The sequence below is a fragment of the Nostoc sp. genome (assembly GCF_036917455.1).
GTDB lineage: Bacteria > Cyanobacteriota > Cyanobacteriia > Cyanobacteriales > Nostocaceae > Nostoc.
In genome coordinates, this window is record NZ_JBALDK010000217.1 from 1 (window position 1) to 53415 (window position 53415).

General features: G+C 41.8%; 45 protein-coding genes and 1 other RNA gene. 18 read left to right on the forward strand and 28 right to left on the reverse strand.

The window, feature by feature from the left end; translation table 11 throughout:
• Positions 1-259: 259 nt before the first annotated feature.
• Complete coding sequence (locus V7K42_RS23565; protein ID WP_334919701.1) at positions 260-1540, reverse strand: sensor histidine kinase; 1281 nt, start codon at positions 1538-1540, stop codon at positions 260-262.
• 93 nt (positions 1541-1633) lie between these two features.
• The gene (gene rppA, locus V7K42_RS23570) at positions 1634-2314 is read right to left on the reverse strand and encodes a two-component system response regulator RppA (RefSeq protein WP_334919702.1); all 681 of its coding nucleotides are present in this window, start codon (positions 2312-2314) and stop codon (positions 1634-1636) included.
• A gap of 151 nt (positions 2315-2465) precedes the next feature.
• Between rppA and V7K42_RS23575 the strand changes: the two genes are divergently transcribed.
• The 3 genes from V7K42_RS23575 (at position 2466) to V7K42_RS23585 (ending at position 5236) form a co-directional block, all read left to right on the forward strand.
• Complete coding sequence (locus V7K42_RS23575; RefSeq protein WP_334919703.1) at positions 2466-2852, forward strand: hypothetical protein; 387 nt, start codon at positions 2466-2468, stop codon at positions 2850-2852.
• Positions 2853-3018: 166 nt separating this feature from the next.
• On the forward strand, positions 3019-3645 hold the full coding sequence (locus tag V7K42_RS23580; RefSeq protein ID WP_334919704.1) for a DUF1003 domain-containing protein: 627 nt from the start codon (positions 3019-3021) through the stop codon (positions 3643-3645).
• A gap of 112 nt (positions 3646-3757) precedes the next feature.
• Positions 3758-5236 (forward strand): alpha-amylase, encoded by a 1479-nt coding sequence (locus tag V7K42_RS23585; protein ID WP_334919705.1) that lies wholly within the window; start codon positions 3758-3760, stop codon positions 5234-5236.
• Positions 5237-5693: 457 nt separating this feature from the next.
• Here the strand turns inward: V7K42_RS23585 and V7K42_RS23590 are convergent, their stop codons facing one another.
• Positions 5694-6182 (reverse strand): SRPBCC domain-containing protein, encoded by a 489-nt coding sequence (locus V7K42_RS23590; RefSeq protein WP_334919706.1) that lies wholly within the window; start codon positions 6180-6182, stop codon positions 5694-5696.
• Positions 6183-6285: 103 nt separating this feature from the next.
• Positions 6286-6711, reverse strand: coding sequence for a universal stress protein (locus V7K42_RS23595; protein WP_334919707.1), 426 nt, complete (start codon positions 6709-6711; stop codon positions 6286-6288).
• Between the two features lie 254 nt (positions 6712-6965).
• Between V7K42_RS23595 and V7K42_RS23600 the strand changes: the two genes are divergently transcribed.
• From V7K42_RS23600 to accD, 6 genes are all read left to right on the forward strand, one after another.
• Positions 6966-7511: a hypothetical protein gene (locus V7K42_RS23600; RefSeq protein ID WP_334919708.1), complete on the forward strand. Its 546-nt coding sequence runs from the start codon at positions 6966-6968 to the stop codon at positions 7509-7511.
• A 110-nt stretch (positions 7512-7621) separates the two neighbouring features.
• On the forward strand, positions 7622-10372 hold the full coding sequence (locus V7K42_RS23605) for an HAD-IC family P-type ATPase (protein ID WP_334919709.1): 2751 nt from the start codon (positions 7622-7624) through the stop codon (positions 10370-10372).
• A 348-nt stretch (positions 10373-10720) separates the two neighbouring features.
• Positions 10721-11809 (forward strand): 3-isopropylmalate dehydrogenase, encoded by a 1089-nt coding sequence (gene leuB, locus V7K42_RS23610; RefSeq protein ID WP_334919710.1) that lies wholly within the window; start codon positions 10721-10723, stop codon positions 11807-11809.
• Between the two features lie 90 nt (positions 11810-11899).
• The gene (locus tag V7K42_RS23615; protein WP_104908437.1) at positions 11900-12160 is read left to right on the forward strand and encodes a hypothetical protein; all 261 of its coding nucleotides are present in this window, start codon (positions 11900-11902) and stop codon (positions 12158-12160) included.
• Between the two features lie 144 nt (positions 12161-12304).
• Positions 12305-13153 (forward strand): prepilin peptidase, encoded by an 849-nt coding sequence (locus V7K42_RS23620; RefSeq protein WP_334919711.1) that lies wholly within the window; start codon positions 12305-12307, stop codon positions 13151-13153.
• A gap of 511 nt (positions 13154-13664) precedes the next feature.
• Positions 13665-14615 (forward strand): acetyl-CoA carboxylase, carboxyltransferase subunit beta, encoded by a 951-nt coding sequence (gene accD, locus V7K42_RS23625; RefSeq protein WP_334919712.1) that lies wholly within the window; start codon positions 13665-13667, stop codon positions 14613-14615.
• 78 nt (positions 14616-14693) lie between these two features.
• On the opposite strand, the gene V7K42_RS23630 is transcribed toward accD, so the two are convergent.
• From V7K42_RS23630 to V7K42_RS23640, 3 genes are all read right to left on the reverse strand, one after another.
• A complete protein-coding gene (locus V7K42_RS23630) occupies positions 14694-16112 on the reverse strand; it encodes an MFS transporter (RefSeq protein ID WP_334919713.1) in 1419 nt (472 codons plus the stop codon).
• Between the two features lie 403 nt (positions 16113-16515).
• Complete coding sequence (locus tag V7K42_RS23635; RefSeq protein ID WP_334919714.1) at positions 16516-17745, reverse strand: tetratricopeptide repeat protein; 1230 nt, start codon at positions 17743-17745, stop codon at positions 16516-16518.
• Positions 17746-18174: 429 nt separating this feature from the next.
• Complete coding sequence (locus V7K42_RS23640; RefSeq protein ID WP_334919715.1) at positions 18175-18639, reverse strand: hypothetical protein; 465 nt, start codon at positions 18637-18639, stop codon at positions 18175-18177.
• 206 nt (positions 18640-18845) lie between these two features.
• Between V7K42_RS23640 and V7K42_RS23645 the strand changes: the two genes are divergently transcribed.
• The 3 genes from V7K42_RS23645 (at position 18846) to V7K42_RS23655 (ending at position 21296) form a co-directional block, all read left to right on the forward strand.
• Positions 18846-19751 carry a YihY/virulence factor BrkB family protein gene (locus V7K42_RS23645; RefSeq protein WP_334919716.1) on the forward strand — a complete coding sequence of 302 codons (906 nt, stop codon included), beginning with the start codon at positions 18846-18848 and terminating at the stop codon, positions 19749-19751.
• Positions 19752-19834: 83 nt separating this feature from the next.
• Positions 19835-20341 carry a DUF4112 domain-containing protein gene (locus tag V7K42_RS23650; protein ID WP_334919717.1) on the forward strand — a complete coding sequence of 169 codons (507 nt, stop codon included), beginning with the start codon at positions 19835-19837 and terminating at the stop codon, positions 20339-20341.
• 19 nt (positions 20342-20360) lie between these two features.
• Positions 20361-21296, forward strand: a complete 936-nt coding sequence (locus V7K42_RS23655; RefSeq protein ID WP_334919741.1) for an alpha/beta fold hydrolase — start codon at positions 20361-20363, stop codon at positions 21294-21296.
• A gap of 707 nt (positions 21297-22003) precedes the next feature.
• Here the strand turns inward: V7K42_RS23655 and V7K42_RS23660 are convergent.
• The 13 genes from V7K42_RS23660 to V7K42_RS23720 form a co-directional block, all read right to left on the reverse strand.
• A complete protein-coding gene (locus tag V7K42_RS23660) occupies positions 22004-22357 on the reverse strand; it encodes a phage holin family protein (RefSeq protein WP_094329939.1) in 354 nt (117 codons plus the stop codon).
• Positions 22358-22386: 29 nt separating this feature from the next.
• Entirely contained in the window at positions 22387-22509 is a 123-nt protein-coding gene (locus V7K42_RS23665) for a hypothetical protein (RefSeq protein ID WP_334919718.1), read from the reverse strand.
• 434 nt (positions 22510-22943) lie between these two features.
• Positions 22944-23960, reverse strand: a complete 1017-nt coding sequence (locus V7K42_RS23670; RefSeq protein ID WP_334919719.1) for a peptidoglycan-binding domain-containing protein — start codon at positions 23958-23960, stop codon at positions 22944-22946.
• A 100-nt stretch (positions 23961-24060) separates the two neighbouring features.
• Positions 24061-25332, reverse strand: coding sequence for a M16 family metallopeptidase (locus V7K42_RS23675; protein WP_334919742.1), 1272 nt, complete (start codon positions 25330-25332; stop codon positions 24061-24063).
• 66 nt (positions 25333-25398) lie between these two features.
• On the reverse strand, positions 25399-26664 hold the full coding sequence (locus V7K42_RS23680) for a M16 family metallopeptidase (protein WP_334919720.1): 1266 nt from the start codon (positions 26662-26664) through the stop codon (positions 25399-25401).
• 166 nt (positions 26665-26830) lie between these two features.
• The gene (locus tag V7K42_RS23685) at positions 26831-32239 is read right to left on the reverse strand and encodes a trifunctional serine/threonine-protein kinase/ATP-binding protein/sensor histidine kinase (protein ID WP_334919721.1); all 5409 of its coding nucleotides are present in this window, start codon (positions 32237-32239) and stop codon (positions 26831-26833) included.
• Positions 32240-32384: 145 nt separating this feature from the next.
• Positions 32385-32568: non-coding RNA, 6S RNA (ssrS, locus tag V7K42_RS23690), on the reverse strand.
• 57 nt (positions 32569-32625) lie between these two features.
• Entirely contained in the window at positions 32626-33795 is a 1170-nt protein-coding gene (locus V7K42_RS23695; RefSeq protein WP_334919743.1) for a 5-(carboxyamino)imidazole ribonucleotide synthase, read from the reverse strand.
• Positions 33792-34316 (reverse strand): pentapeptide repeat-containing protein, encoded by a 525-nt coding sequence (locus V7K42_RS23700; RefSeq protein ID WP_334919722.1) that lies wholly within the window; start codon positions 34314-34316, stop codon positions 33792-33794. The genes V7K42_RS23695 and V7K42_RS23700 overlap by 4 nt, the downstream gene beginning before the upstream one ends.
• A 315-nt stretch (positions 34317-34631) precedes the next feature.
• Entirely contained in the window at positions 34632-35342 is a 711-nt protein-coding gene (locus tag V7K42_RS23705; protein ID WP_334919723.1) for a DevA family ABC transporter ATP-binding protein, read from the reverse strand.
• Positions 35343-35468: 126 nt separating this feature from the next.
• Entirely contained in the window at positions 35469-36623 is a 1155-nt protein-coding gene (gene devC / locus V7K42_RS23710) for an ABC transporter permease DevC (RefSeq protein ID WP_334919724.1), read from the reverse strand.
• A 229-nt stretch (positions 36624-36852) separates the two neighbouring features.
• A complete protein-coding gene (locus V7K42_RS23715; RefSeq protein ID WP_334919725.1) occupies positions 36853-38277 on the reverse strand; it encodes an HlyD family efflux transporter periplasmic adaptor subunit in 1425 nt (474 codons plus the stop codon).
• A gap of 1004 nt (positions 38278-39281) precedes the next feature.
• The gene (locus V7K42_RS23720) at positions 39282-40019 is read right to left on the reverse strand and encodes a phycocyanobilin:ferredoxin oxidoreductase (protein ID WP_334919726.1); all 738 of its coding nucleotides are present in this window, start codon (positions 40017-40019) and stop codon (positions 39282-39284) included.
• Between the two features lie 201 nt (positions 40020-40220).
• On the opposite strand from V7K42_RS23720, the gene V7K42_RS23725 reads away from it, so the two are divergent.
• Entirely contained in the window at positions 40221-40448 is a 228-nt protein-coding gene (locus tag V7K42_RS23725) for a hypothetical protein (RefSeq protein WP_334919727.1), read from the forward strand.
• 14 nt (positions 40449-40462) lie between these two features.
• Here V7K42_RS23725 and V7K42_RS23730 read toward each other — a convergent pair whose 3' ends face one another.
• Together V7K42_RS23730 and psbP are read right to left on the reverse strand one after the other, a co-directional pair.
• Positions 40463-41071 carry a Maf family protein gene (locus V7K42_RS23730; protein WP_334919728.1) on the reverse strand — a complete coding sequence of 203 codons (609 nt, stop codon included), beginning with the start codon at positions 41069-41071 and terminating at the stop codon, positions 40463-40465.
• A gap of 109 nt (positions 41072-41180) precedes the next feature.
• Entirely contained in the window at positions 41181-41726 is a 546-nt protein-coding gene (gene psbP, locus V7K42_RS23735; RefSeq protein WP_334919729.1) for a photosystem II reaction center PsbP, read from the reverse strand.
• 387 nt (positions 41727-42113) lie between these two features.
• On the opposite strand from psbP, the gene V7K42_RS23740 reads away from it, so the two are divergent.
• The 4 genes from V7K42_RS23740 to V7K42_RS23755 all read left to right on the forward strand — a co-directional run bounded on the left by V7K42_RS23740 (position 42114) and on the right by V7K42_RS23755 (position 46975).
• Entirely contained in the window at positions 42114-43094 is a 981-nt protein-coding gene (locus V7K42_RS23740; protein WP_334919730.1) for an ABC transporter substrate-binding protein, read from the forward strand.
• A gap of 9 nt (positions 43095-43103) precedes the next feature.
• Positions 43104-44888, forward strand: a complete 1785-nt coding sequence (locus V7K42_RS23745; RefSeq protein WP_334919731.1) for a diguanylate cyclase domain-containing protein — start codon at positions 43104-43106, stop codon at positions 44886-44888.
• Positions 44889-45425: 537 nt separating this feature from the next.
• Positions 45426-46262 (forward strand): 4-hydroxy-tetrahydrodipicolinate reductase, encoded by an 837-nt coding sequence (gene dapB, locus V7K42_RS23750; protein WP_334919732.1) that lies wholly within the window; start codon positions 45426-45428, stop codon positions 46260-46262.
• 32 nt (positions 46263-46294) lie between these two features.
• On the forward strand, positions 46295-46975 hold the full coding sequence (locus V7K42_RS23755; protein WP_334919733.1) for a phosphate ABC transporter permease: 681 nt from the start codon (positions 46295-46297) through the stop codon (positions 46973-46975).
• Between the two features lie 183 nt (positions 46976-47158).
• Here the strand turns inward: V7K42_RS23755 and V7K42_RS23760 are convergent, their stop codons facing one another.
• From V7K42_RS23760 to V7K42_RS23785, 6 genes are all read right to left on the reverse strand, one after another.
• A complete protein-coding gene (locus tag V7K42_RS23760; protein WP_334919734.1) occupies positions 47159-48574 on the reverse strand; it encodes a right-handed parallel beta-helix repeat-containing protein in 1416 nt (471 codons plus the stop codon).
• A 108-nt stretch (positions 48575-48682) separates the two neighbouring features.
• A complete protein-coding gene (locus V7K42_RS23765) occupies positions 48683-49312 on the reverse strand; it encodes a precorrin-8X methylmutase (protein ID WP_334919735.1) in 630 nt (209 codons plus the stop codon).
• Positions 49313-49416: 104 nt separating this feature from the next.
• Positions 49417-50226, reverse strand: coding sequence for a TPM domain-containing protein (locus tag V7K42_RS23770; RefSeq protein WP_334919736.1), 810 nt, complete (start codon positions 50224-50226; stop codon positions 49417-49419).
• Between the two features lie 183 nt (positions 50227-50409).
• Entirely contained in the window at positions 50410-50949 is a 540-nt protein-coding gene (locus V7K42_RS23775; RefSeq protein WP_334919737.1) for a DUF948 domain-containing protein, read from the reverse strand.
• 11 nt (positions 50950-50960) lie between these two features.
• Positions 50961-51311 (reverse strand): YtxH domain-containing protein, encoded by a 351-nt coding sequence (locus V7K42_RS23780; protein ID WP_334919738.1) that lies wholly within the window; start codon positions 51309-51311, stop codon positions 50961-50963.
• Positions 51312-51818: 507 nt separating this feature from the next.
• Positions 51819-52154, reverse strand: a complete 336-nt coding sequence (locus tag V7K42_RS23785; protein ID WP_334919739.1) for a hypothetical protein — start codon at positions 52152-52154, stop codon at positions 51819-51821.
• 656 nt (positions 52155-52810) lie between these two features.
• Between V7K42_RS23785 and V7K42_RS23790 the strand changes: the two genes are divergently transcribed.
• A partial coding sequence (locus V7K42_RS23790) for a metal ABC transporter solute-binding protein, Zn/Mn family (protein ID WP_334919740.1) occupies positions 52811-53415 on the forward strand: 605 nt, incomplete at its 3' end.

Below are 53415 nucleotides of genomic sequence, written 5' to 3' on the forward strand. Positions count from 1 at the left end.
AAAGGGGGGAAATAATATTTCCGGTTCCCTCCCCTTTATATGGGGAGGGTTAGGGTGGGGTAAAACCTGAGTTCTTCAGCTATTTTCAGACTTGTGTATACACCGTAGCCTTGAAAAGGGGGGCAAAAGTTTCTTAAAGTCCCCCTTTTTAAGGAAGATTTAGGGGGATCTGAAATGTTTTGCTACCAACGAGAGGACTTTTCAAACATCTTCTAACAGTGCCTTATTTGGCGAGTTGCTCACATCTGTTAAAGGTGATTTAGGAATGGCTCATAAGCGGTAGTTTTATCTGGAACGTCGAGCCTTTACCCTCATTGCTCATCACATGAATGTGACCACCGTGAGCTTGGACAATTTGTTGAGCGATCGCCAATCCTAACCCAAATCCGCCGCTTTCTCTTGTACGTTCTGTGTCAACCCGGTAAAAGCGATCGAAAATATAAGGTAAATCTGCCTCTGGAATTCCAATTCCAGTATCAATGACCTGAATTACTGCCCGATCTGAGTGAGGTTCTAAGCGTAACCAAACAGTTCCACCAGACGGAGTGTAATTGCAAGCGTTGTTGAGTAAGTTTTCCACAGCTAACCGCAGCAAATCGGGGTCAGCCCACAACTCAATGGGTTGTTCTGGCAAATGGCTAATGAACTTGAGCGATGCTTTTGCCGCAATAGTAGTGTAATGAACAACTAGATTTTCCAATAAGCCATTAAGATTTACCCTTTTGAGTGATTCTGGATTTAATTGTCCTTGATGCCGAGCTAATAACAATAAGTTATTGACTAAGGTACTCATCAACTTAGCGCTATCGATGATGTTCTCCATTGAAGGATGGATTTGGGGACGATCTGCCGCCATTAGTAACCCAACTTGGGCATTGGTTAAAATTGCAGAAAGGGGCGATCGCAACTCATGAGAAGCATCTGATGTAAAGCGTTGTAGTTGATTATATGCTTGCTGAACAGGCTTCATAGCTATGCCACCGAGTACCCAACCTGTAAGTCCAATCAACCCCAGCGCTATAGGTACAGCTAGGCTCAACATTAACAGAAACTCTTTGAGATCGTTTTGAGTTTCTGTCAGAGGGATAGCTACTTCCAGATAGCCGATGACCGAATTTCCTCCTTGAACAGGCAGAGTGAGTTGACGCAGCCAAAGCACTTTGTCTGTAAATGGGTCAAAGGACTTAATTGTGAGAAACCCAGATAATGTTTTTAACTGTTCTGGAGGTGGAGTCCCAAAAAACCGCTTGAGTTTGCCATTCGGGTCATACCAGCGAACATAGACCAGTTCAATATCAGCAGGGTGAGAACCACTACCCAATAGCGGTATATTGCTCAGATCGACTTGTTTTTGTCCTTGATACAGCCGATATTGTGAACTGGCTGCCATTAACTCTGCTCTTTTATAAAGCAGTTGATCTAATGCTTTAAGCTTGTCTTTCACCTCAAGATTATAAATGACTCCAGCAAAAAGAATGAGAATGCACCCCATTGAAAGGGTAAACCAACGAGCTAAGTTACGACGACTGCGGTTAAACACAACTGATGCTAATTTGTAATTCGTAATTCGTAATTACAAGACTTGTAATTGAACTACATTACTGCCTATTCTCCGTCTCAGGCGTTTTAAATCTCAAGTTAGTTCTGGTGGGTTGAGACGATAACCCATACCATATACAGTTTCAATCCAATCAGCTGCTGCTAATGTTTGCAAACGTTGGCGAAGTTTACGAACTATAACGGTGATTGCATTGCTTTCTGGCTCACTACCCCACTCCCATACGGCTTGCTCTATTTGGTTGCGAGTCAGGACTTGGCGGGGATGACGCATGAAATACTCTAGCAACTGAAATTCTTGGCTGGAAAGGGATACAGTCGCCCCTTGGCGTTCCAAAATTAGTGTATCGAGGTGAAGTTCGAGGTCTGCCAAGCGGAGAGTGTCTCCTTGCCAGAGAGGCGATCGCCTGCTCAATGCCCGCACCCGCGCCATGAACTCTATAATATCAATTGGTTTGACTAGGTAATCATCAGCTCCGGCATCTAAGCCGATAACTTTATCTGGTGTGGTGTCTTTTGCCGTGATCATTAATACAGGAGCTGTTTTTCCTGCCGCCCGATACTGTTGACACAAACTCACTCCACTAATCCGAGGTAACATCCAATCCAAAATCAGCAAGTCATATTCTTTTTCAGCTAAAAGCCATTGAGCGGTTTCACCATCCTTGACACCATCAACGCTGTGTCCAGCCTGAGAGAGAACCATTTGTAGTGGCATTAATTGCTTTGGATCGTCCTCTACCAGTAAGATTTTCATCACCTTATATACACTTAATATACATTTGTGCTTGTTTAGAATAATGCATTGAAGCAATCTCAACGTCTTTCATCAGTCACATTTGAGAAGTTGTCTATCCCATTTGGATATAGATCGACTGTGACCTAGCAAAATCAGAAGTAGGTGTAATGTGTGGCGTATTAGTAAACGTTGGCTGCAAGGGCTGGGATTAGAGTTTTGGTTGCCTCTACCACTGGTAGCGGTTGCGTTTTGGCTTGGCTGTAGTTTCCTAGCTGCCCAAGAGTTAAGCCGACCCAATTCCACGGAAAATAAACTTCAGTCAGATACCCAACTCGAAGCTCGGATATCAGTCAATGTGTTGCTCATTAATGCCGCCGTCAACCGAACTAAGAGAATTACTCAGGTTGAAGTAGAAACAGCAGATCCCATCCTGAAGCGATTGGAATTAGAACTTCCAACGATAGAATTCAACCAAATAGAAGCGACAATTGCCCAAGAATTAGGTCTACCTCGTCAGGATGTTAGAAAGTTAGTACGCTATGAATTTGTGGAATAACATTGACAGTATTTCAGGCTAAGTAAGTGGGCGGAAATAAATTCAACTATATTACGAAACCAAAACAGGCTTCAAACTCTTACCAACGATCAATACTTTTCCCATTTGCCGACAGTATCAGAAGATAAGCAATAATCAAGTAAAATTCAGATTCAGGAGTTGCTGCATGAGAAACAACGCAGACGATACAGCTAACAAACACCTCAGTTCAGGTGCTAACGAACTTAAAGATAAAGCTTCTCGAAATCAAGTGATCGTGGCTCCATTACCAGACCCGATTGCCAAAAATATTGAAGCGATTATTTCACTTCATACCCAGGAAGTTCGAGATATTCCCGCCCACCAACGCATACTAGAAGCGATCGCTACATTCTTTGGGCGATCGGCATTTATGTATAGTTTGCTACTCATACTAGCTTTGTGGATTTTTGGCAGTTTTTTTCAGCGCCTTTTACCATTCAATTTACCCCCGTTTAGCTGGTCAAATCAAGGCTTAGACGCTGCTGCATTGGTAATTTCAACTGGAGTATTAGTGCGACAAACTCGTCAAGAAAACTTTGCCGAACAGAGGGCGCAACTGATGCTACAGCTTAACCTACTCTCCGAGCAAAAAATTGCCAAGATTATTGCTCTATTAGAAGAACTCCGTACCGATTTGCCTGATGTGGTAAATCGGCACGATTCGGAAGCTCAATTGATGCAGGAACCGACTGACCCGATCGCGGTATTAGAAGCACTCCAGAAAAACTTGGCTCAAGAACTATCATCTACAGAAGAAAACAATATGAGTTGATCGCAGTTTTTTAGTAGACTTTTTTCTATTTAGAAACATCAAACAAAACTTCAAGTATAATTTTTGTGTTGGCAATAACAATTTATCGTAATATTTAACTAGAGGGATACAAATGGCTCAATTGAATGGTGTAATGATGCAGTACTTCCATTGGTATATCCCTCCAGATGGCAATCTTTGGAATGAGTTTAAAGATAAAGTCAAAGAGTTAGCTGATGCAGGTGTTACATCTGTTTGGTTACCCCCAGCTTACAAAGGAACAGGGGGTGGCTTCGATGTCGGCTACGGGGTCTACGATATGTACGATCTAGGCGAGTTTGACCAGAAAGGCTCGGTTCGGACAAAGTACGGCACAAAAGACGAGTATATCGCTGCTATCAAAGCTGCAAAAGATGCTGGCATTCGAGTGTATGCGGATGTTGTCCTCAACCACAAGTTAGGTGCAGACGAAGCTGAAGAGGTGGAAGCAACTCCCTACAATCCAGAGAATCGCCACGAGGCAATCGGTGAGATGCAAACTATAAAAGTGTGGACTCACTTTACCTTCCCAGGTCGGAAGGGCAAATACTCCGATATGGAATGGCATTGGTGGCACTTCGACGCGGTTGATTACAATGTTTACAACGAAGGAGAGAATGCAGTTTACCTGTTTAAAGATAAACAATTTGACGAACAGGTTGACCTAGAAAAAGGCGCTTTCGACTATCTCATGGGATGCGATCTTGATATGGAGAATCAAGAAGTTCGCGACGAGTTGAATCGCTGGGGTGAGTGGTTTGTAGAAACCACTAATATAGATGGCTTTCGTTTTGATGCCGTTAAACACGTTAGAGCGGGCTTTTTCCCAGAGTGGCTGCATCACTGTCGCCAAAAAGCAGGTCGCGATCTCTTTGCCGTCGGTGAGTATTGGTCTTATGAAATTGAAGCATTGCACAATTTCATTAGCGTCACTGGTGGCGATGTGTTGTTGTTTGATGCGCCATTGCACTATAACTTTAGCGCAGCTAGCACACAAGGCAGTGACTACGACATGCGGCAGATATTTGATAACACCTTGGTGCAACAGCAACCCGCTTTAGCCGTTACTTTAGTAGAGAATCATGATTCTCAACCTTTGCAGTCATTGGAGTCTGTAGTAGAAAGCTGGTTTAAACCGTTGGCTTATGCGTTGATTCTACTGCGAAGTGATGGTTATCCCTGTATCTTCCATGCTGATTACTATGGTGCTCATTATAAAGATAAGGGCCCAGATGGCAATGAGCATGAGATTTGGCTCGATAGTCATCAATGGATAATTGATAAATTTCTGCACGCCCGTCAAACCTATGGTTATGGCGACCAATACGATTATTTCGATCACGCGAATACAATCGGCTGGACACGCTTAGGAGACGAAGAACATCCTGGCGGGATGGCGGTTGTTTTGAGTAATGGGGAAGAGGGGACTAAGTGGATGGAAGTTGGGCAACCCAACAGCACTTACATTGACATCACTGAACATTTCAGCGAACCCATCACAACAAATGATGAGGGCTGGGCTGATTTTCGATGCAATGCTGGTTCTGTTTCTGTGTGGGTTCCACAGTCATAGTCTGGGTTTTAGTAGCATTCATGCAGAAAGTTAGGCGCTTGATCAACTTTGCCTAAAAGAGAACTTAGGTAGTACCAAGCGCACTAGCTTATGTCCTTGAAAACATGAAAGAGTTTGAAAAAATTAATTAATAACCAAAATTATTTGATACCAAATTATTGTGAAGCTGCATAAGACTTTAGAAAGCTAGTACTTCACCAACCCAAAAATGCTGGGAGCAGGGGAGCAGAGGAGAGTCCAAATACCAAGTTCTTTCCCCTCTGCCCCTCTGCTCCTCTGCTCCTCTGCCCCTCTGCTCCTCTGCCCCTCTGCCCCTCTGCCCCTCTGCCCCTCTGCCCATCCTTCCCCTCAAGCTTGTGATAAATGCGGGTTAGGGATAGTAGCAGGAATAGTAGCTCCGATAGGATTAGTAGAAATAATTAATTAGTGAATATATAGTTGGGAAAAGTTATAAAAGCTAACTATATAAACTTTCTGACCTCCTGTTTCTCTCTTCAATACGTTCCGCTTTGCTTTTCAATGTTTGGTTCATGGCTTCAAACCCTTGGCGAACGTCGATATTTAATCGACGAGCCAAGAGAGGTACTAGTAAGCCGTGGAAAGATTCTTGTTGAATGAACAAAACGCGTAGGCCTAGCCCGTCGTAGACATCGCTTGCTAACGGCTCAATGATAAAGCTGTGTTCACTGTCAAACAATCCTGGTATCAAAAAGTGTCCTAACCAGCGCAATTTGCGATTAGGTTCTACCGTAATCACCGTAGGGCGAAAGGTTATAATATTTTTACCCGGAGGCTGAAAGTGAACAGTTAGCCGTGCCCCTTCACTCAGCGACCCACTAATTTGACGAATAAACAAATTCCAACGTGGAAAACTGGCAAAATCAGTGAGTAGATTCCAGACTTGCTCATCTGATGCCTGAATTTCGATTTCAGTGTATATTTTCATGGGTGTGAGTTGAGAGGAAAACCAGAATGAAAACGGTTATTCCTGCTAACAAGAACCCGATGTATTGTCCAACTCATATTCAGTCTGCATGTCTGTGAGGGAACTACTGACCTTGAACAACCAGAACGGAACATGAAGCGTGATGAACGACATGATTGCTCACACTTCCTGCTAAAAGTTCGGCAAATCCCTTAAGTCCTCTGCGACCAAGCACAATTAAATCTGCTCCCCAACTCTGGGCTAAATCACAGATGTTAGTTCCAGGATCGCCTGTGTGAGAACTAAATTCTGCTAGAATACCGTGTTTTTTCGCTTTCTGATAGTAGAACCGCAGTAAACCCTGTGCCTGTTGTGTTTCTATTTCTAAATCTACTAAGTTCACAGTGAGTTGACTAGAAGTTGCTAGCTCAATACTGTGACCAATCATTAACTGAGCAGCGTCTTTTTGGGCTAACTCCAGCGCTTTTGCAAATACTGTTGCAGTTGCAGGTGAATCATCGACTGCTACCAAAATCTTCTTAAAGCTCATACACATCTCCAATAATCAATTACTTCATTCATCCCTGTTGCCTTTTAGCTTGAGGGATAAATGTGATTCAAAAGTGAAAAGTGAGTACGATAAATGATTTATTCACTTTTCATTCACATTTATCGGTAATCCTGAAATAGAAGCAGATAAGCGTAATAATAAGGCTCACAATCAAACTCAAAAAATCTAGCTTTTTACTATTTACATATTAATAAATTTTCGTTTTCAAAGTATTTATTTTTATAGGAGATGTTGTGATAAATTTCCATCCAGTTAAAAATGCAATAGGCATCATTTCTACCCGTGATGCTGCAACACAAGTGCTTGATGAACTCACAGCAATTGACTTTCCTATGCATAAAATTTCTGTGTTCACTTTAGACTCTGAACACGAAAATTTGCACGAGGATGCTAATGCGGTTAAACATACCATGACTCCGATAGAAGGTGCTAAAGCAGGCGCAATTACAGGAGGAACAACCGGGGGCTTCCTGGCACTCACAGCTGGGCTTGGCGTATTAGTTATTCCCGGTTTTGGCCCGGTATTAGCGGTTGAATCTGTGGTGGGTACACTGCTGGCGGGTGGAGCAAGTGCAATTTTTGGCAGTGTGTATGGTGCTTTTCAAGGTTGGTTTGCTCCCGAAAGGCAACCCATACTCTATGAGCCAACTACCTTCCAAGAAGAATTTTTGGTGAAGGTAGAGGGAACATTAGATGAAATATGGCAAGCAGAATCGATTCTCCGTTACTGGGGCGTGCGAGAGTGGCATATTTATGAACTTAGCAAAAGATTCTCGTAATAACACCAATTTGAAAAAAAGAAAAGTACAGATTTAAACAGAGAAATCCAGATTAAATCTGATGAATATTAATTACGAATTCGTTTAACAGTTACTGCATGGAGACAGAGATGACAACAAATACGATCGCTACAGATACTTTTGCTGATTCCACAAAAGATTTACTCAACTATGAATGGCATACTCTGGCGGAACAGCAGATTTTACAAATGTTAGCCAGTCATCCAGAGGCAGGTTTGACTCATAAAGAAGCTACCACGCGGCATCAACAGATGGGTGCAAATCAACTAACTACTAAAGATGGCAAAAGTCCTTGGCTAAAATTTTTAGAGCAATTTAATCAACCACTACTATATATTTTGCTGACGGCAGGAGTAGTAACGCTGCTATTGCAAGATTGGATAGATGCCGGAGTAATTTTTGGTGTCACCCTAATTAATGTCATCATTGGCTACATTCAAGAATCGAAAGCAGAAGGTGCGATCGCTGCTCTATCTAAAGCTGTCACTACCGAAGCAACTGTGATTCGTGATGGTCAAAAAACCCGTCTGGCTTCGATAGAACTTGTTCTGGGTGATTTGGTACTGCTAGCATCTGGGGATAAAGTACCTGCGGATCTGCGGCTATTAAGTGTGCGTGGGTTACAAGTTGACGAGTCTGGTTTAACAGGCGAATCTGTTCCGGTGGAGAAAGCAACTCCATCGCTGGCTATCGAAACACCATTAGCCGAACGCAGCAATATGGTGTATGCAGGAAGTTTCATCACCTTTGGACAAGCAGAAGGGATTGTAGTAGCGATCGCAGATGCCACCGAAACCGGTCGAATCTCGCAGTTAATTGAAAGTAGCACAAATCTGAAAACACCACTGACGCGAAATATTGACAAGTTTAGCAAAACCTTGTTGTATGTCATCTTAGGTTTGGCTGCCCTGACATTTGCAGTCGGATTAGGACAGGGCGAATCTTGGATTGATGTTTTCAAAGCAGCTGTGGCTCTGGTAGTCAGCGCGGTTCCCGAAGGATTACCTGTAATTGTCACAGTCACGTTGGCGATCGGGGTTTCCCGAATGGCACGACGGAACGCGATTATTCGCAAGTTACCCGCAGTGGAAACATTGGGAAGTACAACTATTATTTGCTCTGACAAAACTGGCACGTTGACTGAAAATCAGATGACGGTTCAAAATGTTTATGCGGGTGGGCAACACTACACCGTTAGCGGTATTGGTTATGCCCCAGAGGGTGAAATCCTCATGAATCAGCAGCCTGTTGATTTCAATAAAAATGGACATATTGCTGTTTGGGAATCTCTGGAAGCGGGATTGCTGTGCAATGATTCTCACATCGAATGGCGAAACGGACAGTGGAATTTAATCGGAACCCCAACCGAGGGAGCATTGATTACGGCTGCTAATAAAGTGGGATTGACGCAAGAAAATCTACAGCAAGAATTACCCAGAATCGACACTATTCCCTTTGAATCCCAATTCCAATACATGGCAACTTTGCATGAATTGGATGCAAAGCGATCGCTCAATGTGATTTATCTCAAAGGTTCTGTAGAGGCAATTCTCCAACGATGCGATCGCATGTTCGATGCTCAAGGACAACAGGCTGCGCTCAATCCTGCCGTAGTGGAACAGGAAGTTGCTGGCATGGCAAACCAAGGATTACGAGTGCTAGCTTTTGCTAGAAAAGAAGTTGCGGCTAAACACTCTTTTAATCGCGATGATCTCGATCGAGGACTGGTGTTTTTGGGACTTCAAGGCATAATCGATCCGCCCCGTCAGGAAGCGATCGCCGCAGTCAACGCCTGTCAATCTGCGGGGATTCAGGTGAAGATGATCACTGGGGATCATGCGCTAACGGCAGCTGCGATCGCCCGCCAAATGGGAATTTGCTCGACTGAAGAACAGGTCTTCACCGGACAACAATTAACTCAGATGGATGAAAAAGAATTCGCCCAAGCGGCCGAGCAAGGCATGGTATTTGCGCGAGTTGCTCCAGAACAAAAGTTGCATCTGGTGAAAGCATTGCAACTCAAGGGCGAAATTGTGGCGATGACTGGAGATGGTGTCAACGATGCTCCCGCTCTCAAACAGGCAGATATTGGTGTAGCGATGGGCATAGCCGGGGCAGAGGTTGCCAAAGAATCGGCGGATATGCTTCTAACTGACGATAACTTCGCCTCAATTGAAGCTGCTGTGGAAGAAGGGCGCGGGGTTTACCGCAACTTGCGAAAAGCGATCGCCTTCTTGCTGCCGATTAACGTCGGAGAATCGATGACGATTTTAATTGCTATTCTCCTATCTACTGCACTTCCCATCTTACCAATCCAAATTCTCTGGCTGAACATGGTCAGTTCGGTCGGGTTGATTGCTCCTTTAGCCTTTGAGCCAAAATCTGGACAAGTGATGCAGCAACCACCGCGCAACCCCAGAGAAAAGCTTTTATCAGGTAGTTTACTCCAGCGCATCTTAGCGATTTCCGTCTTCAATTGGCTAGTAATTTTTGGGGTATTTCAATGGATACTTCAAACTACAGACAATCAAGCCTTGGCACGCACGATGGCGATTAATGGGTTGGTGGCAGCAGAAATCTTTTACCTATTAAGCATTACCCAGCTTTTACCATCTCTAGTTGCCAGAATCCAAGGTAAACGCACACGCATAGCCTATGCACCTGCGATCGGAATTGTGGCTGTAGTGATTTTACAATGTCTATTCAGTCAGTGGAGCATGATGAATCAAATATTTAACACCACACCTTTGACATTTATTCAAGCTCTCATTTGTATGGGTGTAGGTTTGCCAGTAGTATTCATCGCTCTCATTTTGCAGCGTTTCGATCCGCTCAATTAGGAAAACTCCTAATAATAGTTTCAGACAACGCCAGATGATTACGTTAGAGGATGAATGAACAAGTCCTCTTATCGGTATCAAAAGTTTTAGATCCCCCTAAATCCCCCGATAAATTCGGGGACTTTGATTCCGGTTCCCCCTTTTTAAGGGGAGCCAGCGCGGTCTTGGGGGTTTCCCCCATGAGCGACTGGCGTGGGTTAGGGGGGATCAATAAGTGCCTAAAATCACAGCCAAAGACTTGTTCATTCAACCTCTTAGAGCCGCACCCAAATCAATTAAAAATTCCACCGATACATTTTGCTAGGTATGATATTTAATCTGTAAGCATTTACCTAGTAATAATCAGCTATGACCCAGAACTACCGCATTACTCTACTCCCCGGCGATGGCATTGGCCCTGAAATTATGGCAGTGGCGGTAGACGTGCTGAAAGTCGTAGGGAAGCAATTCGATCTAAAGTTTGAATTCCAAGAAGCCCTCATCGGTGGTGCAGCAATTGACGCTACAGGGGAACCCTTACCATCTGCCACTCTAGAGGCTTGCCGTAACAGTGATGCTGTGTTACTTGCTGCGATTGGTGGTTACAAGTGGGATTCCCTACCATCTAATTTACGCCCAGAAGCAGGTTTGTTAGGGCTACGCGCAGGTTTGGGATTATTTGCCAATTTGCGCCCAGCGAAAATTTTGCCCCAGCTAATTGATGCCTCGACTTTGAAACGCGAAGTTGTCGAAGGCGTGGATATTATGGTGGTGCGCGAACTCACTGGTGGAATTTATTTCGGTAAACCTAAAGGGATTTTTGCCACAGAAAACGGTGAGAAACGCGGTGTAAATACAATGGTTTACACAGAATCGGAAATTGAACGCATTGGGCGGGTGGCATTTGAAGCGGCAAAAAAACGCGGTGGTAAACTTTGTTCGGTGGATAAAGCGAACGTATTAGAAGTATCTCAGTTGTGGCGCGATCGCATCACCCAACTTTCACAAGAATATCCAGATATCGAACTCTCTCATTTATATGTAGATAATGCTGCTATGCAGTTGGTACGCGCTCCCAAACAGTTCGACACCATTGTTACAGGCAATTTGTTTGGTGATATTCTCTCTGATGCTGCTGCCATGCTTACCGGTAGTATTGGGATGCTACCCTCAGCGAGTTTGGGCGCTTCTGGGCCTGGTGTGTTTGAACCAGTTCATGGTTCCGCCCCAGATATCGCTGGACAAGATAAGGCAAATCCTTTAGCGCAGGTTTTGAGTGCGGCGATGATGTTACGTTACGGTTTAGACCAACCTAAAGCAGCAGATAACATTGAACAAGCCGTATTGCAAGTTTTAGAGCAAGGCGATCGCACAGGGGATATAATTTCTCCAGGAAAAAACCTCCTTGGTTGCCGCGCTATGGGAGACTCACTCATTAAAGCTATTGAACAAAAATAATTTTTTAGAGCAAACTGGGCAATTTGGCAACCTTTGCTATAAGTTTCGGGTAGACTAAAGTGAAATCTAGCAATCAAATAACAGTCGATAGTGTACGCATTACGACAAGGACAAGTAAATTTTACCGCCCCAAAGAACCAATCGCCTTTGATTGATCCTGCTGTAATCAGAGCTGCTGGGCAGATATACTATACTCACTGTGAAGTCCACCCCGAAATCGCGGGACAACCTTCCGGTGTAGCAATTAATCGTGTGACTCATCGAGGTAAGGTTATTTTTACTAACCAACCAGTTCTTTTACCTCAAGAGTGTTTTGTACCCTTAAGTCAAATTGAATCACACATGTATTAGTCATTGGTCATTGGTCATTGGTCATTGGTCATTAGTCATTAGTCATTAGTCATTAGTTCTCGACAAAGGACAAATCACTAATGACAAAAGACAAAAGATAAACGACAAATGACACAGGACTAATGACAAAGGACTAATGACTGTATGGACATTTTGTTCGCTATTCCAGCGAGTGTAATGGTCTTTGCTTTGGGTGCATCTATTGGTAGTTTTCTCAACGTTATTGTTTATCGGCTACCTGCTGGGTTGTCAATTCTTTGGCCACCTTCTCGTTGTCCTAAATGCTTAAACCAGCTAAAAGCTTACGACAATGTACCAGTATTTGGCTGGATTTCATTAAGAGGGCGATGTCGATATTGCAAAAGCAAAATTTCTGTCCGTTATCCCGTGGTAGAAGGGGTGACGGGCATAATTTTTTTGTTAGTTTTTTTAGTATTTCAAGTTTCTACTTTAACAATAGGCTATTGGGCTTTTTGTAGTTGGTTATTAGCACTATCGCTTATCGACCTAGATACAATGACTCTACCTAATCCACTTACTCAGTCGGGTTTAGTGGTAGGCATTTTATTCCAAATGGTGGTTGGTTATCTATCAGAAGGAAGTTCTGTGGCATTGGTAAATCACCTTATGATGGCGATAGTGGGTGCAGTCTTAGGCTTATGGCTATTTGATGCGATCGCCATATTGGGTTCAATTGCTTTTGGGAAAACTGCAATGGGCGCAGGTGATGCTAAGTTAGCAGCCATGATGGGAGCCTGGTTAGGCTGGAAATATCTGCTCTTAGCTAGTTTTATTGCCTGTGCGCTGGGGGCCTTAATTGGGAGTGGTGTTATTATGCATAAACACAAAGCCGTGAGTCAAGAGACATCAAGACAAAAGCTAGGACAAAAAATGCCTTTTGGCCCTTTTCTGGCTTTAGGATCTGCGATTACCATATTTAGCGGTGAAGCTATTTTGTCTAGCTACCTACGGTTATTTTTTCCACCATCTTGAATTGGAGTTGGGGGTGTAAGTAATGCCCCACACCCAAGAACCTTTCATAAGAAATATTTATAATTCGTGACTGTAACCAACATTACCCCATCTGCCCTTCATATTTTGATAATATTCTGCTTGTGACTTGTATTACCCTCTTAACAACGATTAACCGTTGGCAAGCACAACTAGTACAACAGATGCTGCTTATTCAGAACACTAGCGATGCGAATCATTGATTTGAGTGGGAGAGGGAGAGCATCTTATTTGGAGGTTGGTATTCTCATAGCTTTGTCAGTACGTCCATATAATTAAGTCTGCTGAAAAAAAGAGCAAGAGACTTGTATTGGCATAAGTATTTTCGTTAAGCTGGCAACCAAAGATGATAATTAAGGTCTGAATTGCTTAAAAGCGTAGTTTGACGATGTAGTAATTAGTCATTAGTAAAGACAAATGACTTATGACTAAGGACAACCCAATACGGTTTGACATGTTTTCAACCTCATACCCACTTAAAATAAAATAAAAAATGGCTAACAACGAAGAATCACGTGGTTTAAAGTCTCTATTTGATTGGTTTGCAAATCGGCGGAAATCAGGATCTACCAGCCTGGAACGCCAAGAACGTGAAATTGCTGATGGTTTGTGGCATAAATGTTCTAAATGCGGTGTTTTGGCATACACAAAAGACCTGAAAGCCAATCAGATGGTTTGTATCGAATGTGGTCATCACAATCGGGTAGATAGCGATGAACGCATTCGTCAATTGATAGATAACAATACCTGGAAACCCCTAGACGAGCATTTGCGTCCAACCGATCCGCTAGAATTTCGCGATCGCAAACTCTACAGCGATCGCTTGCGGGAAACACAAGATAAAATTGGCTTAATAGACGCAGTTCACACTGGTTTAGGTCAAATCAATAGTTTGCCCATTGCCCTTGGGGTTATGGACTTCCGCTTCATGGGTGGTAGTATGGGTTCGGTTGTGGGAGAAAGACTCACTCGGATGATTGAGCAAGCTACTCAACGGCGATATCCTGTTGTTATCGTCTGCACCTCCGGCGGCGCGAGAATGCAAGAAGGAATGCTCTCCTTGATGCAGATGGCGAAAATCTCCGCAGCCCTACAGCGCCATAAAGACGCGCGATTATTATATATTCCCGTTTTGACCAATCCGACAACAGGCGGTGTTACCGCTAGTTTTGCGATGTTAGGCGATATCATTTTGGCAGAACCCAAAGCAACCATTGGTTTTGCCGGTCGGCGAGTGATTGAGCAAACCCTGCGGGAAAAACTCCCCGAAAATTTTCAGACTGCTGAAGATTTGCTCCTGCATGGTTTTGTTGATGATATCGTACCCCGTACCCAATTAAAGAATACTTTAGCCCAGCTAATTGCTCTACACCAGCCTGTACTAACACCACCTCACATGGTTTTGTGGGAAACAATGTCTTTAACTTCTACCGCAGCAGAATAAAGCATAAAGCATGGGGCAGGAGGCAGGAGTTCTTGAATTTTGAATTTTGAATTTTGAATTGATTTCTCCCCTGCCCCCTCACCTTCCTGGCTCTTTGACAAAAACTAGTGGAACAATTGCTGCTAGTCGGAATAGGCCAGAGAGGGCGAATAACCCTAGTAAGCCTCCAAACTGAGCAAATTGAATAATGAAGCTGCCTATAGTTGTGCCTAAAGCACCACTTGCTCCAGCAACGGCAGCTGCCGTCGCAAAATAGATAGACTGATTTTGAGTTGGTGCGATCGCTATTTGTATATTGTTAATGCACAAGTCAATCGCCGCCCAAGTACCTCCAGCCAAAATGTGTAACAGAGGTAGCCACAACCAAATATCAAGGCGATTAGCGCCAATCCCTAGCCATAGCAGTGGTGTAGCTGCAACCAAAACCCCAATAGAGATGAGGATGGGACGATTGCCTATCTTGTCTGCTAATTTTCCCCATAGAATCAGGATTAGCAAAGTGGCCCCTGCCTGAAGGCTGTTGTAAATAGTCACATAGCTTACATCCAAATCCAGCCTGTCCAGCATGTAGAGGTTGAAAAAAGGACTGCTGAGGTTAACAGCAAGATTCCAGAAGCTGAAATACAGCAGAAATCTTAGAAAGTTAGAGTTTTTCCAAACACTATTAGCTAATTGGTTTTGTGGTGGGTGAATTGATTGAGCCACTTCCGAAGATTCATCTTTTATAACCTCTGATTGAATCTCACTTGTTTGAATTAACTTGCCATAATAAGTGTTTTGCGATTGCGGATTCATATCTACTTGAAAATACTGACATCCCAATCCCGCAATTCCCAACACAATGCTTATTAACAAAACCACCCCATAGCCTTGTAGAGTTCCACCATACCAATGTGAGACAGCTAAACCAGCCATTGGTACGCAAACCAAATTGGTAAGGTTAGCAGCACTATTGCGTGTCCCAAAATATCTGCCTCGCAATTGTCGGGGAACTATCATTGCTACCCAACTTAGCCATGATGCAGTTCCTAATCCTCCCAAAAGATTGCTGAATAGGACAATCAAGAGTGTCAATATCACTAACTGGTGAGTATTAATCACTTCCAAGCTTACAGCTACAATACCGATTACTAGAACTAGCCATAGCAGCCGACCAATTCCGTGTGTGCGAAGAGAATACTGAAAGCGGCTGCTGCTACGTTCAGACAAGTAAGCACCCAAAGGCTGAATCAGATTGACCAACATGGGGATAGAGCAAAGCATCCCAAATACTACTGGACTAGCACCCAATTCCACTAAGAAATTGCTGAGTAAAATGCCGCCAGTTCCAAGAGAGTAAACCGATGCTAAGACAGAATCAGCAGTGGAGGCTTTTAAACTTGTGCGAATCGCATCCTTAGGAATTCGAGAGGTTGGAGAAAGTGCTGTTGCTGGTGAGGCAATCTGGGAAATTTCCAGAGTCGGTGGCGCAGTTATTTCAACCTGAACAGAATCCATAATGTATGTTTATGAGTAAAGCATCCTGACATCAACCCGGTTGTCGAAGAACTCACTATGCTTTTGTTAGCATTCTTAAGAAGTTTTCGTTATTCTAACTTGCAATTTTCAACAAAAATTTTAGATAAGTAAATATACGATTACTATTTGATTTTTGAACGAAATTAGGTATTGTAAAGGAGCCAGGGCGTTGTGGTGAATCCAGCGCCGTAGGCGACTGGTTTTCCCGTTGGGAGGTTCCCTCCGTTGTAGCAACTGGCGTTGTCTTAGAACGGAGTTCGTAACGCCCTCTGATGAAGGGTTAGCCATCCTCACTACCAATTTCAGAAACTCTATCATTTGGAAATTTTTAGTATTTCAATCCATAATCCAAAATTCAGGGATTGAATAGCGTTAATATTGCTTATAAATTTGCCTTCGATACTTTTTCAATTTGTCCACTAAAGTATGCTTCTTCATGTTTGAGTTGTTGCGCTAGTTCCAACCCTTGTTTAAAAGCTGTTAATGCTTGAGGAAAATCTTTGCGTTCTATATACAATTGCCCAATTTGGTCATAAGCTTGCATCATCCCGTAAAAGTTGGCAGCTTGTGCCTCTGTCTGCACAAGAATTTGGCTAGCCTGCAAAGCCTCGTCTATTTGTCCTTGAGAACGGTACAGCGCAATTAACTTTTGCAAAGCGTCACCGGCTGGAACGTACTCCTTTAATTGCCAAGCAGTGGTATAAGCCTCTTGATAATTTTTAAAGGCTTCTAGTAGTAAGTTAGGATCTTTCTTTGCTAGAGATTCGTAATCTGAAGCGATCGCTAGCTTTAATTCTGGTATTTTAGTAAGATTATTTTCACTAACGTAAATTTCTAGTAGTTTATTAAGTACATTCAATGACTGCTGCGGTTGTTGTGTCTGCTCATAAATGTAAGCTAGCCGTTGCAGATATGTTATTTCGTTTACACGTTCGCCTTGGGAAGTAGCGAAACCCAACAGTTCTTCGTAGACTGGGGCAGCTTTGGGATAATCAAACCAACTTAAATGTAGTTCCCCAATTGTCTTAAGCATTTCTACTAACGCTGTTGTATCTTTTTGCTGACGTACCACTAATAGAACCTGGTCGTAAGCTTCTACAGCTAGTTTAATCGATCGCACATTTTCGTAAGCTTGGGCTAGCGCTCGCCACAATTCTAGATCGACTTGGGCTGTTTTTTTCTGAGATTCTGCCTGCTTTTGAATTGCTTGCAATCGCTGCGTAATATATTGCACTTCTTCTCCATCATTTTGCTTCCAAGCGATCGCCCCAACTCGCGATAGTGCTTGCACCTCTGCTAATGAACCTAAAAAGCGCCGCAAGCGAAGTTCTCGGTTCCAAATTTCAAACGCCGCCACCGGCTCCCCTGCTTGCAGTTTCGCTGCTGCTTCTTGGTTTAAGGCATCTAGCGCTGGTTCTAAGTTTTGCTGTTCTTGGAGAGTTAACGGCTGTTTATCCTTGGGCAAACGGGGTAGCAGTGGGTCGGGTGTGGTAATTTCTAGGGGACTGGGAGGAAATTTATCCGGTACTTTCGGCTTTTTACTCTCTGCCAGCGTCAAGGAACTACTAAAGAGGATAGCGGCAGTCACAATCACAATTAAACGCTTGAGCATGGGAATTTTACCTGGACTTGAGTTAGTTACATGAGGTAATCATCCTCATGCCCTATTATTTTTACCTTATTCCAGTAATTGCAAAGCGTCACTGACTGAAGAAACCAGGAAAGGCAGAGGAAGAAAGAAAAACTCCTTTCCCTGCAACTGATTTTGATGGAACAGGTGATTAACGCCAGGAGCAAAAATTTAAAGTCCGCGCTGCAAACCTGTTTGATGCACCTACAGCTATGAAAGCTGCGATCGCAAGCTTGGGTAAGTTTTCCAAACTAAGGAAGAAACAGAGTTTGAATGCAGTTTAGCGATCGCTTGCCAAACAAGACATTACCATACCCGTTTTATCCCTGAATTAGCTAACGATGGTTCAGTATATTTTGTTGTTAGTATTTAAAGGGCTAGTCCTAAAAAGCCTGAAGGTTTAGCGGCAGATCATTTACTCTCTTTTTCTGCTCTGGCTCTTTCCTGTGTCAAACTATCAATAGCATCACCCAAAGCAGTAGTTAGGCTATTACGGGTTTGGGCATGGCTATCCTGCTCAGTTTTTAAAGCTTGCAAGAGGCGATCGCGTTCTTTGATCGCGGCGATGAGTTTAGGTTGCAAATCCTCCACAGATTTTAGTTGTTCTATCTCTTGTTGGATCGGTGTTACTGGTGTCTCAGCAGCCAGTGTCTCGACCTCAATACCTCGAAGTTTATGTAAGTCTGCCTTGAGGGATGCGATCGCCTGTTGCGATAGTTGGGCATCTGTGCGGCGTTGTTCTGCTTCTATATTGTAAAGCTGTCGCCATTTTTGGGCACTTTCCCAAGCCGCATCGCGATCGCCCTGAAGTCCCGCCATCTGCTCTCTGAGTACCTGGATTTCTGTCAACCACTGTTGTGTTAAGTCTTGATTCATAAATGTCATTTGTCATTAGTCATTTGTCATTTGTCAATCGACAGAATGCTGCTTTTGTAAAGCGGAGAATGAAAAATTATCTCTTTTTCCCCTGCCCCCTGCCCCCTGCTCCCGACTCGGTATTCTTGCGGTAAAAAGATAAATGCGATCGCTACACAAAATTTGGCACAGTAGTTAAGAAACCTAACCAGTTTTAACTCTAAATTATGCCAAAGCTTCGTTTTTTTCGCTTCTTTCGCCACCTCAATTGGCGCACGCTCAAAAAAACTTTTGCCAGGACAATGGAAAGACGGCTTTTGGGACTTGCCTCGGAAATCGCCTTCAATGCCATGTTATCGCTGTTTCCAGCAATTCTTGCTCTGATCACAGCCATTGGCTTATTAGCAGAATCTTTGCAAGCCACCTTTAAACAACTAGCGCTTCAACTCAGTCAAATCTTACCTGACGAGGCCTTAATTCTGATCCGTGATTTTGCTACCACAGAAATTACCAACTCCAAAAATAGCGGTTTATTTTCTCTGAGCTTTGTCTTAGCAATTTGGACTGCCTCTGGGGCGGTGAGTACCGCGATGACAGCCCTCGACCAAATCCATCAAATTCCTTCAGAAAAGATACGCCCCTTTTGGAAAGCCAAGCTTGTCTCTCTCGGATTAACAGTCGGTACTATGTTACTTTTAGTGCTGGCTTCTTTTTTAGTGTTCACCAGCGACTGGATTTTGGGAATGGTAGTACGGGAAAATGGTTCCTTGATCTTCTTATTGCATCTTTGGAAGCTGTTACGTTGGCCATTAGCCTTAAGTATTGTTGCTGTCGCCTTTGGCTTTGTCTATCGTTATGGGCCAAGTGCATGGAACTCAGGTACGCCAATGATGCCTGGAGCAATTTTAGCAGCTGTTTTTTGGGCAATATTATCTGCTCTATTTCGGCTTTATGTGGCAAATTTTGGGAATTATAATAAAGTGTATGGTGCTGTAGGAGCCGTGATAGTTTTAATGCTCTGGCTGTCAATGAGCGCTGCTGTTCTGTTAATCGGCGATCAGTTGAACGTGACAGTCGGTGAAGATATACGCCCAAAAGCGCAGTCACAATTTAATGAAAATATTAGTTTGTAAATCCCTGAGAAAACTTTTGACAAATCTCAGTAGGGGAGTAAAATGTCTAACGATTCATTCAATATAAATAAGCGATCGCCTTCATGCCGGATTCTTCTCCTCGGTTTTCGATGATTGAGCCTGATGCCAAAGCACCCACCCTGAAGCGCCTGCGTCAGTTAAGTCGGCTGCTAGATAACATTGTTACTATTCCTGGTACTAAGATTGGTTTTGGTCTAGATCCAATCTTAGGACTTATACCTATTGGTGGTGATTTTTTGGGAGTCATGTTTTCTAGCTACATCATCCTAGAAGCAGCGCGTCTGGGTGTATCTAGAGCCACTTTAGGCAAAATGGTTTTCAATGTAATTGTTGATGGCTTGGTAGGTACTGTTCCCGTTTTGGGAGATTTTTTTGATTTTGCCTGGAGAGCTAACACTAATAATATCAAGCTATTAGAAGAATACTTAAAGTTTCCGAGCGAGCAAAAGAGTGCAGATAGGTTGTTTATCGTTGCCCTTTTGGTTGGATTGTTACTGATGTCCATAGTTTTAATAGCATTACCAGTGATTCTAATTAGAATGCTGTGGAACGCCTTAACAGGTGGTTAAATTATTTATTGATAATGGAATGAAAGATTGGTGGCAAGCTACTTTTCCTAAAGGGCGGCAAAGTCTAATTATTACTGATGCTCAAGGTTATCCTGTACAAATTTCCTATGGCGAAAAAGGTAGAGGTAAACCGCTAATCTTATTACATGGCATGGGTAGTTGGAGCTATAATTGGCGACACAGTGTAGCCGCATTATCTAAACATTTCCGGGTAATTTGCTTTGATGCCAAAGGTTTTGGTTTTTCTGAAAAACCATCGTTTCGTAGAGAACACAACAGTCATCAAATTCTTGAGTTTAAAAGAATTATTCAGGCATTATGTCATGAACCCGTAGTGATTGTGGCTGAATCTCTGGGGGGATTAGTTGCCCTTGCCCTTGCTCAAGAAAATCCGCAGTTAATTGGACAGCTTGTAGTCGTAAACGTACCTGTTTTTACCAAACATTTACCCCATTGGGCTATGTCGTTACTTGCCCAAACTCCTCTAGAAATAATCCAAACAATTGACACCTTACGTCTGGCATATTTGTTTGCACCTCTATTGAGAGAAATAATGGCAAGGGAAAGACGTGGGGTATTATTTGATCCGTCCATTTTGACACAGGAAGATGTCTATTGGATTACTTACCCGTTTATTGAATTTCCTGGTGCGATCGCTAAAGTTGCTGAAGAGTTACAAATAGCAGCGCGAGAAATCGAGAATTGGCAAGCAAATAAACCAAATATGCTTACCCAAATCCAAAATAATCTGAGTGCAATTCAGTGTCCTACACTAGTTTTGTGGGGCGATCGAGATAGTTGGTTTCCTGTTAGTCATGGGGAAAAATTACATCAGCATCTTCCCAATTCCAAATTAAAAATTTTGTCTAACTGCTATCATGATGCATCAACAGGTGCTTTTGAGCAGGTGAATGCAGCGATTATCGAATTTTTACGGGATACGGAATGCTCCTAAGAGTGAGATGTGAGGCTTCTTTTATTTCACAGCTAACTGAATTCTGTTTCCATAAAAAGAGAGTGGGAGGAAGCATATCAGTCAGCTTTCAAACTCCCACTCTGCCATTTGCTACTGAAGTGAACAGGAATGTATACAGACGTTGCCCGTTATTTGGGGCTAATGCGTACTTCAACAACAACGCCCATACGCATTTTATATTCCTGTTGCAGCAAATGCCAAACCTGATTATTAATATTTATCTGCTGAGAAAAATCTTCTCCAAATAATTAGTAGAGATAGGTTTTTTGTAAATCACTTAGTTATAGCAACAGCCTTGGTGGTTAGGACATCAACAGATGATGAAACTTAGACACAAAAAGACTTTTCACCCAGTCCTCAGTCCCTTGCTATAGTATTAGTTCAAAGGAATTTACTTGCGTGGTAGACCCTAATAAAAAAAAACCTTGAAGTCGTTTATCTTCATTCAATTTAACTTGGTTAATCAGAGTCTGGTTGCCATTTTGGCAGCTTTTTAAATTTTCTAACGGGACTCGCTTGACATTCTCCCCCGTTTAGAAAACGGGGGATTCTAAGCTCAAACAGCAATTGCAGTCTCGGACTGTCTAATATCACCTAACTTAATAGTCGATGCCCCGACTATGTAACAGCCCTCTGTCAGAGACCCTGTTCGCGTTCGCCAGTTAGCTTTAATTACGCCGACCTACTTAGTCAACAACTCTCAATAAATAGTTAATTATGCTAGAAACAACAGCTAGCACAATTGAACCTAACAAAGCAGGTAAAAAGCCCTGAATCTCAAAACCATAACCAGGAGTTAAAGCACTTGCCAACCAAAGGGTTAAAGCGTTGATTACCAATGTAAATAAACCGAAGGTGAGCAAGGTAATCGGAAAAGTTAAAATCTGCAAAATTGGTCTAATAAATGCATTAACCAGACCAATAACAAGGGTAGCGACTAAGGCAACCACAAAATTCTTGATAAAGAATCCCGGAACAATATTAGCAGTCAGAAATAACGCTACCGCAGTACCGAGCCAAGTTAATAAAAAGTGTTGCATAAGTTTTTTTAGAGGAATTAGCAGTAAGTTTAATTAATTTCACTGTTGACAGTTGCGATCTGTAACACGATCAGGTGTTCTTGTGCTTGACTCCAAAAGTTCCCATCATCTTTTGTTAGTCCAAAAGCAATGTAATTTTTCTGTCTTGGCATAGAGATACTTTTAATCGGTCTATCTTTCTGACTTTTCACATCATTTATAGCAAGGGACTGGGTGAAAAGTCTTTTTGGGTCGAAGTTTCATCATCTGTTGATGTCCTAACCACCAAGGCTTGTGCTATACAATAAACCTACAAAAAACCTAATCCCCTAATCTCCTGCCCTTGTCGGGAAGGGGGAAAATTTAAAGTCTCTCCTCTTAGAAGAGAGATTTAGAGAAAGGTTTTCCAGATACCGTGAAAAGTCAGGTGTATCTTTATCGTATTGCAGGATGTACCGGATTAAATTCCTAAAGCGCAAAACCCCTATAGAAGTTCCTCAAAGTTGAAAAACCTCTATACCTTTGGGATTTGCAAAAAATAAGTTATTAAAACTTCAGAGCATCTTGCTCGCGTCTTTGGTTACAGGCAAAGAAGACGCTGGCGATACTAACGCCGCAAAAGAACCTCCCAGGTAGAGCCACCAACTACACCGTCAGCTTCTAAACCATAGCGCTTTTGTGCAGCTTTCACAGCTGTCTCGGTTGTCTCGCCAAAGTCTCCATCGGCATCGCCTTTCAAAAAACCAAGCTTTTTCAGTTGTTGTTGCAACTTCACAACTTCAGAACCACGTAATCCTATACGCAAAATTGGCATTCCCTCGGAGGTGTATTGAATACCAGGGGTTCGCTTAGTAGTTGTATTTGATGTGTTTGACTGACTTTGAGTAGTTGATGTAGTGCGATTCGGTTTTTTCTGTGTGCTTGAAGTTGTAGTTTTTCTTGGGGTAGCAGGTCTTGGCTCAGGGTTGCTTGCAACTTGTGTTGCAGCTTGTGTTGCAGCTTTCTTTGGACTAGTAGGTTTTGGCTCAGGGCGAGTCGCAACTTGTGTTACGGCTTGTCTGGGGGGGTTGGGGCTGGGATTTGCAACGTTGGTGAGGTTGCTAGCTTGGGTTGGAACAGGAAAATTCGTAGCTGAGTTAAATCTTGGCTGGGATGAAGGAACAGTTGATGCTGCTACTGGTTGATTAGGGAAAAGTCTTTGCCAAGTGCTGGCATCAACAACGCCATCTGGGTTTAAGCCAGCTGCTTGTTTAAACCGGGAAACAGCACTAGCTGTATTTTGACTATATATACCATCTACTGCACCAGAATAAAAACCCAAAAGTTTTAGAGCTGCCTGAAGTTCAGATACGCGTTCGCCTTGGCTACCAACTTTGAGGTTAGGGCGGTTGATGCTATCTCCAGGATTTACTTGGGCAGTTTTTTGTGGTGCTGCTATTGATACTACAGATGTTGAGGCAATAAGCAGAGGCGTAGCAGAGTACAAGAGTATTCCAATGGCTGATAAAGATTTAGACCTATTTGGGCACCAACCCTTTTGCCGTTTTTCCACTTTACAGCGATTTACAGTTGGATCTAGTAATTTTAAGTAACTCAAAATACTTGCTGTCAGGCTGCTTTGCATGGAATTTACTCCCAGAATATTCTCATGCTAATGGTACAGCCGCTTGGTCTAAAAAACAGCTGCTCTATTTACGATCGCACATAATCAATTGCAAGCAAGACTATGCGATCGCTCGATTAATTGCTTCTTCTTGACCAACTAAAGATAGGTAAGGCTCTTTTAAATATTTCTGAGCAACAGCGATCGCATCTTTGGCACTCACCGCCGCGATCAATTCTTGAAACTTAGTGTCAAAATCAATTCCTAAGCCCAAAATTTCATACCAGCCGTATATCTGAGCAATTTGCCCATTCGTTTGTTTACCCAAGGCGTAGTGCCCCAGAATTTTATTTTTAGCAGCTTGGAGGGCGCTTTCAGATACTTCGGCGGTAGACAATAAATCTACTTCTGTATGCAGTCCCTCTAGGGCGATGCTGGTATTTTCTGGTGCTGTACCCATGTATACTACAAATGAAGCTGGAAATAGCCTTGTTGAATAAAAGGCAGATACTTCGTAAGCTAAACCGCGCTTTTCCCGTAATTCGACAAACAAGCGACTAGAAAGCCCATTTCCCAAGTAGGTACACAGCAATTTCAGTGGGGCGTAGTCAACAGAACTCACCGATGTTCCCAAATAACCGAGCATCACGATTGATTGTTGTGTCTGTACTGGCTTAATTCTTACCTGCGGTTCCACCCTAATTTCAGGTAAATTTAGTATTGGCAGTGCTTGGGCTGGCGCTTGCCAATCAGCAAAAACTTCTTCTACCAACGTGACTGCATCCGTGGGTGTGATTCTACCAGCAATACTAATTACTACATTATCTGGACGGAAATAAGTTTGGTGATACTCCACTAAATCGGCACGAGTCAAGCGGCTCATGGTGCTTTCATCTCCCAGCACTGACATGGAATATGGGTGATTTTGGTACATTACCTGCCGCATTTGCTCAAAAGCAACATTGAACGGTTGCTCTTTTTGGGAACGAATATCTTGGAGTGCTAACCGCCGTTCTAGTTCCACTTGAGTTTCAGGAAAAGTAGGCGATCGCAAAATCCGCCCTGCCAATGCTAAAATTTCCTCAAAATCGGATGTTACCGTCTTGAAAGACAGCAAAAAATAATCAGTGCCAGCATCCGCACTTAAACTTGCCCCTACAGACTCGACTTTTTCAGCAATTTCCAAACTAGAAAGTCCATCGCATCCCTTTGTCATCACTGCTGATAGCAAATGTGCTAACCCTGCTTGTTCGCGGTTTTCGTTACAACTACCAGCCCGTACAAAGATTCGCGCTGCAATAATGTCCGCAGCCGGATTTTCTGATGCCAGCACGACAATCCCATTATTCAATCCGGTGCGATGGATAGGCGATTTTTGCAGCAAGGTTGTCATTTGTTCTTTGTCATTTGTCATTTGTCCTTTGTCCTTTGTCAAAAACTAATGCCCCATGCCCAATAACTAACAGGGTTTTAAGACAGTAACCGCATAATTTTGTGGTGAGAGATACTGTTTAGCTAATTTTTGCAGTTCTTGGGCATCGAAAGACTGAATCTGCTGGGGATATGTCACAGCTAATTCAGCTTGGGCGATGGTATTGTAATAGCCATAAAGCCCTGTAAGCTGATTTGGTGTTTCGATAGAAAATGCATACTCGTTACACAGCAGTCTACGGGCACGGGCAATTTCTTGTTCGCTAATTCCTTTAGTTTGCAAATCATCTAAATGAGCGCAAATCAAGGATTCAACTTCCTCCAGATTTTCTGGTTCTAACCAGGCAGTAATTGTAAATAAACTTGATTCTCTTTGGAGAGAAAAACTACTGTAAATTCCTTGTACCAATTGCAAATCTTCTCGTAAATCACGCACTAAACGCGAAGTCCGCCCTTCTGCCAATAACACTGACAAAAAATCTAAACCATAGCTAGTACGGATATCTTCTACTCCAGGTACCAGCCACGCCATCAACAATCGCGCTTGCTCTATGCGTGGTAAACATAATTCTTGACGGTGAATTCCTGTTATGACTGGCTTTGGCACTTTCTCAAACTGCGGACAATTGGAGCGATCGGCAAAATCAGCAAATGAATGATTTACCATTTCCCAAGCTGGTTGCTGCGCTATACCCCCAGCAATTACCACTGTCATGTTTTCCGGCTGATAGTGGGCATGGTGAAAACAGCGCATTGCTTCTGGTGACTGTTGCATCAGTTCTTGCTCAGTACCCAGCACCGAACGTCCGTAAGGGTGATTTGGATAAATGCTTTGAATCAGAGTTTGGAATCCTATCCAGTCGGAATCGTCCTGACAAGAGCGAATTTCCTCTAGCACCACATCCCGTTCGCGGCTAAATTCATCTTCTGGAATTGCCGCATTGAGTAGGAGTTCTCCCAAGTAGGGTAGAGTATCTTTTAAATAAGGGGCAGCTGTAGTGAGTGAATAATGAGCATAATCATAGCTTGTCGCCGCATTACTTACGCCACCCCGGTTTTCAACTTTGGAATCGAACATTCCAGGCGGTAGCGTCGCCGTACCTTTAAAAATCATGTGTTCTAAAAAGTGCGCCATGCCAAACCACGGTTTTGGCTCTAGGCTGGCTCCAGCACGCACCCAAACATCCGCCACAACAACGGGAGTCGTGGGAATTTCTTGATGAATAAAAGTTAAACCACTCTCTAGTCGGAAGACCGAGGCTGGAAATACGGTATTAGTTAGTTGTTTTAACAATTTTTTGTAGTTTTAACCACAATTTGACGCAATTGTGTCATCTTAACTCTGAACGATACCTAATTTAGAATCAAATTATACAGATTTGAATAATTATGCGATCGCTGTTCTCTGCACTACCGAAAAATTAGACGCATTATGCGTTAAGAGGAAAATCACAAATTAGTTAAAATACTGGAATCTCAATGACAAATTCTGTTCCTTCGCCAAGCACAGAATTGCAACTCAAGTGCCCATAATGGGTTTCTTCGACAATTTGACGAGCGATCGCTAATCCTAATCCCGTTCCTTTCCCAACTTCTTTAGTTGTAAACAGGTGGTCAAAGATCCTGGCTCTAATCTCCTCTGGCATCCCCTGACCGTTATCTTTGATACGAATTACCACCATATTTTGGTCGCTGGATACTTCGGTATGAATCAATATTTGATGATGATTGGCTTGCACTTGAGCAAAAGAAAGCCCCTCACTGGATGTATCTAAAACATCAATTGCATTAGCAAGGATATTCATAAATACTTGATTTAATTGTCCTAAAAAGCACTTAACTAGTGGTAATTTTCCATATTCGGTGATGACTTCAATTGCTGGACGTTTTTCGTTAGCTTTGAGGCGATACTTCAAAATCAACAGGGTACTTTCAATCCCTTCATGGAGATTACAAGCAACTTTTTCGGCTGTATCGGCTCTGGAGAAGGTACGAAGACTGGTACTAATGTCTTCAATTCGTTCTGAAGCCACCTTCATCGAACTCACTAATTTTGGAAAGTCTTCAATCAAGAATTCTAGGTCAATTTTTTCGCCATGCTCAATGACTGCGATCGCTGGAGTGGGATAATGTTGTTTAAGCAATTGGATATGAGCGAGTAAGTCTTGAGTATATTCTTTGGCATTGTTGAGGCTGCCTTGTAAAAATCCAATAGGATTATTAATTTCATGTGCTACTCCAGCAACCAAATTGCCCAAGGTTGCCATTTTTTCACTTTGCACCCTTTGTAATTGGGCTTGCTTGAGTTCTTGTAGCGATCGCTCTAGTTGATGGGCATAATTTTGAGATTCTTGATAAAGACGGGCATTTTCTAGAGAGATCGTGGCTTGGGTGCATAGCAGTTGGATAACTTCAATGCGATCGCTCGTAAATACCCCAATTGTCAACGGATTTTCTAGATATAGCAGCCCGATGAGTTTACCCTGATTTAACATCGGCGTACACAACACACTCTTAGGTTGTTGCTGCATAAAATATGAGTCGCCGATAAAATCTGTTTGTGCTGTTGCATCATGTAGCACAACAGTTTTTAAGCTGCGTTTGACATAGTTTACCAGTGTAATGGGAATGCCCTCGCTGGTTGACAATGGTATAGATACCAGAGTGACTCCTTCGTTGATGCTGGCTATAGCTTCAACCACTAAGTCGCCCTCTTGAAGTACAAGTAAAGCAGCTTTTTGTGCCCCAGCATTTTCCATCACCACTTGCAAAAGGGTAGTGAGCAATTGCTCTAATTCAATTTCACTGGAGAGAACTTGTGAGGCTTTAAAAATAGTGGCAAAATCGAGGGCTTCAGAGATACTGCTGCTAGAAAGGTTCGTGTGGATGGTTTGATGCGGAAATGATGATGCTTCGACGGTTGAATTCAGTTGCAAGCGATGATGCTGCCCTTGTAAGATGGGAGCCAAGAGTTGGGGATAGCGTTTTTCTAAATCCTCAGTTTTGGCTTTTGCACCCCAACGAGCATAGCAGTAATAAGCTTCTTGCATATAAACTTGGGCGATTTTTTCTTTGCCCCAGTCTAGGTAAAACTTGGCAGCTAGCTCATTGCTCGAGGCTTCTTCTTGGATGTATTTATTTTCTTTCGCTAAAGAAATGGCGCGATCGTACAATTCTATTGCTGCTATTTTTTCGCCCAAAACCCGATGCCGTTCTGCTTCCACCAAATCAAATTTGTGCTGGAAATTCATCGGTGCGAATTTAGCTCGAAACTGCAATTTTTCTTGATTTTCGCTAACCTTCAAAAGTAATTGCTCCTGTTGAGACGGTTCAGCCGTTGAATAGACAGCAAGCCGAGACAAAGAATCGTAGTAGTAGAAAATAGGGACAGATATCATTCCTGCGCCACCATTGAGATATTGCTCTCCCTGATTTGCATTTTCAACTGCCGCCGGAAAATTCTCAAACAGATAACTGAGTGTTAACTTACTCAAGAAAAATATGTGGAGTGTTAATTCGTCGTTTTCTTTGATGAGCGCGGATAAAAGTTGTTCTTCTTGACAATTTTCACCAATTAGGCATTCTGGATTATCGCTATATTCGGTTAGATTTTTAATGCTTTGACAGACTATACTAGACCAGTTTAATAAACGCTGATTTTTAGCAAAATTAGACTCGTAGGCTTTAATATTTGCTAGCAAGACTTCTAAAACTTCTGTGCCACTTAAATATACATAGAATAACTTGAAAATCATGGATGCAAGCACATGAAAAAAGTCGCCTGTTTCTAATCCAATATTATGAGATTCCTGTAATAAACTAATTGAGGCACAAATATGTTGTTTATTAGATTGATTCAATGCAGCAACCTTAAATATAGTCATGCTTTGAACAGATTTTGCTTGAAATCTATCCACAAGCATTAAAGCTAACTTGCCAAATTCGTAGCCTGACTCCAGTTGATTACAAATATTAAGTACAATTCCAAAATCTGCATACCCTGGTGCAGAAAGTGGTGCATTGCCGTATTTAAGAGATAAATTCACCTCTTCACAGGCAATAATTGGGAACAGATAAGGCGCAGCCTGATGGATGGCGGGAGCGATGCTAGCCATAATCCGTAAAGCAACCAAAGCTTTGGGATCTTTCATCAATGGCAAATCAATTAAGCCCTCAATACTTCTGCCAGCCAAGGTGGAGAGCGTGTTAACTACAGATTGCTGAATGTCTGGAGGTGTTACTGATTCAGGTAATGTCACCCCAAGTTGAGCGAGAAGTTCACGCCCAATTGCGATCGCTCGCAATGGTTGACCCTGAACCTGATAAGCTTGAAGTTTAACTTCATAAACTTTCACTCTATCCAGGAAAGTGGTTGTTTCTTGGATTACAACCTGGATGAGAGATTCCATCTGGTCAAACTCGTTATTGAGAAAAGCAGCTTCGGCAGCTTCTTCGTATAAACTTCGAGTCAATTCGTAAGCGATTTCCCAACTATTAATTGTCAACAGCTGCATTCCCGAATAGAAGTAATGAATTGCTGCAACATAAGCAGTAGCTTCTTTCGCTTTTCTACCAGCATTCAGATTTAATTGAGCTAATTGTTGACGTTCAGTCGGTTGGGTAATTAGTAATATTCCTCGATTCAATTGACTGACAATCTCAAAAATTCGCTCCTCTTGCTGTGAATCAGAGGTATTTTGCAAGAGTAATTGACCAATTTTAAGATGGGTAAATTGTTTATGCTCACCTGGAATCAGAGAGTAAGCCGCTTGTTGCACTCGGTCATGCAAAAATTTATAGATGGGAACTTGGACATTGCAATTTAACGGATTTAAGTCAGAATCATGCCCATTATATTGAAAGAATTTATAAACTTCAGTAGTAGGTAAAACTAACCCTTCTTGTAAAGCTTTCCATAAAGATGCTGCCGTTTCGGTTTCCGATTGTTCAGAAACAATTGCTAAGGTTCGCAAATCAAACTGGTTGCCAATACATGCAGCTAATTTCAATACATCTTGCGTTGCTGCTGGCAACTTTTGCAATTGTAACGCTAATAATTCTACAACATCATCGGTAAGGGCAAGTGCTTTGACAGCAACAATATCACATTGCCAGTACCCTCGATCGGAATTAAAAGTAATTAGTCCATCTTCATATAATATTTTGAGAAAGTGGGTTGCAAAAAATGGATTTCCTTGAGTTTTTTGATAGACGAGTTCCGTTAGAGGTTGGGCAGTTTTATCTGAACAACTCAAGGTATCAACTACAAATTGATTTAAACTAGCTTTACTTAACGGAGCTAAAGTAATGTTGTTAATTGTGGCATTGGCTTTGCGAATCTCCGCTAAAGTCAACATCAACTGATGCGTGGTAGATACTTCATTGTTTCGATAAGCCCCAATTAAAAGTAAAGAGCCACTTCCTGATTCACTCATCAACAACTGGAGCAATTTGAGTGATGCAGAATCAGCCCACTGTAAATCATCGAGAAAAATTACTAATGGATGTTCTTTTGTAGTGAATACCTGAATGAACTTTTGGAAGAGTAAATTAAAGCGATTTTGGGCTGCACTTGGTGAAACTTCTGTTGCAGGTGGTTGTTGACCAATAATTTGTTCTAGTTCGGGAATTACCTCAAGAATGACTTGCCCCTGATCCCCCAGCATTTGTAAAATTTTATTTTTCCAAGTTGACAATTGGACATCACTTTCACTCAGTAATTGTCCCATTAAGTCTCGAAATGCCTGTACAAAAGCGGAGAAAGGAATATTACGATTAAATTGGTCAAATTTGCCTTTGATAAAGTAACCTCTCTGCCGGACAATGGGTTTATGAACCTCGTTGACCAAAGCAGTTTTACCAACACCAGAAAAACCAGCCACTAACATTAGTTCCTTCTGATTGTTGGTAACGCGGTCAAAGGCTTTGAGCAGAGTTTCAACTTCATGGTCACGACCATAGAGTTTTTCTGGGATAATAAAGCGATCGCACACATCCCGTTGAGCAATTGGGAAACTTACAATTTTGCCTGTTTCTTTGAGTTGAGCCAAACAATTTTCTAAATCATATTGCAACCCAAATGCACTCTGATAGCGGTCTTCAGCATTTTTCGCCATCAGTTTATTCACAATGGATGAGAGTACAGGCGCAATTTGCGGATTAATCTCATGTACTAAAAGCGGAAGTTTGGCAATATGACAATGTACCAATTCCATCGGATCGTGTGATTTAAATGGTAATTGCCCTGTTAATAACTCGTAAAAAGTTACACCTAGAGAATAAAAATCAGTGCGGTAATCAATCCCCCGATTCATTCGTCCAGTTTGCTCTGGAGATAAATAGCCAAGAGTTCCTTCTAACACGTTAGGACTCATCAAAATTTGAGTTTCTCGTGGCAACAGAGATGCAATACTAAAATCTATTAACTTAACTTCTTTCGTTTGGGGATTAATTAAAATATTGGCGGGTTTAATATCTTTGTGAATGACCCGATGACGAATTAGAATATCTAATGTATTGCACAGTGCGATCGCTAAAAGTAAAAACTCTTGTAGAGATGCAATATATCGCGTCTGGTCAGAGGTTAAATAATCTTTGAGAGAAATTCCCCCAAAGTCTTCCATCACTAACGCATAGCCATTCTGATAAGGTTCTAGGCTGTAGGTTTGGATGATTCCAGGTAGATTCAAATTTTTGGCGATGGTGAACTGGTTGCGAAACTGGATCAATTCACTGAAACTGGGATAAGCAGTTTTCATCAGCTTAATCACCACAGATTTTTGGTCAGTTTCTCGATTAGCGCGATAAACTAAGGTTCGAGAACCATTGTAGAGTTCTTTGCTAACATGATATCCGTAAATACTGACCATAGGGCTTAATTCTTGAGACCTTAATATCTAGGTTTCCCAAAAATATGGTAATATTTACCGTCAGTTCACTCATTTTGAAATGACAAACAAAATTGAAATAATTAAAGCTCCCAAATTCTAACTGACTTTGGGAGCTAATAATTTTAAGTTCACCGCGACGCCGTTTTACCTAAGTTTATGACCTGGGTTTATCCAGGTGGGAACCTAAATTCCTCGTTTAAAGTTTCCGGGTACATGCCCGGTATACTGCCACGAAAACAGTTGACTCCCTTGTCATTAAAGGCATAGATCAAAAAACTTGATGGCAGTCACCAACGTCGTAGTGCAACTCACTCATTATAGCTTTTCAAAAAGATGTTGTGTGTTCAACATCAAAACTTTCCGATCTATTTACCTGGATACCAGATAGATTCTATGGTGTGGGCGATATCGTTGGCGTATGCACTTGCCGATTCTTGATTCTGAGCATCTAGCAAAACAGTGACATGTCCTAACTTTCGCCCAGGACGCGATTCTGTCTTCCCGTACCAATGAACGTGCGCTTGGGGGATTTCTGCTATTTGTTGACGCTGGCTTTGGTAGTCGCTGTGAGAATTTTCATACCCCAGTAGGTTAACCATTACAGCACCAGTACACTGTAAATCTGGATTTCCTAAAGGTAAACCACAAACGGCTCGGAGGTGTTGCTCAAACTGGGAAGTTTCGCAAGCATCAATAGAAAAATGCCCAGAATTGTGGGTACGTGGTGCAATTTCATTTACCAACACTTTGCCATCAGCCTTGAGAAATAGCTCAATTCCAAAAATTCCCACCACTTCTAGGCTATTTAACAGAGTATGTGCGATCGCTTCGATTTCTGCTACTTGGTTGGGTGTAATTTCGGCTGGCGCAATCACTCGCCGACACACTTGTTGTTCTTGTTGCGTTTCTACCACTGGATAAGTGACAATTTCTCCGTCCACAGAACGAGCTGCAATTATTGCTAGTTCTCTTTCAAAAGGGACAAATTCTTCTAACAAAAAAAGTGATTTATTTAAAGGTTTTGTTGTAGTTTCATAACTTAGCTTTTGCTCTAAAGTAGCAAAATCTTTAATTATGAAAGTACCCTGACCGTCATAACCGTGGCGGCGGGCTTTGAGAACTACGGGAAAACCTAGATATTCTATTTTTGATTGGAGATTTTCTACCTCGTCAAGGGCGAAAAATTGAGGAACTGGTAATCCCAAATCTCGTAAATAGCAGCGTTGATGATACTTATCTAAAAGAGGAGCTAAAGCTTCTAATTTGGGGCGGAAACAAACACCTTTCTTTGATAAAAGAGATAAAGCTTGCAGGTTCACAAATTCATTTTCAAAGGTGATGACATTGCATTTTTGAGCTAATGTTTCCGTAGCACTTGCATCATCAACTGGTGCAAAAACAGTTTCCTGAGCGATAGACACGGCCGGATCGTGAACGCTTGGAGTTTGTACTACTAATTCTACTCCTAGTTTCTGTGCTGCATCCGCCATCATCCAGGCAAGTTGTCCGCCACCAATTACACCAACACGTTTCATTGACATCCTAAAGAATCACGAGTTTGCACGCCTGTTTTGGAATTCACACCACTGGCTTTCTGGCACAGTTCTTTGATTTGCGCTCTATCCAAAATTGCATCTGTAAAATCTGCACCGTCTATATTCACATCATTAAAGATGGCACGGAGCAAAAGAGCTTCTTTGAAAACTGCATCGCTCAAATCGGCCTTAGTCAAGTTTACCTGATCGACCATTGCATTAGTTAAATCCGCTCCGTGGAGATTTGCTTTTGTCATCACCGAAGCACTCATGACTGCTCCCCGCAAATCAGCGTTTGAAAAGTTAGCTAGTTCCATATTGGCGTTAGAAAACTCCGCAGCTTGCAAACTGTCACCAGAAAAATCACGTCTTGACAACTCTGCATTACTAAATGACAGTGGATGAGTCCAGCTTACTGCCAGTGCAGGATTAGCCACGCACCATATAATAATTCCTAGTAGGAACGCCAAGCATTGCCGCCAAAATATGCTGAGAGTCAATTTGGTGTTTAATTGCTGCATTTAATTACTGTATTTGAATATTAGCAGGGCTGACTGATTCTAATTGAGACTCGCAGCCTTGCTACTGGATTTGAGGGATGTGTATTTCCCTTGCTTAATATTTTGTAACGCAAAAACGACAGATGCGACTCTTAAAATCTCTGCGTCTCTTTTGCCTCTGCTGTTTAAAAGTATTTTATTGAACCACAGAGGCGCAGAGAAGCCAGTGCGTTGGGGGGGTTTCCCCGTTGTAGCACCTGGCGCAACACAGAGAAAAGAGGAATTGTTGTCCAGCTTGAAAGAGCTAGTGATGAGTTTAAATTTCTGATTGGGGAGTTATGACTGAATTATTGTATTTGAAGAATTACGAGTTAAAAGACCATCTTCCATTTCTACGATGCGATCGGCTATGTCTAAAATGCGGTTGTCGTGTGTCACTAATAAGATAGTGGTTCCCTGATTTTTGGCTAGACTTTGCATTATTTCGACAACATCGCGTCCTGATTGTTTGTCTAATGCTGCTGTTGGTTCGTCTGCCAGTACTAAAGGGGGACGATTGACTAAGGCGCGTGCGATCGCAATTCTTTGTTTTTGTCCACCAGAAAGATTGTCTGGATAGTAATCAACTCGTTCTTCTAGACCAACTGACCCCAGCATAGCTTTTGATTTAGCCACTGCTTCTGTTTGAGAAATATTATCATTCAACTCTACCGCCATCTGCACATTTTGCTTTGCAGTCAAGAACCCTAGCAAATTGTGAGCTTGGAAAATATAACCAATGTTGCGTCGCATTTGTACCAGTTTGTTTTGACTGACACCAACGAGTTCTTCACCTAAAAATTTCAAACTTCCCTCTTGTACAGACCGCAAACCACCAATTAAGCTCAGTAATGTGGTTTTCCCTGAACCTGATGGCCCGGTCATAATTACAATCTCACCTGAATAAATTTCTAGATTGATGTCAAATAATATCTGTTTTTTCAGTGCGCCTTTGCCATAGTAATGATTGAGATTTTTAATGGCAATTACAGGTTCTTTTTCTATCATATTTTTGTGAGTTATAAGTTAGGATTTCCAAAATGTAACTGGAAGTTGAATGAGAAATTAGGTTTTATTAACCATCAATCATAAGCTTTGTTTATTAATAACAAGCCTTAATTAAGATTGAATTAATTAAAAGATATCTGCTGGATCCGCGGAACGTAATTTGCGGACTGCGATCGCGCCGGAAATAATACACATTAGCATAGTCAAAATCAATACCATTACGGCACGATCAAAACTCATGAAAACTGGTAAGAGCGTTGCATCTCTGGCACTGCTATACATAAATAATGAAAAAACAATTCCAGGGAAATAGCCTAATACTGCTAACAGTAAAGCCTCTTGAAGAATAACCATTAACAAATAATTTTGTGTATAACCTATTGCCTTGAGAGTAGCGTACTCGGCTAAGTGATCTGCAACTTCTGTATAAAGAATTTGATAAACAATCACAGTTCCTACAATGAAACCCATAACAGTCCCTAATGTAAAAATAAAGCCAATAGCTGTACTATTTGCCCAATAATTTCTCTCAAAATCAATAAATTCTTGCTTGGTTAAAACATTTACCTCTTTAGGTAAATACTTTCGTAATTCTTGGGTAACAACTTCAGCATCTGCTCCTGGCTTTAATCTAATTAGCCCAATATCAATTAATCCTGGTTGACGATTACTGAATATTCGCAGAAAGTTAACATCACTTGTAATTAAATTTCCATCTGCGCCGAATGATGCACCTAATGTAAATAGTCCCCCTACTTTAATTTGCCGCCTTCGTACTTCTGCTGTTACGGTCTTTCCTTGGTCATAATTAGCAGCAATGGGCCCATATTCTACCCTAGAAGAACGGTCAAATAGAACTACATCAGGCAGTTTAAGTTTATCTAAATTTTCCTGAACGCCAGGTAAGTTAACTATATTAGTTTCTGGGTTCATTCCAAATATCAGGATACTACGAGGACGACCTGTTATAGGATTCTTCCAGATTGTAAAGTCCAAATATATAGGATGTACTGATTGGACTGCGGGTAAATCTAAAGCTTTATATAACCGTCTTTGAGAAAAGCTCCTCATTGCCAGAACAGCACTAGACTGACTGTTAATTAAAACAATATCGCCCTGCAAGCTGTTATGAAATCGAACGTTACTATAATACAAAGCATCTCGGAAGCCGAGTTGCATAAACATCAAGATATCAGCAAAGGCAATTCCTGCCAAAGCTACAGCTAGGCGAGTTTTTTCTCTTGTTAGTTGTAGCCACGACAGAGGTATTTTTTGATTCATTTTATATGCATCCCAGCACAGTTAGCAGTTACAAGAGAATGTCAGAATTAAAAATTATTTATGTCTGGCTTTGCCGTCTAAGTTATGTACCTCAGTTAATTACAATCTGCTGTAATTTATCAGAGATTATTTATAAAGTTTTTAAAATGGATAAAACAGCCTAATGAAGAAGATTACCAATCCAAAATATCAAATCACAAATTGGTAATACTGTTCACCTCTAACTTGATTAGTTATTAATTTCGACAACAACTTTAGCGTAAGTTAAACCAGAAACTTTCTGGCTATCTTCTGAAGGCAGAGCAATTTTCACTTCTACAACTCTGGCATCAACATCTGCTGCTGGATCTGTATTCAGCACGTCTTTTTTACCAATTTTTCTGCCAATTTCAGTGACAGTTCCCTTTAATTCGCCGCTAAATGCTCCATTATCGCTACTGATAGTGGCGTTTTGACCAATACGCACTTTACCAATGCTGTCTTCAGGGACTTCAGCAATCACATACATTTGGCTGGTTTGTCCAATTTCAGCAATGCCATTTGCACCTATGGCTTCGCCTGACTTGGTGTAAACCTTTAAAATTTCTCCAGCGATTGGTGCTTGAACGTAACTTAACCTTAGTTCTGCTTCGGCTTTTCTGACATTTGCGATCGCATTACTAACTTGAGCTTGCGCTACTTGCACATCGGTAGGACTCACATCCATTATCCTGCTCAGTTTGGCCTTTTCTTCATCGATTTGTCTTTGCAAAGTTGCTAAAGTCTTGTCACGGTTAACTTTGGCTTCGATTAGCTGCTGTTGCAAAGTTGCTAAATTTTGTATTTGGTTAGCTCTAGCCTCAGCAAGTTGCTGTCGTACAGTTGCTAATGTCTGCTTGAGGGTAGCTTGGCTTTCAGCCACCTGCTGATTAGCAGTTACTGCATTCAAACGTCTACTATCCCGCTCTTGCTGAGAAATCGCACCTTCTTTGTATAAAAAATCATAGCGCCCAGCATCAACTTGGGCATTGCGCTGTTGGGCTTTAATCCGTGTAAGCGTTGCTCTCAGAGTTTCTCTTTGCCCACTCAGTTCAGCTTCTAGGCGATTTACTGTTGCTTGTTGAACGAGTTTATCTCCACTTAACTGGGCTGCAATCCGCGCGATCGTTGCTTGTTGACCATCCCTTTCGCCAATAAACTGCGCTTGTAAGCGAGCAACAACTGCTCTTTGAGCTTGAATATCTCTTGGAGATCCGGCCCTAACTTGCGCTAAATTCGCACGGGATTCTTGTACTTTGGCTTTCGCCTCTTCTAGTCCGGCTATTTGGGTATCGCGGTTATCCAAAATTGCTACAATTTGGCCTTGCTTTACCTGTTCACCCTCTCTCACCAGAAGTTGCTGAATTCGTGATGATGGCGCTAATCCCGATGATGGGGCGGATAATTTAACAACTTCGCCTCGCGGTTCCAAACGCCCTACAGCACTAATGCTATTGGTAGATGGCATTACGGGTGCGGGTGTAGAGAGTTTTTTCAGCTGCTCAATTTTCGCTGTACCTAGTATCCCAGCCGCGATTACTACTGGCACAGCTACAGCGATACCCCACCAAATCTTAGGTTGTTCTTGATTAAGTGCCTGCTCAGTTGGCTTTGGCTTTTCAGTCACCCTTGACATAGTATGTTGCCCGTTTACCTGAATTGTGCTGATGGAAGTAAAATAAAAGGGTTTTTAATCAACAGCCAGCTGCTTTAGGACAAACAACAGTGGTTTAAAGCTGGGTATGGCTTAAAATCCATTGCCTAATGGAACGCTCAACACTATGGCTTTACAAAATGGTGTTTTCTATAGCGATGTCTTCTTTTGTATGCAACACACTGACCTCTCTGCTTTTAGCCTACGGTGTACACACAAGTCTGAAAATAGCTGCTGACTAACCAAGGTTTTACCCCACCCTAACCCTCGCCGATATATTGGGGAGGGAATTAGATTTTGTGTTTCCCCCAATAAACGGGGGGATTAAGGGGGGGAAATCCGACTTGTGTGTACACCGCAGCTGCTTTTAGGAGAGAGGCTTTGAGGCTTACTCCCCAACGCTAGCAGGGAAAGGGCTGGAGGGTTAGGTATGTATTGAAACCAAGAAGCGCTATAGTAGCTGGCTATTCAATAACTCTGAGTATTATTGAGACATGAGTGCAATGGGAATTAGCAGAATTCACAAGCAGGATGAATCTAGATGTAGAGACGGTACATATCACATTTCTACACAAAATTCCAAATTGGTATGATGCGGTACTGTACTGCTACATTCACTACGACTACAGTTAGTCACAAAATTGAAAAGAAACATCAAAAATAGACTGTTGCCTTTTTTGGATACAATCTTGCTACAAAAGTTAGTCTTTCTTAAGTCAATCAACGATTAACTAACTAAAAAATATCTGTCAACTTGAGCATTCCTAACATCAGAGTTTCCTTAACTTTCTGGTCAATGAATTAGCAGAGCTAGTTGCTTGCACCTACCAAGACAACAAACCATTTTGTGATATTTGCTTCAAAGACCTGACTATTTTCCCTGTTGCTATTTTGGGACTCCATTAAACTCTCGTTGAATGAATTCTACATTTATCTGTTATGCGAAAACGTAACAGAACCTACAGATAGGTGAGATGGGAAGATGATTAAGTTGGGAGATCGAATAAAACTGTGGTCATATAATTTTCTGCCCAAGCTGGCCCAAAGGCTTTTTCTAGTACGCGACGGGTTTTATCGTTTTGCTGCTGTTTGGTACAGTAGTTGTGTTGTCCGGCGAGATTTTGTGTAACTTGTTCAACTGAAACAGGATGTGAAGCGATCGCTTGGGTACAATGAATGTCTAAAAAGTCTCGCACCCGCGATAGAAACATTGCTTCTTCTTCTGGGGAACTGGGGCGCACAAAGATGCAAAAATCTGAAAAAATATTTCCCCATTCTGGTAATTCACGGGGTTGGGAAAAGTTAAGCACTTTTAGCTGTGTCAGTGCTGTAGTATAAGATTCTGGTAAGGTGCGCTCTGCTTGGATAGGAGAAAGGTCTGCGATCGCTGCACTAATTTGACCTCTACCCCCAACTAAATCGCAACCAAACATCGGTAGGTTGTATTCTGGACGGGGAAACATGACGCAGTGCAAAATATCCAGCATATTTCCGATTTTCGCCAGTTCTAAGTGCATTTTCCGAAACTGGGGCGTTTGATAGCAGCGATTCTCAATCGTCAGTTTTTCACCTTCAAGTCTACCTTCTACATACCCCAACTCATCAGGCAAATGGTAGGGCGATAAATCCAGGTGCTGATGCCAAGCTGCCTCAATACAATCAGCTAGCTGACGAATTAGGGGATGTTGTTGCTCACGCAGCGAGGGCATAGAAGTAAATGACATAAGCTAGTTGGGAATGCGATCTAATGCCCAGTCTACAACCTGTCGTGCCACACCTGTTGTAGTCTGCAATATAAGCAAACACTTGCACCCAGCCAACGTAAAGTTATACGACAGATGCTTTTCACAAAGATTATTTATTTTGTAGTCTAGATTACAGAAATAATTTTAAATTAGCCCATTTCTGGAGGCTAATAGAAAGCTATGAAACTAGATTCTCGGAGACCAGATTTTGCTGTGCAACCAAGAAGGCAGAATCTGGAAGGTTTTCAGCAGTTAAGGGCTTCTATTTGGGTGAAACTTTTGTTACTTCCCAACCCCTTTAGTTTTGACGAAGCACTTTTATTGTGTCCGGTTTCAGATGATGAATGGCTAGCCTGGATTCCAGATCATGGAGAGGCAATACTTAATATCAGGCAATTTAGTTATTAGTCATTGGTAATTTGTCATTCGACAGAAGACGATTGCCAAAAATCTGTGGCATCGTATCCCAGTTCTGCGAGCATCTGCCGCAACAGGGGTAAACTGAGTCCGATTACATTGGTGTGACAGCCTTCAATTTTTTCGACAAAGAAACTACCAAAACCTTCAATTGCAAAGGCTCCAGCACACTTTAAGGGTTCACCAGTGGCAACATAAGCAAGAATTGCGCGATCGCTCATTTGAGCAAAATAAACTCTTGTAACTTGAGACTTGACTATTGTGCGGTTTTGGTTTGTGTCAATTAATATGTGACCTGTGTACAAATCGCCAAAGTTACCTTGCATTATCTGCCAACGAGCGATCGCTTCAGCAATGTCTGCTGGTTTACCGTAAATTTCACCATTCATAAACAAAACTGAATCACAACCCATAATCAAAGCCGATTCAAACTGTGGGGCTACAGTTTCCGCCTTATATTGGGCAAGGGTTTTGACCAATTCTGCTGGTTCACTTAATTGGATTTGCGACTCATCAAAGTCACTAGCTTGAACTATCGGTTCAATACCAACAGTTTGCAGCAAGCGGCGACGGGCTGGCGAAGCTGAAGCAAGTACAAAAGGTGGAATTTTCATAAGATTTATAAAAAACTTGTTAATTGGGTATTGGGCATGGGGCATTGGGTATGGGGCATTGGCATTAGTTATTCACCTTGTCCCCTCATCCCCCATTTCCAATTCCCAATTAATAAACAGAAAAAGAATTTACAACCTCATCAATCATTCCTTTAACTCTTGGCCAACGTTTTTCAGGAATTGAGGCGTTGAGGGTAAAAACTTTACCACGGCTTACAGCGACGCTGGCGATGTTGTGCCGTTCCTGTTTATTGGGAAGTTTAACCTCATACTCTAAAAGGTAATATGTTTTACCGTCTACTTCTCGCTGTGCGGCATTAACTAATTCAGCCGAACGACCAGAATCGGGAGGCGCAAGAGCAGCTTTTCCTAACTTATATCCTACTTCTGTTGGCGTTCCCAATTCTGACAAAGTTTTGCCTTCTGGAACTGGGCTAATCACAACAGAAACATTTTCAGACACCTCAATCAAATCGTGGAAAACCACATCAGGGCCGTTAGCAACTTTAACTTGCAGCCAACCGTTAGGATATAAAAACTGATAGCCATCATTAGAGTCTATAAAGGTTTTGAGTCCAGCCGCAGCCGCTACATCAGAATTACTTAGGCTAAAACTCAATACCAATAGCAAAATTAATACAATTCGTTTCCACATTTATACAGATTCCTTTGGGCTGGAGACAACACCAGGCTTGGATAGTTTGTCGTTATTATTCTCCCACCAACAGGGACGCTTCGGATAAGGCATTAGATTTTGGCAAATACTCTCTGGTGTATCACCTTACTGATGAAGCGGTGTGAAATTATTGCCCTTGCCTCTTTTTTCATCCATCTTTCTTGACTAGAAACTCACTCAGTGTAAACTTTTAGATACACGGTATAATTTATTGGGTCTTGCAAGAGGTCTATTTTATCGAAAACAGCAACATGGCTCTGTGGCGACTTAACTATCATCTTATTAGGGTAATAAAACAGGGACAGCCACTAATTGTCTGCGAATATGAAACTCAATTTTACGGTTATATGTTTGGCAAAATCTTCTATGTTTAATCTACTTAAATACGTTGCTTTTTTTATTATTACTACCTATATACTATTTGCTTGCCATGCTTGGACACCAACTGAATCCAAACGTCCTCCCTTGAAAGTTATACATGGATCTTTTGTTGGAGAGTATCCAGGTATCATTGCTCAAGAAAAAGGATTCTTCAAAGCCCAAGGTGTAGATGTGGAAATAATTTATAAACTATACACAAAATTAGAACAAGCAAACTTCAGCGCAGGTAAGTATGATGGTATTTCATTATCTTTAGGAAGTTTTATCATCTTGAGTGCCACAAATCCAGATATACAAAGCGTGCTAGTTATAGATGAATCAACAGGAGGAGATGTGGTAGTCGCTCAATCAAAAATTAAAACCGTCGCTGACTTGAAAGGGAAAAAACTAGGCGCAAATCTAGGCGGTTTTAGTGAAGTTTTCGTGACTGAGATGTTTAAAAGTGCTAACTTAACCAGCGATGATGTGAAGTTGGTTAAATTAGAAGCTTTAGAAATTCCTCAAGGACTGAAAAATAATGTTATTCAAGCCGGACACACTTGGGAACCTCATCTTTCTAAAGTTATTAAATTAGGAGGACATATCATATTTACCAGCAAACAAACTCCTGGCTTGATTGTAGATATGATTATTTTTCGCGGTGATACAGTCCGCGATCGCCCCGAAGACATTCGTGCATTTGTGCGAGGATGGCTGCAAGCCTCGGCCTACTGGAAAGCAAATGTTCAAGAAGGAAATGCAATCGTCAGCAAAGCGTTAAAAATTCCTACCAGTACACTTTCTTTAGATGGAGTAAACTTAACTGATTTAGGTGAAAATCAACAATTATTTCAATCTAGTAACCCTAATTCCATTTACAAAACTGCCAAGATATATGCAGATTTTTTTATTCGTGCTGGAAACGTGACGCGCATTCCTGAGCTAAAAAGTTTGTTTAATTCTTCTTTCTTGAACCCTGCTTCCTAATTTAATGCCATGCAGCAATCTCTTTTGGGCCGTATCCGTACAAAGTTGATCGCTTCATTTCTCATTGTTGCTTTTATTCCGTTGCTGTTATTGGCATTTATCAACAAACAGACAACTGAAAAAGTACTAACTGAGAACGCTCAACAAGCCCTATCTGCGGCGGCTAACGAAACCAGTAACAGAATAGATGCTTTTATTGATGCAAATCTTAATGCCGTGCGCGTAGAGGCGCTTTTACCAGGTTTGGCACGCTACCTCAGCCTCACTCCAAAACAGCGATATGACAGTCCCGAAATGCAATTGGCGACGGAAACATTAATCCGTCTTAGTCGCAAAGATATGCTGAATATTCTCTCTTATGCTTTGCTCGACTTAAAGGGGAAAAATGTCTTGGATACACGTACACTTGACATTAGCAAAGATGAATCAGTTCAAGATTATTTTAAGAAACCACTGCAAACTCAGTTATCCTTTGTTTCTAGCATGAAGCGATCGCCGAGAATTACTGACCTTGTTACTCTCTATTTTAGCAGTCCGGTTCGCAATGCCAAAGGAGATATATTAGGTGTATTGCGTGTCTCATACAATGCTACTGTTGTTCAACAGTTAGTAAATCGAGAAACTGAACGGTCTGGAAAAAAATCTTTTGCTATTCTTTTAGATGAAAATAATATTTATATAGCACATAATATTGCACCAAAACTCCTTTTTAAATCCATTATAACTCTGCCTTTACATGTGGTAACTCAATTACAAAGGGAAGGGCGTTTGCCTAATTCACCTATCAAGGAATTGGCAACTAATGAGTTAAAACTTAAGCAAGCATTGGATAGCAAGCAATCGTCTTTAATTGCATCTTTGTCAGAAACAGGTAATCAGCTTAATCTGATTGCGATCGCTCGTTTAAAATATAAGCCTTGGTCTGTATTGTTCGCCCAACCCCTTGCTGTTGCCCTAGTACCTGTAGAAAAGCAAATTCGTGACGCAATGTTTCTATTTGCAATTATCGCTTCAGTAGTGACAATCATCGCTTTTGCCATTGGGCAACTGCTAACAAAGCCAATAATTTATCTTACAAATATAGTTTTCGAGTTTACCGCAGGTAACTTAGATATCCGTGCCGAAATTAGCTCAAAAGACGAAATAGGCCAACTAGCAAAATCGTTTAACAACATGGCACTTCAGTTACAAACATCTTTGGAAACTTTGGAACAACGGGTACAAGAAAGAACAGCAGAGTTAGTAATTGCTAAAGAAAAAGTAGAAGATGCAAATCAGAAATTAGAACAACTGGTAAATTTAGATGGTTTGACTCAGGTGGCTAACCGTCGCTGCTTCGATGGACGACTACAAGCAGAATGGAAACGTCTTGCACGAGAACAACAACCCTTATCACTGATTTTATGCGATGTTGATAAATTCAAACTTTACAACGACTACTATGGTCATCTTGGAGGCGATGATTGTCTAATTACGATCGCGCAAACAATGCAACAGATGGTTCATTGTCCTGGTGATTTAGTAGCGCGTTACGGCGGAGAAGAATTTTCAGTACTTCTCCCCAATACTGACTTACTAGGAGCAATCAAAGTAGCAGAAAGTATTCAGCAAGCAATTCACAATAAAGCCATTCCCCATGCACAGTCTGATATTAAGGATATTGTCACTCTTAGTTTGGGTGTTAGTTCTGTTATACCCACTTGCGACATCAACCCACATACACTCATCCTTTCCGCCGATCAAGCCCTGTACAATGCCAAACATAAGGGGCGCGATCGCTATTGTACTGACTAGATGTATCAAAAGTCGTCTGTTTGATTTGAAACCATTACAGTTCAATGGTCTTGTGACGGCATAAGTTGCACATCACATTAATTACTATCGAGGACACAAAAAACCCCGACTTAATAGCCGAGGTAGATGGGAGAAGTCCAAATGTCGATGAGATGTAGCGATACCGAAATCTGTTTTTCTTAGCTAACACCAGTTAGATAGTTAAGCTTGGGCTTTGCTAAGTTATGTAAATAAATATAACAACTATATTACAAGTAGTCAAGTAGACTTGACAAAACAAAGACTGATAGCCTTTATAAGAACTACTTATCAGGGACGGTGTGGGATTATTTTTGGAGATGTAGTAAATAAAATGGGTTACTGGCTAAGATAGTGGGATGAAAATGAGAACTGCTCTGCTTTAGAGGTAGAAAAACTGAGCGGTTAGCTGCATAAATTAAGGTTGTCAGAACTAAGCCAGAGATTTGAAAAGCTAGCTACTAGATCGCTAAAGTCTTTACAATTCCTTTGTTAGCTCAAACAAGTATTTCTCGACCTATGACGAATCAAGCTCCTATCCCGGTTATTGTCAACGGTGCTGCTGGTAAAATGGGCCGTGAGGTGATTAAGGCGGTGGCACAAGCGCCTGACTTAAACCTAGTGGGTGCAATTGACCACAGTTTGGAACATCAAGATAAAGACGCTGGAGAATTGGCGGGTTTAAGCGAACCTCTGGAAGTGCCAATTACCAATCAATTGGAACCGATGTTAGGGTATGTGGCTGGTGATAGACAATCTCCTCCAGGGGTGATTGTAGACTTTACTCACCCAGATTCAGTTTATGACAATATTCGTAGTGCGATCGCTTACGGTATTCGTCCAGTTGTTGGCACCACTGGGTTAAGTCCAGAACAAATTCAAGATTTGGCAGACTTTGCCGACAAAGCTAGCACAGGTTGTCTAATTATTCCGAACTTCTCCATTGGCATGGTGCTATTGCAACAAGCTGCGATCGCAGCCTCCAAATATTTTGACCACGTAGAAATTATCGAACTGCATCACAACCAAAAAGCTGATGCTCCCAGTGGTACTGCGATTCAAACGGCGCAGTTACTAGGAGAATTGGGTAAAACTTTTAACCCTGCTCTTGTAGAAGAAACGGAGAAATTAGCAGGAGCAAGAGGCAGTATAGCAGATGAAGGGATTAGAATCCATAGCGTGCGCTTGCCAGGATTGATTGCCCATCAAGAAGTTATTTTTGGCGCAGCCGGACAGATTTATACTTTACGACATGATACGAGCGATCGCGCTTGCTATATGCCAGGAGTGCTACTAGCGATTCGCCAAGTTTTAGCGCTAAAGTCGTTAGTATATGGATTAGAAAAGATACTTTAAACTCACTATTGGGCATTCATCACTCAGCACTCATGTTAGTACCACTGACTCGCCAGAAATTTGAACAAGTTATCCCCCTGATTGCCACTGGTTTGCAGTATAAGTACTACTGGGGGAAATTCTCAAATTTTTTGCAACGGCTCTTAATTTCGGTAGTTGCCGTAGTTGCCATCTTGCTTTTAACAGTCGTTTTTAGGCTTCCTTTTGCTTCAATAGTATTTGTGCTGGGCATAGTTAGCGCTTTTTTTTGGTTGTGGTATCCAGTGTTTCAAGCAAGTATGCGGAATTTGCAATGCCGCCGTTACAAGTATGGTGGCTTTTTTCGTGGTCGAGTTCTAGATTGGTGGATTACAGACCAATTGATGGGTAAAACCGAAACAGTCAACAACAAAGGCGAATTGGTGATTGTGGAAAACCGAGAAAAACAGATTAACTTAGAGGTGGGTGATGAAACAGGGTTTAGCGTTGAATTTGTAGCACCATTACGTCCTGCCCACAAAGTTATTACTCGCGGTCAAATTGCCGAAATGGTAGTGCTGTCAAATCGCGCAGATTTGAGCAGCATTGAACAATTCAGCGATATATACATTCCCAGTCGTGATTTGTGGATTAGCGATTATCCTTATCTGCGGCGGGATTTCTTTAATGAAGTCGGTCGCCGCTTGCGTGAAGACCAACAAAAGCCGCGTCGGCGGCGGAGAGTAGAGGAGTAAACGATTCCCACCTACCTTCCGACTGGGGTGGGAACTTAGCAGTTTTCCTTTACATGAAATACAAAGTTAAGGGTTTTGAGGCAGGAGATAGAAACTTTTTATCTGTGATTTTGAGTCCTACGTTTTGTACCCATTTAAAAACAAAACTGCTGTATGGATAGTTGACCAAACGATGTCTGTATTTTACAGAGAGCATCCCACCTTTATAAGCTTCCCTTTCAAACGATAGGTGACTGGCCCACAAACAAAACCTGCCGACTTCGGCTCTAGATATGTCCGCGTTGGCGGGTTTTGTTTATCTAGCCGCGATTTCCAATCGCGAGATGTTTTCTCTAGAGTGGGATACTTTTTTAAGAACTTGGAATCTGCAACAATATCGTGAGGGCCTTTAACACTTATCTTAGAAGTATTGATATAGATATTATAGTCATAAACAACGTTTTGATTTTTAGTGTTAACGTTAATATCTTTACCAGGAAAAGCATAGAGAATATTATTTAGAATTCTGACATCAGATGAGGTATGGGCAAATATCTGTCCTCCCTTAATTTCTGGACTCTGATTATTTAAAACAGCCGTGTTATTTACAATATCAATATGATCGCTTAAAAATGAATGAATGCCTGAACCACCATTATTAAATGCAAGATTGTTTTTAACTAAAGTACGCCCTATATATGCATCCAACTTTGAGTCTTGTCGCTCATTCCTGGAACCATCGATAATAATGCCATTACCATCTGTGATCCTACCGACTTCAATCCAAGGGATGTACATGCGATTGTTATAGGTCTTGTTGTTGGTAACAAACATTTTGTATCCCTGGTTGCTGTCAGAATTCCAATTGTGCAACATTGAGATACCACTACCACCATAAACACCATACCAAGCATTATCGAATACAGTGTTATTATCCACCTTCACATAATCAGCCTCAATTACTGCGATACCTGTTCCTCCACAGCCATGCACTTTGTTGTTCACAATATTTATGTGATGAACATGACCACTGGTTCGTCCGTCAATGTTTATGCAGTTTCCGCTTGTAAACCGATTCGATCTATTAGTCTTCTGACTTAATGCATAATCAAGGGTGATGTTGGCATTGTTCCCTATCACCTCCAGCCCATTTAGCTCGATATATGAAGCTCCCTTTGAAATCAGAATACCGTTCCATGTATTATGTTGAATTTTTGGAAAATGACCGGGATATGCTTTATACCTAATCCATGATTTTGCAGTTCCAGAACGTTGAATAGTGACTGCACTCCCAGCTTGAGCGGAATTTGTGTATACTCCGTTCATAATCAATACTGTATCGCCAGGGTTAGTCAGATTTGCTGCTTTTTGAATTGTCCTAAAAGCGGATGAAGTAGAGAGTCCGCTATTTTTGTCGTTTCCATTACCACTAACATAGTATATTTTCGGACTCGTCTTAGTGCTGATTAGCTCACGAATGGGTAGGATAATTTCCTTGTTAGTGGATACCTGGTGAAGATTTTCAATTGAAGATACTTTGATCTTGTCTCCCTCAACCAAAAAACTCAACACCACGGGAATTGCAAGATATGCGCTTAATCTGAAACCTTGAATTACCACAAGAAAAGGCTCCTTTCTCGGCACTACTTAACAAAAATATCAGGATCTTCAGTAATTTTAAATAATATTTTACATAAAAAGTACAATCCAATCGACTTATCGACTTTCCTAACTTCCCCGACTTCTATCTTGTCCATAGGCTTGCCAAGCCAAGTCTACCAATCCATCAACGATCGCAGCTGCTACAACTGCATTACCTTTGCGACTCTCAATAGTAATATGAGGCACTAGGGAGTCTTGTAAACGCCCCTTCGCTTCATCAACATCAACAAATCCCACTGGAGTCGCAATTATCAAAGCAGGTCTAATTTCTTCAGCTTCAATTAAATCTACTAGTACTGTTAGTGCTGTTTGCGCTTGACCTACTACAAAAATGCCCTCTGGATAACGCTTTGCTAAGGTTTCGATTCCCCAAGCTGCCCGAGTTTTTTCTTTTTGAGGTCGTGTCAAAGCTTCCATACTGCAATACACCGGATTAGCAAAGGTGTTTTGAATTTCGTAGGCAATACCTACTTGTACCATCGGCACATCTACCACAATCGTGGTCCGCGCGGCTAGTGCTGCTGCTCCTGCTTGCAAGGCACGCTCAGAGAAACGAATCAAAGACTTATACTCAAAGTCAGCTGTAGAGTATATTACCCGCCGCACAATCTCGTATTCTGCGGGTGAAAGAACATGATTTTCAATTTCATTGTCAATGATTGCTAAACTTTGAGCATCAGTTACGTGCCATTCCATTTTTGTTGAGCTTCTTAAATATTAGCTTTCAGCTTATCAGCTTCAGGCATTTAGGAGTTAGGAGTTATAAGTTAATTAAAAACTCATAACTTCTAACTCAGCACTCATAACTCATTACTAGAAGAAGACCGACTGAAAATAGGAGATAGGTAGGCAACCAAAACACCGATAATAAAACCAGAGATATTGCGAACTAAAGGTAGCCAGTCGCTTGTGCGCGTCACCACTGGCCCAATACCAAAGGCGATAAATAAGATTCCCCACAAAGGTGAGAAAATTAAAGCCCATTGCCAAGCAAAAACTTGTCCTTTCTCGCGGGGTTGAGCTGCAAATCCACAAATTACCCCACCAATGACTGAGGTAATCAAGGTGAGAATCCATTGCTCTCGTGGCAGTCCAGGAACAACATTGCAACCACCTTTGAGCAAACAGCCTTTAACTGATTCTAAAGCTTGCAGAATGGCTTGGTCTTCGCCTTGTTCGCGGACAAAGTACAAATTACCGAAGCGGGTTTGCAGTTCTATCCAGAATGTTCTGGGTAAAAGTTCATAAACAGCATCACCAACGCTAAAACTGAGGATGTTACCGCCACGAGAATCGGCGACTAGTAAAATGCTTTTGTCATCCAAACCCCAATATTTGATCACTGCCCGACCTGGGGTGCGGTCATACTGGGTCAATACTCGCAGTTTCCAGCCCGTATCGGCTTCAAACTGTTCTAAATCTTTGACAAGCTTTTCTTCTTGCAGCACAGGTAGAGATTTAGCTAAGTCTACAACTGGAGTAAAGGTGTCAGGGAGTAACTCAGGATTGTCATAAGCCAGTGCTGGGGGAGAATGCATCACCCAAATTGACCCAGCCAGGAAAAATACTGCAATAGATACCAGAATTCGTCGCCAAAAACAAGATTGCATGGACGTTTTTATACAAATATCAACGGTAGAAGTGAACAAGTTGTTTTAAAAGAGTACTAGAAAAATGATAGTTCTTTACACTTGTTTACTTTACTCTAATGTAAGGGATCAAAGCAAAGCGTTTTTGGTAATCGGGCATTGGGGATCGCTTATTTCTCCTCGATCTTCCCATTCCCAATCAATTTAATCTTCGTCATCAAAATTGCTTTCCCAATTAGCAGCGTCGTTGTAACCCTCATGAGTGCGATATAGTTCCGTTTTTATCCGGCGATTTTCTTGCCTGAGCATTTCTCGTTCTCGCAACGTTAGTGGTGGTTGTTCATTGCTTGGTAAGCGATCGCTGTTTCGCCTCGTGGGTTTCTGGCGGGTGAAGTTTCTCCAAGCAGCTTTCGCACCAACAAAGATGCTGCGTGTACCTACTTGCAGATTTTGAGCCTGAATTCTTGCATTATCAAGACTTTGATCGACTTGTTTGGCTACTTGACTGGCACTTTTTATACCTTCACTGACATCATCAGTTAAGTCAGTGATTTCCAAACCAGTTACACGAATAGCTTCTAGAGTGGGCGGTAACTCCCGTGAGAGGGTATCAAATAGCTTTTCTGCACTGCGAGCCGCGCGTGCTAACTCCTGCAAAGCCGGTATTGCCGCCACTAAAACCGCAGTCAAGCTTGTGGCGACTAAAAGTAAGGAGAGTCCCAACCAAAACAGGGGGTCAATCACGGTGATATCATTTATGAGCGTTCTAATTGTTGGGGAAGAAAATCTGAGTTTTCAGCAGATGTTTGCCGCTTTAAGATTTGGCTTTCCTTCTGACTGGCATCTACACCTGCTGCGATCGCTTCCCGTAATCGATCTAAAGTCTCATCCCAGTTTCGTAGTGCGCTGGCAGAGAGACGATCTGCTTGGATTTGCACACTCGTTGATAAATCTTCTGCTAATTCTGGGATAGCATCAGCAGATTTTTTTAAAATTTTACGCGTTTCGCGCCCTGTGCGTGGAGCCACGAGCAAACCGGTTAACGCACCGATGGTAGCTCCCAGCATAAAACCGCCAATAAATACTCCAGAACGGTTATTAGACATGTTGTTTCTCTCCTTACACCTATTTTAGCCCGGATTTCTCACCACAGGTCGATTAAGCCTGCGCTTGAGCAGGGGAGCAGGGGAGCAGGGGAGCAGGGGAGCTGAGGAGAGTTCAAATACCAAGTTCTTTCCCCTCTGCCCCTCCTTCGCCTCAAGCTTGTGAGAAATGCGAGTATTAGTTTTTTCTTCCCTTGCTTCCCCTGCCTCCCCTGCCTCCCTTGCTTCCCCTGCCTCCCCTGCCTCCCCTGCCCCTCTGCCCCTCCTTCGCCTCAAACTTGTGAGAAATGCGGGTTTAGGTGGGTTTTCTCTCCTTGCAAGACTCTACCGATTTTAGTCAGTTAATCTATCGTGACAAAATATCAGCCAAAAATGTTGCTTTTATTCATTAAATATTAAAACCATTAATTACTTATAATTGAAAACTTCCTGCTTCCCTCCCTATGCCACCCGATCTTTACACCCTCGTGTCAGACCTAATTATAAATGTTCATGTGAACTTGATATAACTCATTTTGCAATAGCTCTTTTCCCGGATATTAACTGTCGCCTCCGAAAATAACGCTGCCAGATTTGCTGTCCTTGCAAAAGTAGACTGATAATTTGCCGCACTTGTTGGATTTGCATTTGTAGCCCTTGATTTCTCTGCCGTAACTGATAAATATTCTCCTGGCTGAGATAAATGTTTTCGGGTGCTTGATTCAAGGCTCTATGGGTACAAATTTCATAGAAAGTTAATCTATCTGCAATGTATGCTAGCTGCTGCTTAAGTTGCCACATCCGCCAAGCCACATAGAGTAGTATTAGCGAAATGAGGGTATTAACGAGGATAACTAAAATGACCATTGTTTATCTTCACCAATATCAGCTTTGAGGAATTTTTCTATATACTTGACTACGAATTTTATATTTTAGATTTTTTGGGCATGAATCAAAAAATCGCCAATTCGCAAATTTTGTAACAACTATATGCTCACACCTTACAAAACCACAGCTACAATTGCCTTAGATTCACGACTCGGTTTGCGAAATCAACCCGTATGCTCAATAAGCCCCAGCGTTACTCCGTTCCATACATTAACCTGATAATTCCAGTTGATTTGCGATCTTTGCGGTAGTAAGCGCAATGGCACAGCCCCTTTAATTTCGGTGAGAGAACAACACTCCACTCCTTACCGGAGGCTTCCCAGCATCGCTTTTATTATTGTGCTATTAGCTCTACCAGTTTTCCAGTCTGTCGCGTGAAATTAACTAACATTTTGCCTATAAAACCGCACTATTGCTTCACTAAGCAAAAATTGCTGAATGTGCGCTGGGTAAAAGGAAAGTGTGAAAGCAGAGAGTCTATTAATTCCTCTTCGCCTTATACAATTTTCCTAGCCGAAGGCTTGCCCCTCTTGCCTTAAACTTTAACTTCTTCCTTGTTGAAGGCTTACTCCTGATATTTCACTAATCTGTTACTGATAATGATTATTTTTTTATATATCCAGTATGAGGTGAGGATGTCAAAAAAATTACTATCAACTAATTCCTTCAGAGTCATTTTTATTGCTTTGACGATTGGATTTTTTGGGTGTGGAAATCAAGCTGCAAGAACTACATTTACTCAAACTGATACCCAGGTAAATGAGAATCTTCCCAAAGTTGTAGCAACAACAAGTATATTATGTGACTTAACCAGACAAGTTGCTGGGAATACAGTTAACCTCACCTGCTTAATTGATCCTAGTGCCGATCCTCATGTTTATAAACCAAAGCCGGAAGATCATAGAGCTATTGAGCAAGCTAATCTTATTCTCTATAATGGCTATAACTTAGAACCAAATCTCATCAAATTAATTAAAGCAACTAAAAACCCTGTACCCAAAGTTGCTGTTGGTCAACTTGCAGTGTCTAAACCACAACAATTTCAAAAAGGGATCAAAAATGTAATTGAACCTCATGTTTGGCATAATACCAAGAATGCTATCAGGATGGTAGAGGTAATTAATAGTAACCTGAAAAAACTAGAATCTAGAGATGCTGATACTTATACTAGCAATACTAAAAAAGTCACAAATGAACTAACTCAATTAGATAGTTGGATTAAGTCAAGAATTGCTAGTAT

What these genes read in the sequence shown, in the direction of transcription:
- V7K42_RS23595 (WP_334919707.1), bottom strand. Translation starts at nt 6,711, where the DNA reads ATGAGCTTTAAGAAGATTTTGGTAGCAGTCGATGATTCACCTGCAACT.
- V7K42_RS23655 (WP_334919741.1), top strand. Translation starts at nt 20,361, where the DNA reads ATGAAAGATTGGTGGCAAGCTACTTTTCCTAAAGGGCGGCAAAGTCTA.
- V7K42_RS23770 (WP_334919736.1), bottom strand. Translation starts at nt 50,226, where the DNA reads ATGCAATCTTGTTTTTGGCGACGAATTCTGGTATCTATTGCAGTATTT.
- V7K42_RS23730 (WP_334919728.1), bottom strand. Translation starts at nt 41,071, where the DNA reads ATGAAAATTCCACCTTTTGTACTTGCTTCAGCTTCGCCAGCCCGTCGC.
- V7K42_RS23685 (WP_334919721.1), bottom strand. Translation starts at nt 32,239, where the DNA reads ATGGTCAGTATTTACGGATATCATGTTAGCAAAGAACTCTACAATGGT.
- rppA (WP_334919702.1), bottom strand. Translation starts at nt 2,314, where the DNA reads ATGAAAATCTTACTGGTAGAGGACGATCCAAAGCAATTAATGCCACTA.
- V7K42_RS23585 (WP_334919705.1), top strand. Translation starts at nt 3,758, where the DNA reads ATGGCTCAATTGAATGGTGTAATGATGCAGTACTTCCATTGGTATATC.
- V7K42_RS23660 (WP_094329939.1), bottom strand. Translation starts at nt 22,357, where the DNA reads ATGCAACACTTTTTATTAACTTGGCTCGGTACTGCGGTAGCGTTATTT.
- V7K42_RS23780 (WP_334919738.1), bottom strand. Translation starts at nt 51,311, where the DNA reads ATGTCTAATAACCGTTCTGGAGTATTTATTGGCGGTTTTATGCTGGGA.
- V7K42_RS23650 (WP_334919717.1), top strand. Translation starts at nt 19,835, where the DNA reads ATGCCGGATTCTTCTCCTCGGTTTTCGATGATTGAGCCTGATGCCAAA.
- V7K42_RS23675 (WP_334919742.1), bottom strand. Translation starts at nt 25,332, where the DNA reads ATGACAACCTTGCTGCAAAAATCGCCTATCCATCGCACCGGATTGAAT.
- V7K42_RS23580 (WP_334919704.1), top strand. Translation starts at nt 3,019, where the DNA reads ATGAGAAACAACGCAGACGATACAGCTAACAAACACCTCAGTTCAGGT.
- V7K42_RS23755 (WP_334919733.1), top strand. Translation starts at nt 46,295, where the DNA reads ATGTTAGTACCACTGACTCGCCAGAAATTTGAACAAGTTATCCCCCTG.
- V7K42_RS23765 (WP_334919735.1), bottom strand. Translation starts at nt 49,312, where the DNA reads ATGGAATGGCACGTAACTGATGCTCAAAGTTTAGCAATCATTGACAAT.
- V7K42_RS23635 (WP_334919714.1), bottom strand. Translation starts at nt 17,745, where the DNA reads ATGCTCAAGCGTTTAATTGTGATTGTGACTGCCGCTATCCTCTTTAGT.
- V7K42_RS23705 (WP_334919723.1), bottom strand. Translation starts at nt 35,342, where the DNA reads ATGATAGAAAAAGAACCTGTAATTGCCATTAAAAATCTCAATCATTAC.
- accD (WP_334919712.1), top strand. Translation starts at nt 13,665, where the DNA reads ATGGCTAACAACGAAGAATCACGTGGTTTAAAGTCTCTATTTGATTGG.
- V7K42_RS23640 (WP_334919715.1), bottom strand. Translation starts at nt 18,639, where the DNA reads ATGAATCAAGACTTAACACAACAGTGGTTGACAGAAATCCAGGTACTC.
- psbP (WP_334919729.1), bottom strand. Translation starts at nt 41,726, where the DNA reads ATGTGGAAACGAATTGTATTAATTTTGCTATTGGTATTGAGTTTTAGC.
- dapB (WP_334919732.1), top strand. Translation starts at nt 45,426, where the DNA reads ATGACGAATCAAGCTCCTATCCCGGTTATTGTCAACGGTGCTGCTGGT.
- V7K42_RS23715 (WP_334919725.1), bottom strand. Translation starts at nt 38,277, where the DNA reads ATGTCAAGGGTGACTGAAAAGCCAAAGCCAACTGAGCAGGCACTTAAT.
- V7K42_RS23665 (WP_334919718.1), bottom strand. Translation starts at nt 22,509, where the DNA reads ATGCCAAGACAGAAAAATTACATTGCTTTTGGACTAACAAAAGATGAT.
- V7K42_RS23670 (WP_334919719.1), bottom strand. Translation starts at nt 23,960, where the DNA reads ATGCAAAGCAGCCTGACAGCAAGTATTTTGAGTTACTTAAAATTACTA.
- V7K42_RS23620 (WP_334919711.1), top strand. Translation starts at nt 12,305, where the DNA reads ATGGACATTTTGTTCGCTATTCCAGCGAGTGTAATGGTCTTTGCTTTG.
- V7K42_RS23645 (WP_334919716.1), top strand. Translation starts at nt 18,846, where the DNA reads ATGCCAAAGCTTCGTTTTTTTCGCTTCTTTCGCCACCTCAATTGGCGC.
- V7K42_RS23745 (WP_334919731.1), top strand. Translation starts at nt 43,104, where the DNA reads ATGCAGCAATCTCTTTTGGGCCGTATCCGTACAAAGTTGATCGCTTCA.
- leuB (WP_334919710.1), top strand. Translation starts at nt 10,721, where the DNA reads ATGACCCAGAACTACCGCATTACTCTACTCCCCGGCGATGGCATTGGC.
- V7K42_RS23725 (WP_334919727.1), top strand. Translation starts at nt 40,221, where the DNA reads ATGAAACTAGATTCTCGGAGACCAGATTTTGCTGTGCAACCAAGAAGG.
- V7K42_RS23590 (WP_334919706.1), bottom strand. Translation starts at nt 6,182, where the DNA reads ATGAAAATATACACTGAAATCGAAATTCAGGCATCAGATGAGCAAGTC.
- devC (WP_334919724.1), bottom strand. Translation starts at nt 36,623, where the DNA reads ATGAATCAAAAAATACCTCTGTCGTGGCTACAACTAACAAGAGAAAAA.
- V7K42_RS23695 (WP_334919743.1), bottom strand. Translation starts at nt 33,795, where the DNA reads ATGAAACGTGTTGGTGTAATTGGTGGCGGACAACTTGCCTGGATGATG.
- V7K42_RS23785 (WP_334919739.1), bottom strand. Translation starts at nt 52,154, where the DNA reads ATGGTCATTTTAGTTATCCTCGTTAATACCCTCATTTCGCTAATACTA.
- V7K42_RS23605 (WP_334919709.1), top strand. Translation starts at nt 7,622, where the DNA reads ATGACAACAAATACGATCGCTACAGATACTTTTGCTGATTCCACAAAA.
- V7K42_RS23740 (WP_334919730.1), top strand. Translation starts at nt 42,114, where the DNA reads ATGTTTAATCTACTTAAATACGTTGCTTTTTTTATTATTACTACCTAT.
- V7K42_RS23700 (WP_334919722.1), bottom strand. Translation starts at nt 34,316, where the DNA reads ATGCAGCAATTAAACACCAAATTGACTCTCAGCATATTTTGGCGGCAA.
- V7K42_RS23720 (WP_334919726.1), bottom strand. Translation starts at nt 40,019, where the DNA reads ATGTCATTTACTTCTATGCCCTCGCTGCGTGAGCAACAACATCCCCTA.
- V7K42_RS23630 (WP_334919713.1), bottom strand. Translation starts at nt 16,112, where the DNA reads ATGGATTCTGTTCAGGTTGAAATAACTGCGCCACCGACTCTGGAAATT.